Genomic DNA, 57,671 nt, shown 5'->3' on the forward strand with positions numbered 1-57,671 from the left:
CAGACCAAACCCTGCGAATGCGCGAATTTCTTCGCTAACGCAGGATATGATCGAACCTAATTTCATAATGCTCTAGGATCCATAAAGGTCGAAAAACGCTCTGGGTGACCGACCCATAACTTCTCACGCAAATGCGGATTGAAGCGAGCTGGACAGAGGCGAGGAAGTTGTCGTCACGCTTGTCGTAGCGTGTGGCGACGGCCCTGACGTGTTTGAGTTTATTGAAGAAGCGCTCGACGGCGTTGCACTGGCGGCAGAGCCGGCCTTGCGGCACCGATTGGAGCGGTTGACGCAGGGGCCGATAGCGCGAGGTGATGTCCGCCCAAAGGGACTCCGGTGCGTAGGCGCCAGAAGATGCCGTTCAGAACGCGTCGATCATCCACGCGTGCACCCCACGTACTTTTGTCGGCAGAAGCGGCTCGATCACCGACCACTCGAAATTCGCCAAGCCAAACCGCGCCATCTCAACCTCCAAGATTAAGATCAATGAATCACAGCGCCACCTCTCAGGGAAGCTTGTTTATGAGAATGTGACATTTTCAGATAAGTATCCTTTATTATACATCACTGCCAATAATGATGCGCCCATGATATTTTGCTGGAAAATTCTACACATTTCTCTTAGCCTTTCTAAGGCCTACCGCCTTGGACCTCTTGAGATCTACAATTTTGCCTCACGCTGCCTACGTATCTAATCAGAGACAAATCGTTATACGCCAGTATGGACTGCTCTCTCCTCTGGACTGGGGGGATGACTGCAATGAAGAAATGCGCAGAGCCAATCAGTTCTGGAATAGGCTCGTAGAGATCGAACACAAATATATTGAAACGTATCGTTCTTTAATAAACGAAAATCCTAAAATATTAGCTGCACAGAACCAAATTGATACTCTCATAAAATTTAGGAAAAAATTAGAAACAGAAACAAAATCAACGCACGATATCCACACCGTGGTTGTCGCAAAAGAGCAAATTCAAGGAGTGGGGAAGAGAATAAATATTCTATCGAGAGAAGTTAAATCAATGCGCATTCTCGCAAAAAAGAATAACAAAAATAATATAGAAATTAATGAAATAAATCGAAAAGAAGCAGTGAGGTTAATCCGAAAGGACAGCGGAGTATGGTGGCAAACGGCTGAGGTCGCCTACTTGAGATATCTGGATAACCGTCAACGCGCTATGAAAGGCGGGACAGAATTGCGATTCCGATCGCTGGACGCGGACAATATTCAAATCGTCAATCGAAACCGCAGAGACCTGAGCCTCGACGAAATATTTGAAGGAAAGGGTGAATTCTCGTTAACTCCCCTCCCCCCGAATGCTTTTACACATAAAAGCAAGGGCGAACGGCGACGATTGCAACGCACACAATTGACACTTTGCGTATACTCAAGGAGGCGTCAGCCGCGACTGGTAACTTGGCCCATGCAAATGCACAGGCCTATCCCTGACAATTGCACCATTAAATATGTTACCGTGACTCGCAAGAAGGTGGGGCCTAGAACTGAGTGGAAAGCGACATTCACCTGCTACTGTGACCCCGAACCAGTACTCGTCACTTCTCCAGGTGCAACCGCAACCGTCACTTTCAAGCCTCACTATTTCGGCGATTGCTTACGAGTCGCACAGGTTACCAGTTCCACCGGGGACAGCGAATGGATCACGTTGCCAAGGCGAGAACTTACTCGCTTCGATTATGTTGGCGAACTTATTGTCGCACAATGCGGCGCCCGATCAGACTTACGAACTGCACTCGCAAATCTCGAATGGGACAACGCCCCGGAACATCTTCAATCGCTCTGGGCGCAGATCGGGGACGCGCCTGTCTCGTCTCGGTGGCTTCAAAGACTTATACAGGCTTGGCCTAAAAATGGCTGGCAAGATGATAGGCGCCTAAAGTTTGAAGAACGGTTTCGACGAGATCTACGAAACTGGCGCGAGATTACAGGCCTTCGCCTGCGTCTGCAGCGAGCCCGTCTTGATCATTACCGCAAAGCAGCACATGAGCTTGTCCATAGATATGGGACTATCATTGTTGACGATGTGCCATCGAGACAATGTTTGGACCAAAGCCTGAGAGACATCGACAACACGAAAGCCAAAACGGAAATCCGACGGCTTCAACAGATTGCGGCACCAGATATCCTACGGCAGGCAATCATCATGGCGGCCAGAGCTCATCATTGCGCTATCGCCACCTCTGACACGCCCCCTGACGATAGGTAATGTAAATCGGATCTTGTGTATAAATGTATACTTATATTCATGTTGACTAACTTATATTCAATATATACTGTTCCTTCAGTCCAGGCCTAGATGGGGATTTCTAGGACTTGAGTATGTGAAGAAAAAATCTTCACGTACCCATATATACGCTATCACATCTGAAAAAGCTTGGTAGCATCGTTCTGTATAACTTTGTTTACAGGACTCTGTCTGAGATATTGGCTGAACATTGTTGGGTTGGTTCGTGCAATGCGGTGAATGACGAACTTCAAAAAGAAATCGACGTCCGCTCGGCCGCTGACCAAATCGATAAGATTAATTGCAAACATTCTGGCGACGATCTACGGCGGGCCTGTACTGCTCAGGGTTTGACCATAGGGAGTTCTGCGCCTTGACCTGAGTGGCCTTCAGCACTCTGGCACGTTTAGAATCCTCATATCTCGTTCAGCGCCGAAACCTTCATTTTATTGGCGATCGCGATATGACGAGATCTATTGAGCTATGCAACTTCGTATCTAAAGGTCTCGCACACTGCAGCTTGTCTTGACCTGACAGATCACTGTTCACACACCACAGCCATAAGCGACTGGGAAGGAGTCGGCCCAAAGCGGCGATCCTGTCTCGGGAGTCGTGTGGGACGAGGCGGGCGACGCCGGCTAAGTAGGACCGCAGGTCAACGGCACTTTGGTATGCGTGTCTTCACGAGTGCGGAGATGAAGGACCGATTCTGGCCACTGCCACCAGATTTGAGTTTCTTACTCCCGACGAGGCCAAGATGGTTGGGAGAACGCGTGAATAACAATCTTTTGTTAGAAGGGACGATTTATTTCGGGGGCATGAAAATGAAAACCCCGCCGATTGTTCGACGGGGTTCTTTATCATGAATAAGGCGAGGGTTTTCCGCTTTCACGCCCTCTCCTTCATCGGTCTAAATTAGAAGACTCGCTTCAAACGGATGCCGCCCTGCCAGATGTTCTGCTTCACATCCTTGATGACAGTCGTTGCTTCTTCACCGGTTCCGACCGTATCGAGGACGTTGCCGAACTTGTTGCGAGTATAGGCAACTTCAGCGCTGATGGTCAGGTCCTTTACAATCGTATAGGTCAGGTTGCCCGCGATCGTGAAGGCCTTGAAGGAGGGATCCAACGTTGGGTCGAGGAAGTCCTTGGCCTTGGTGTCGATGTAGCTGCCAACCAGGTTGGCATTAAGGACAGGCGTGATATTGCCACCAAGTTCGGCGACAATGGACCACCCCTTAGCCGTCTTGTAGCGAAGGGTATCGGTGCTGGCGAGGTAGAGGTCACCGGGAACGCCGAGGCTCAAGGTGTCGTTGGTTGCACCAAGGTAATGCAGCGCTCCATTGGCATACTGCCCTTCGACCACGAAGTGGCCCTTCTCAATCGCGGGGATGTTCAACAGCAAGCTCGCGCCCGCGGCATAGCCCCACTTCTGCTTGTGTGGAAGAGCAACGGGATCACCCTGGGGAATACCATTATTCGAGACTTGAAGCTCTTCAGCCGAACGCGACTGGTGAACGGCAGCCGAAACGGCAATCGCACCCCAGCTTTGGTCGAGGCGCAATTGGCCGACGACGTCGGGAATCTGCTGCCCTCCCTGAAGCGATGAGAACGACACGGTAGAACCGGCCAGGGCAGGGATATAATTCCGTCCGAAGTTGCCATACCGATGGTCGCGGCCGTCTTCGACCGACAACGTAGCGCTGAAGCCGCCGCCAAACTGGGCGGTGTAGGCGATCAGGTTGACGGTGCTTCCCTCGGCGTAATAAGGCGCCCAGATGGTGCTGCCCCAGTCGGCGTCATAGAAGCCGAAGAACGAGTGAGCGTAACCAGCCGTCAGACCGCCGAATTGAATGAAAGCCTTGTCGATCGAGAAGGTGTTGTCATTATACACGCCGCCGCGGCCCTGGACGCTGATCGGATGCGAGTCGGCGTTGATCTGGAAGTAGGAACGCAGCAGACCCCAATCAGTGTCCGTGCGGGCATCGAACCAGATGCGGGCCTGAGCGTTGAAGGCCGAGCGATCATCATTGCGTGAAAAGCCGGAGCCACCGAAGACGTGGTAATCCGCCCGGACATCGCCGCCGATCTTGAGGCAGGTGTCGCTGCCGGGGATGTAAAAGAAGCCGGTACCAAAGGCAGAGCAGACCTTAACGTATTCCACGGCTTCGCCCTTAGTCATGGGCAGGTCAGCTGCCTGCGCGGCGCCTATAACAGCAACGCCTGCGGCGGCACCTAGGAGTAGGGACTTCACGGTCATGAGATAACCTCCAAGACTTTGTTCTACAGAAAGGAACGTTGCTCCGTTCCCGCAATTGACACGCAACACCCCCAACCACACGTGAGTGCCGCACCGCCCACTCGTTATACGCGAGAGCCACAATCTAAATGCGCCGACTCGAACGTATTCCGTAACACCTACTTGGCCAGAAAAGCCACAAATCACCAACTTCAAAACAAAGTGTGATAAAACAGCCACATATTTGCCATTTATGTATCTTTTTTATACACAAAAATATAGGAAATAAGTATTATTTATACATAATTTAGGAAAAAGTATCTTTTTATATACAAAGAATAAACAATATATTTCCTAAATAGATTTATAATATACAAATCTCTATTTTTTATCTTCAACTATATATTCCATAGGAGGTTTTCCTATCAAAAGAGACAGGCGAAAGAATGCTTCTGTTCCGCAGTGTATCTTCTTGTGCTCTAATCTAGAAATAATATTGAAGTTCACTCCGGCTATTTTCGCCATCTCCCGCACAGATATATTCATTTTGGCTCTGGACTCTTTTAGGTCCTCACAAAATCTATCCCAATCCACCTCAATAACCGCCGATACGTTCCTCATATTACCTCTCTCTACTCCTCTCCTTTAATTTGATTAAATAAAAACTTCATAAAACTGATAAAGTGATATCTTTAGCGGTATAAATAGGGCGATTAAATTCCAAAATGTCCCAATTTCATGAAATCACTTTGTATCTTTTTGTATTCAGGCCTGCACGAATGCCACTTGAATGATTATATACGATTTATATTGACATATCATTTGTCAAGTTACTATGCTTCTTGAGCGTGGTTTGCGAGACCCCGCATTGATAATGAAAGCTCGGTTGAGATTGACCTCCCAGCCGGGCTTTCTATCTGAGTATTGGCCATTTCCGGCTGCCTGCTCCACCGCCTCCTCGGCCCGGTTGAGCATTCATTCACGCGTTTTGCGTGATATATCCGTTATATGCAGCCAAAAGTTGTGATGCTCCATCTACGGACGAAGCTTGCAATTCAAAGAAATTATGAATTACGCGGAAGATGATGGGAACGGCTGTGGATCACTTATACGAAACTCTTCCATCCCGAGAGTGGAGGCGCCGATCAGCGCTGTGCGAGCGCCTCCCTGTTCGGCACCATCTGCCCCGCGCGGAGCAGGGGCCGCACTGGCGTTGCCCTTCGCCAATACCGACACCATGCAGCGTCATATCGACGAGATCGCCCTCAACGTCGCCAGAGGCGCCCACGCCGTCTTGCTGCTGGACCGCGCCGGATGGCAAACCACCGCCAATCTCGCCTGGCCGAAGAACATCACGCCGATCCTGCTGCCCTCGCGCTCGCCCGAACTCAATTCGGCTTTCGCGAAGCAAAGGCGCTCCGCTGTCGCCCCCCTTGGGGGGTCTACGCCTGCTCTACGGACCGGAGGGGTCGCGGTTCTCCAGCCAGTTTCCACCGGCTGTGCGCTATAGCGGCATCTCGCTCGCCGTCCAGGTTTCGGGCGCGATAGGAGGTGGCCTGGTTCCGATCGTCGCAACCTGGCTGTTGCTCGTCGATTTCACTTGACGAATAATTAGGAGTCCTAAATAGTTGAGGCATGGATCATGCTTCGGACTCAGACCCGATCGTCGTTCGCCTTCGCGAAGGCTTTGAGAGGATTGCCCTCGTTCTTCGCACGGAGATGTGGGTAGCTGCGACGGAAGCTGGTTTGAACCCGAGCCAAGCACAAGTGTTGAGTTTGTTAGCGACACGGCCGGCCGGGCTTCGCCCGAAGGAGATCGCCTCGCACATCGGCGTATCCCCAGCAAGCACGGCGGATACGCTGAGCGCTCTTGTTCGCAAGGGGCTTCTGTTTCGAGACCCAGACCCGCGAGACGCTCGCGCCGTAATAATTCGCACCAGCCCCGAAGGACTCAGCCTCGGCACCTCCATCGCTCGCGCTTCGCACCGGGTGGCCGGTGCGCTTGGCACGCTATCTCCCGAGGCTCAGGCAAATCTGCTGCTTACACAGATAACATTGATCCGGCAGCTCCAGCTGGCAGGCGCCATCCCCGTCCAGAGGATGTGCGTATCCTGTCGCCACTTTCGGCCGCATGCCCATCCGGGCAAGGCCTCATCGCATCATTGTGCCTTTGTGAACGCCGCGATCGGAGGCCGTGACCTCCGCCTCGATTGCGGCGAGCACGAAGAGGCGGACCCCGCCGTTCAGGCTGCCACCTGGGCGACATTCATCAGCGGATCGCCGCCCCTCCAAGCCCAACCGTCAACCTGAGAAGGAGATATCATCGTGAACGTCACCAATCTGCGAGGCGCCAGTCTCGCGGCAATTGCGTATTGTTGCCTTTCGGCAGTTGCCTCAGCCCACTCCATCAAAGCCGAGCCCGCTAACGGCACTCTGGCGTCGTTCGATATCGTCGAGACCACGATTGTGACCAAAGGGGACACGGCCGTGTTCACGACCCGCGTGCGGGGTGAAGCCGGTAAGGACAAGCCCGACGCCACGGGCAAGTTCGAAGGTTCCCAAGTTTATGCCTATGTCTGGCCGACCAGCCTCGATAGCGGCGACATAGGGTTCGACAAGGCTCAGGGCATCGTGGCCCTCGCCGTGACGTTCCATCCCGATTTCGACGATGCCGCCTATGGCGGCAAAAACCGGCACATCTGGCATCCCCATTGGGTCGTGCTGGCTAAGGACAAGGCGTGCGGCGCCGGCCTGAAGGTGGTCGACATCCCCGAGGGCTCCAAGCCCAAGGTCCCACCGACGTGGCCGAATGTGCCGCTGCTCATCGACAGTCCGGAATATCCCACCACCTTCAAGGGCGATACGGTCGATGTCGAGATCCCGCTTTCGCTCATCAGCGGGATCAGCGGCGCTTCCTTCGACGGGGTCACTGCCGGTCTGAAGGTCAACGGCAATCTTCACGCCCCGCTGCTGTGCGTGGCGGACGTCTTCAAAATAGCATCCGGCGATCTCTCGCTGCCGGGCAAAGTCGTTCCCGCCAAGTAAGCCGGAACAGAAAGCGGCCCGACGACTGCCATCGCCGGACCGCTGGATAACCCCCTCCAAGCATAAGAGAAGGAAATTTATTATGACACACGTTAATCTGGTTGATCCAGCCTCGTCTTCAGCAGCGGTCAAGCCGACGTTGGACAAGATCAACGGCGCCTTCGGCGTCATTCCCAACATGTTCAAGGCCGTCGCCAATTCGTCCGCTGCGCTGAACAGCATGTGGGGTTCGTTCGGCGCCCTCTCGGGCGGCAAGCTCGGCTCGCGGCTCGGCGAGGAGATCGCCGTCGCGATCGCCAACGTTAATCAGTGCGAATATTGCCTCGCGGCCCATACCGCTCTCGGCCGCAAGGCGGGCGCCTCGGTCGACGAGATTGCGGCTGCGCAGGTGGGCAAGTCCTCCGATCCGCGCACCCAGGCGGCTCTCACCTTCGCGTTGAAGATCGTCCGGGACCGTGCTGCGGTCAGCGATACCGACATCGCCGCACTCAAGGCGGCCGGCTTCGACGACGAAGGGGTGGTCGAGATCATCGCCCATGTCGCGCTCAATCTCTTCACCAACTACGTCAACGTCGCGCTGAACGTTCCGGTCGATTTCCCGGCCGTCCAGTTGAAGCGTGTGGCGTGATTCAACCGGCCGGGCTCTTCATCCAAGGGCCCGGCCTTTGATCTCGCAAGGAGACGCACCGCCATTGCTTCGCTCCTCGCTTCATCACCTCAAACCCGCGGTTAGCCGAATGCCGCAAGAACGAATTGACCCGCTTCCTCGCGGACGCCGAAGAGCCGCCTCCCCTACTCTGTCCCAATATGGCCGAGCATTATCGCCCCCAAGGTCGAAGGGCTTTACACGGCATTGCGGGAGGAAACGGAGACGAAGCGCCTGAATGCCGGCGACATCATGCGCTCTCTGGTGAAAGCCATCGTCTTGACGCCCGAGAACGATGAACTCCACATCGACATACGCGGGGATCTGGCGGGAATCCCGACGCTTGCGACGAACACGAAAAACCCCGCAGCGATTGAACGTCGGCTGGGAAGGCGTGCGGCCTAGCCCTAGGCCGTTGGCACGCCACAGGCGGACAGCACCTCGACCGGACAACGTTTTTCGCATCATCGCGGGCAGCTGCGGGTTTTACTTGATGCTCTTGATGTCTAATTCCTGCGATCCGCCGGCCCGTTACCATCACTTTCTCCTGGCTCAAGCGTCATGGGCCAAAGCACGCGTGCTGGACGCTGGGCATAGGCGGCCGCATAGCCCGGCATTGTGGCGAGCAAGGTCTCGGCGAGGGCGACGCCGAGGTCGCGATGCTTAAGGCCATAGGCGGTCAGCCGCGGCGAAAGGAAATGTGAGTGTGGGCTCTGCCGACCGATGACTGCAATATCACGACCAGGCACCATGCCAGCCTCACTCAACCCGCGATAAAGTCCTGTCGCGAGCATCTCGTTGACCAGCAGGATCGCCGTGGGGCGTTCTTTGCAGGCAAGCAGTTCACGAGCGATCTGATAGCCACCCCTCTCATTTGGCAGGGAACGGAATATATGCTCGTTGGCGAGCGTCAAACCGTGCCTGGCGAGCACGTCGCGGCACCGATCGACAAAGATATAACCAAGATTCGTGTCGTCATGAGGCCGCGTGACAGCAATGTGTCGATGACCGCGCTCCACCAGGCGCTCGATCGAGGCCTGCGCTATGCCCTCGAAATCGAGATCGATCCATGGCTGGCCGACATCCGTCAGACTGCGCCCCAACGTGATGAACGGTATCTTGCGCCTGGCAAGTAGTTCCAGCCGTGGATCGTGGCGTCGGGTAGACGACAAGATGATGCCATCGGCGAAACCGCGCGCAACAACGCGCTTTAAATAATCAAGCGGGTCTTCTTCGGAAGAACACAACAGAGCGACCAGGTCGAGCTTATGCCGGGCGAACACCGCTTGCACACCATCGAAGACGCTCATGAAGAAGGTATCGCCATGGCCCGTGATTTCGGGCCCGGTCTGCATCATGAAGCCGATGATGCCGGTAGAGCCTTTACGGAGTGCCCGGCCCGATTGGTTGGCGACATAGCCAAGGGATTTCGCGGCCTCCAGCACACGTTTGCGAGTTTCCTCGTTGACATCGGGCTTGCCATTGAGGGCGCGCGAGACGGTGCCGATGGAAATGTCGAGATGCTCGGCAAGTTGGCGAATGCCTTTCATGTTTCCTCGTCTCCCCCGACTGCGTCGACTGCCCGCATAAGCGCCTATTGACATAAAATAGCTTCCACCCATAGGATCGTAAACGTTTACGGACGCCAGTCGAGGAGTTTCTGGCCGCCGTTCGGGGAGGAAAGTCGTGACGTACAAGGTCGTTTTGTGCGGGTGCGGAGCTATGGCCAAAGGCTGGCTCAAGGCAGTCGCAGACACGCCAGCTCTCAAGGATTGTCTGACGGTCGTCGGCCTGGTCGATCTTGACCGCACCGTCGCTGAGACGCTCTCTCGTGAGTTCGATCTCGGCGGCGTTGCGATCGGCACGGATCTCGACGCCGTGCTGTCGGAGGCGAAGCCGGATATCCTGTTCGACATCGTGGTTCCCGAAGCGCGCCGAACCGTTGTCGCGACCGGCCTGGCCCATGGATGCCACGTCCTCAGCGAAAAACCGATGGCAGTCTCCCTGGCCGAAGCGCGGGAGCTGCTCGGGCTTGCCGAGATTGCCGGAAAATTGCATGCGGTCGTGCAGAACCGTCGCTACATCGCGGGCATACGCCGCATTCGCCGCATGATCGAGGACGGCGCACTCGGTCGCCTCACCGGCCTGCATTGTGACTTCTTCCTCGGCCCCCATTTCGGCGGCTTCAGGGAACAGATGGACCATGTCCTGCTGCTCGACATGGCGATCCATACCTTCGATGCCGCACGCTTCATCTCAGGCAAGGATCCGCTCGCCGTCTATTGTCAGGAGCACAATCCGCCCGGTTCCTGGTACCGGCACGGGGCGGCAGCCAACGCCATCTTCGAACTCTCCGACGATGTCGTCTTCACCTATCGAGGATCGTGGTGCGCCGAAGGTAGTCCCACGAGCTGGGAGAGCGCCTGGCGCATCACCGGTACCATCGGCACGCTCCTTTGGGACGGATTCGACAGATTCGAGGCGAACATCGTCACGGGAACGGACGGTTTCTTTCGCGAGGTTACGCCGATCGGTGTCCCGATGCCGGCAAACGAGGCCGACATCCACGGCCACGCCAGCGTGATCGGGCGTTTCCTCGCTGCGATCCGCACCGGCGACCGGCCGGAAACGGATGGCAGCGACAACATCAAGAGCCTTGCCATGGTTTTCGGTGCGATCGACAGCGCCCGCCACGGCAAGCGCGTCACCATTGCAGCATAGGATATTTTCATGACCAACCCGGCAAGATCCATCCGTATCGGCACCATGGTGCGCGCCTCGGACGGCAGCGCGGCCAGGCGCATCGGTCAAATCGCCGATATGGGCTTTGAAAGCTTCGAACCTTTCTTCTGGCAGACGACCAATGGCCAGGATCTCGCCGAGCTCGGCAGGCGCTGCAGAGAAGCCATCGGAGAGCGGGACATCACCATTTCCACGCTCGGCATGTTCGGCAATCCGCTCGAGGGGAGCGACCTCGACCAGCAGACGCTGCAGGGCTGGCAGGACTGCATCGACAATGCTCATCACTTCGGCGCCACTTGCGTTGCCGGCTTTACCGGCCGCCTGCGGGGCAGGCCCCTTGTCGACAGCCTCCCCCGCTACAAGGAGGTATGGAGCGAACTTGCCAAGCGCGCCGCCGACAAGGGGGTGAAGATCGCTTTTGAAAACTGCGCCATGGACGGCAACTGGCAGACCGGTGACTGGAACATCGCGCACAATCCCGATGCTTGGGAACTCATCTTCAACGAAACGCCGGATGAGCATATCGGCCTGGAGTGGGAGCCCTGCCACCAGATGGTCTATCTCATCGAGCCCCTTCCGCAGATCCGCAAATGGGCGCCCAAGATCTTCCACGTGCACGGGAAGGACGCGACGATCCGTTGGGACGTTATTCGCGAGCACGGCATCTTCGGAAAGGAACCGTTCGTCTTCATGCGCACGCCGGGGTTCGGCGACACCAACTGGACGGACATCATTTCCGAACTACGCCTGGCTGGTTGGACCGGTTCCATCGACATCGAAGGCTGGCACGATCCGGTCTACCGCGGCGAGTTGGAAATGACCGGCCAGGTCCATGCCCTGAACTATCTCAAGAAATGCCGGGGCGGCGATTTCGTCTTCGAGCCGACCTGAGACGCCGAGCCGGTAAACAAGAAGAATTGCCGGTGCTTGAGGGATAACCACAAAGGAGGAAAACTATGGCCATCCGCAAATTTGCAATGATCGGCGCCATGGCGCTGGCAGGCGCTTCCCTCTTCTGCCTTTCGGCGAGAGCGGAGGACGTTACGCTCACCCTCTGGTCTCTCGACAAGGACATTCAGCCTGCGCCCAATCTTGTCAAGGCGTTCAACGAGCAAAACAACGGCATCAAGATCGAATACCGGCTGATTCAGTTCGATGACGTGGTGACCGAAGCCATGCGCGCCTATGCAACCGGCCAAGCCCCGGACCTTATTGCCGTCGACAATCCGGAGCACGCGCTTTTCTCCTCACGCGGTGCCTTTCTCGATCTCACCGACATGATCAAGGCATCCAAGATCATCAAGCCCGAAAATTATTTCCCAGGCCCCCTGAAATCCGTCGAGTGGCAGGGCAAGTATTATGGCGTGCCAAAGGCGACGAACACGATCGCGCTCTACTACAACAAGGATATGTTCAAGGCGAAGGGACTTGATCCGAACAAGCCGCCGCAGACCTGGGACGAACTCGTCGAAGACGCTCGCAAGCTGACCGACCCGGCTCGAAACGTCTATGGTTTGGCCTTCTCCGCCAAGGCCAATGAGGAAGGCACCTTCCAATTCCTGCCCTGGGCCCAGATGGGTGGCGGCAGCTACGAGAACATCAATGCCGACGGTGCGGTCAAGGCGCTTCAAATCTGGAAGACGATCATCGACGAGAAGCTCGCTTCGCCCGACACGCTGACGCGCGGACAGTGGGATTCCACCGGCACCTTCAATTCCGGCAATGCGGCCATGGCGATCTCGGGTCCCTGGGAGCTCGACCGTATGTCCCAGGAAGCCAAATTCGACTGGGGCGTGGCTCTGCTGCCGGTCCCCAAGATCGATTCCGAGCGTTCATCTGCGATGGGCGACTTCAACTGGGCGATCTTCTCCACCAGCAAACATCCCGCCGAAGCCTTCAAGGCTCTCGAATATTTCGTGGCGCAAGACGACAAGATGTTCAAGAATTTCGGCCAGCTCCCCGCGCGTTCCGACATCGCCATTCCCCAAACCGGGCAGCCGCTAAAGGATGCCGCCCTCAAGGTCTTTCTCGAGCAGCTCAAATACGCAAGACCTCGCGGCCCGCACCCGCAATGGCCAAAGATTTCCAGGGCAATCCAGGATGCCATCCAGGCGGCGCTCACCGGACAGATGAGTCCGAAGGAAGCGCTCGACCAAGCTGCCGACAAGATCCGGGCCGTGCTTGGCTAGCTTTCGCGATGGTCGGGAGGTCTCTGGCCGTTAAAGCCGGCCGCGCCCCTTCCCTGCAAGATCACGGGTTACGTTGGAGCATTTGGCGACCTATGAAACGGATCTTCTCAAGCCTCAGGGATGGTCGCGGCTTCGACGTCGTGCTCGTCGCTCTTCCTCTGTGTTTTCTGCTCCTGATGGCAGGCCTGCCACTCCTCTATAATGTCGTGATGAGCTTTCAAGAGGTTGACATGTTCAGCCTCGGCACCATCTCCCGGCCCTTCGTCGGCTTACGCAACTATCGCGCCCTGTTCTCACAGCCGGAAACGCTGCCTATTCTTTACAACACGCTGATCTTCGTTGCCGGTTCGATCGCAGGCCAATTCCTGATCGGCTTTGGCCTGGCGCTGTTCTTCTGGATCAACTTTCCCGGTGCCTCCTGGCTGCGGGGTCTCTTCCTGGTCTCCTGGGTCATGCCCGGCCTTGTCGTCGGCGCGATCTGGAACTGGATCCTTTCGGGTGATTTCGGCGTTCTCAACTTCATCCTGAAGGAAGGCGGCCTCATCTCAGGCAACATCTTCTGGCGTTCCGATCCGCATTATTCTCTCTACGCCGTCATGATCGCCAATATCTGGCTGGGAACAGCTTTCAACATGATCCTGCTCTCGGTCGGCCTATCCGCCATTCCAAGCGATCTCTACGAGGCTGCTGAATTGGATGGCGCGAATGTCTGGCAGCGCTTCTGGACGATCACCTTGCCCATGATGCGCTCATCGATCGGTGCCATCGTTGCGCTGGGCCTGATCTTCACGCTCCAGCAGTTCGACCTTTTCGCGGCCATAACGTCCGGTGGACCGAATAATTCGTCCAACGTCACCCAATACTGGGCCTGGGATCTTTCCTTTCGCCAATATGACTTCGCCAAGGGAGCGGCTATTTCGGTCATCATGATCGGTTTCGTGATGCTCGCCTCGATCGTCTATGTGCGCTCGACACGACATGAGGTGCGCGGATGAGCAGAAGTGTCAGCAACCGCCTTATGCTCGCAATCGCCGTCATCCTCGCGGGAATCTACCTTTTCCCGCTCTATTGGATGTACATCACGGCGCTCAAGAGCGGTTCGGAGATGTTTGCGACGCCGCCGAAGTTCTGGCCGTCGTCATCGCAGTGGAGTACTTACGGTTATGTCTGGCAAAGCCGCCAGATGGGCCGCTATTTGTGGAACTCGCTGGTCATTGCCGCCGGCGCCGTGGCACTCATCACCGTTCTTGGCGTGGGCTGCGCCTATGTATTGGCGCGCTATCGCAACCTCTGGGTGGATATCGGTCTCTTCCTGATCCTGATGCTGCAGGTGCTGCCCGCCTCGCTCATGATCACGCCGATATTCGTCGGCTTCTCTCAACTCGGACTGTTGAACTATCCGCGCCTGGCCGTGGTGATCGCCATCGCCGCCAAGAGCATGCCCTTCTTCGTGGTTCTTGTACGCGCAACCTTCATGACGGTGCCGCAGGAGCTCGAAGAGGCAGCGCTTGTGGATGGCAATAGTCGCATCGGTGCCTTCTTCAACATCGTGCTTCCACTCGCACGCAACGGCATCCTCGTCAGCGCCATCCTGATCTTCATGCAGGCCTTCGGCGAGTTCGTCTATTCGAAGTCGATGATCCAGGCAGCAGAGCTTCAACCGGCGAGTGTCGGCCTCTACTCATTCATGGGGCCGAACACCAATGAATGGAACAACATCATGGCCTATGCGACCATCTATGTAACCCCAATTCTCGCTGTCTTCGTCCTCTTGCAGCGCCGGATCGTCTCGGGTCTTACTTCGGGAGCGTTGAAATGACCGCTCAGATCGAATTGTCCGGCGTCAACAAGCACTATGGTGCCTATCATGCCCTGAAAGACATAGATCTGTCGATCCACAAGGGGAGTTTCACGGCGCTTATCGGCCCCTCGGGCTGTGGGAAGTCAACTCTGCTGCGCTCGCTGGCCGGACTCGAGAGCATCTCGACGGGCACGCTCAAGATCGCCGGCGAGGTGATGACCAGGGTACCGCCGCGCAAGCGCGACGTGGCCATGGTCTTCCAATCCTATGCACTCTACCCGCATATGACGGTTGAGGAGAACCTCACCTACAGCCTGCGTATTCGCGGCACGCCAAAGGCGCAAGCGAAGAAGGCAGCGGCGGAGGTCGCCGTGACTACCGGCCTCTCGCACCTGCTGGGGCGCTATCCACGCGAACTTTCCGGCGGCCAGCGCCAGCGTGTCGCGATGAGCCGCGCCATCATCCGCCACCCGAAGGCCTTCTTGTTCGACGAGCCGCTGTCCAATCTCGATGCGGCCCTGCGCGTGCACATGCGAAAGGAAATCCGCGCGCTCCACGACCGCCTCGGCGCAACCTCGGTTTACGTCACCCACGACCAGATCGAGGCGATGACGATGGCCGACCATGTCGTCGTCATGCGGGCCGGAGTCATCGAGCAGCAGGGGCGTCCTCTGGATCTCTACGATAAGCCGCTCAACAAATTCGTGGCGGGTTTCATTGGTTCGCCCGCCATGAATTTCATTCCAGCGATCGGGGGAGAGGACGGCCGTTCGCTCGTGCTCGACCTCGGTCAGCGCCAATCCGTGGACCTCGGCTATGCCGTCCAGGCTGGTCGCAAGCTGATCGCGGGTCTGCGCCCAGAGCATATCGCCATTGCCCCACCGGACGGTGCTATGCTCAAAGTGCCGGTCGCCGTCGTCGAGTCCACGGGTGCGGCGACCCATCTAACCACAGCAGCCGCACCGGAACTCGCAGTGGTCGTCAATGGTCGGGCGGGACACTTCGCCGGCGAAATGGTCGGTCTCAACTTTTCACCTGCACAGCTCCACCTTTTCGACGCACAGACGGACCTGCGGATCTAACTCCACCGAGCCCGCGGGACGATCATGGGTGATCGTCCCCATTCACGGTCGGGGGAAGCAGACGCAGATGCAGTACCAACGGCAAGCCATCCGTCCCCTTGAAGTTGATTGTCCCCGTCCAGATCCATCGATTACAGCGGCACATGCGATGCTTATCGAGCGGGACGAGCGATCCTTTGGATCAGCCCTTCACGGCCCCAGCTGCCAGGCCTTCGACCAGAAAACGCTGCAGATAGACGAAACAGAGAGCGACAGGGACCACGGCCAGTACGGAGGCTGCCATCAGCAGGCCCCAATCGGTCTGATGGGAACCTCGGAAAATCATGATGCCAGGGGTCAGTGTCCGGCGCGCGTCGTCATTGATCAGCACATAGCCAAACATGAATTCGTTCCACGCCGCAACGAAGGCGAAAACGCTCGTGGCGAGGATCCCGGGCGCCGTCAACGGCAGCAGAACGCGCCAAATGAAGCCAAGGCGCGAGCAACCGTCGATTTCCGCCGCCTCTTCCAATTCCCGCGGGACGTCATCGAAAAAGCTCTTCAGCATGAAGGTGACGAGTGGAATCATGAAGGTGCAGTAGACGATGATGAGCGCGCGATAGGTGCTTAACAGCCCCAGATGCTGCATCAGCCCGTAAAGCGGTACCAGCAGCAGGACACCGGGGATCATTTGCGAAACCAGCAGGGCACCGCCCACGACCTTGCTCACCGGATAGTGTCCCCAGCGGCTCAAGGCGTAGCTGGCAAACACCGAGACGATCAGGGTCAACAGCGTCGCGCAGACCGCTACGATCAGACTGTTTCGGAAGTAGGTGAGAAAGTCGCTCTCGAACAGGACGCGGGCGAAATTGTCCAATGTCGGAGCTGCAATCAGCAAAGAGGGCTCGTTACTCATTACCTCCGACGCTGGCTTGAGTGCGGTATCCACCATCCACACGAACGGGAACAGGCAGAACAGGCACAGGAGGGCGAGTATGCCGTAGGTAAGGCTGGCGGCAATCAGGCGCTGGCTGCGTGATATCACCATGGCTCAGGATCTCATGCGACGGTTGCCGTAGAAATACACGAAGAACAGGCTCGCCATGAAAGCCATCGACATCGATGCAAGGGCGCAGGCGGCGCCGACATCATAGTCCTGCATGGCATATTTATAGATCATCACCGGCAGGGTCTGTGAAGCATTGAGCGGGCCACCCTCGGTCATCACCCAGATGAAGTCGAAGTTGATGGCAGTCCAGATGATATGAATGACGATCAGAGTGAGGGATACAGCCTTCAGATGCGGCATGGTGATCACCCAAAAGCGGCGGATCGGGCCGGCGCCGTCGATGGCAGCAGCCTCATGCAGATCGGCTGGCACGGCCTGCAGCGCTGCCAGCAGGCTGATCGTGTAAAAGGGAAAGCTGCGCCAGATGTTGACGAAGGTCACCGTTGGCAGGGCGGTATTGATCTGACCGAGCCAATCGTGCGGATTGTCGAGGAGACCCAGTCGCACCATCCATGCATTGAGGACGCCATAATCGGGATTGAGCAACCACATCCAGTTCAGGCCGGCGATGGCGATCGGGATGACCCAGGGTACCACGACAACGCCGCGGAAGAATGCTCTGCCCTTGATCGGCTGCGCGAGGACCACCGCTGCGGTCAGGCCGAGCAGATATTCGCCGCCGACCGAGAGCGTCGTCCAGCTCAGCGTGTGCCAAAGCGCGGGCAGGAAGTCCTCGTCCTCCAAAACCGTGCGGAAGTTATCGAGGCCAGCGTAACCTCGCGTTGCCGGGTCGACGAGATTGCCGTAATGGAAACTCTGCCAGAGCACATTGCAGAGCGGATAGGCAATGAGCGCCAGGATGAAGGCGGCCGAGGGCAGCAGGAAAAGTGCCGCCATCCTGCCCAGATGTGTGTGGCGCGGGGTCGCGCGCCGGATCGAGGCGACCCTGTTCCGGATAGCCATGAGATCCGCATTCGCCATTGCCCAACTCCCATCGCAAGCGCACGCCAGTCACCGCGCCCGCACCTTCCCGCACTGCCGGCCATGTCCGAGGCTTTGAGGCAGACGAAGCGTGCAAGCCTCAATTCTGGGCCGACATCTGCCCGGTCTGGCGCAGGCTCTTGTTGATTTGCTTGCCAAGCCAGGCGGCGACCGCCGCCGGTTCCTCATTCTTGAGAAGCACCCGCCCGATCGCTTCCTCCATGTCACGCGTGATCGAACCGAGGGCTATCTGGGGGAAAGACACGCCGGTTGGCGTCAACGAGGTGAAAGGCGTGCCCCAGATCGCATCGCCCTGTACATCCGTGCGGGGGGATCGATCGGGAAAGACGGCGGTCTGGTAGTCCTTGCTGAGCATGAAGGACGCGAACTCCCAGGTCTCGTCGGGGTGTTTACCCTTGTAGATGAAAAGAGGGTTGATTTCGAAGAAGGTGGCGCTCTTGAGGCTCGCGGGTGGTGGCGCGACACGAACATCTTTCATCTGTTCGGGGTTCTGGTCGGCGCGGTTGCGCATCCAGGGTCCGTTGATCACCATGGCATATCGGCCAAGCGCGAAATTGGTGTCCTCCTCTTCCCACCCCCAACCCGATGCTTGTGGTGCGATCACTCCCTTGTCGCGAAAACTGCGATAGAGGGCGAAGACCTGCGTGGCCCGTTTCATCGCTTCGGGATCATCGGCCCAATCGTTCCTGAACTTGCCGTCAGATTGGCGCTTGGCGATCTGGACATCGTTCTGGGCCAGATACATGATCAGTTCCTGTGGCGAGCGCACACCGCGCCCGGCAATGCCGAAGCCGGGCTTGCCGGTGGTTTGCTTGATCTTGAGGCTGGCATCGACCAGTTCGTCCCAGGTCTTGGGCGGGGCGGCGATACCCGCCTGCTTGAGCATGTCGGTGTGGTAGAGCAGCCCGCGCAATCCGAGATAGTTCGGCAGGGCGACCAGCTTGCCATCGATCGTGAGCCCCTTGAGGGCATTAGGATAGATCGCCTCGCGGTCGTTCCATTTACTGGCATAGGGTGTCAGGTCGGCGAGCGCTTTCATGCGGTCGAACTCACCAAGCCACTCGATCAGCCCCCAGCTCAGATCCGGTGCGTCGTTACTGGCGATCGACGTGACAAGCTTGTCGTGCAGGGCCTGAAAGGCGATGACCTGCGTCTTGATCTTGATGTTGGGGTGGCTGCGCTCGAACTCGGCGATCTTGGCGATGGCCGCCTTGCCATCTGCCTGGGACGGATCCCAGGCAGTCCAGAAATTGAGGGTTACCGGTTCTGCCTTTGCCAAGCCCGGCATCAGCGGCGAAAGCAGGGCGCCGAGCAGCAATCCTATCTTCAGGATTTTCATGATGTCTTCCTCCCGCTTGTTGCGACAGCTTGCTGCTGTCTTGCAGTGTAGTCAGTAGCGGCGGCTCAAGCGACGACCTGTTGGTCGGGCGAGAGCCCCCCCTCCTTGCGTGCACGTTCTGTCCGAAGCTCCTCGACAGAGCGAACGGGCAGTCGGGCAGCACCCTGCCAGTCGCGCTTGGGAATGCGGCTCTTGGCGAGGCGAGCCTTGGCATCCTCGATGGCATGGGCAAACTGAGGAAGCCATTTGGCCTGGGCGACCAGCATCTCGTCGGTCATCTGCCAAACTTCCTCGGGCGTGCAGACGGCACCGACCAGGGGGTCATGCAACATGGCGAGCTTGAGCAGGTCGACATCCCCCGTCACGGCTGCCTTCACCGACAGGCGCTGCACGTTTATGGATGCAATGCACGGAGCCGCGCAGGCGTCGGGAAGGGTCAGGCCTGCCACCATGTTCAGACCGAAACGGTCGACGAAGCCGGTGCTCTCCACGATGGCATCCGCGGGCAGATTGGTGATCAAGCCGCGATTGCGAACGTTGAAATGCCCGCGGTAGACACGTCCCGTTTCCAAAGCCTCGATGATGTAGCTGGCATGTTCGCTCGTTCGCCGGCCCGGATCGATCGGCTTGCCGGCATCGGCCAGGAGGCGGGGAAACTCTTCCTCGAACCAGTTGCGCCCTTCGGTACATACTCGCAGATAACCGCCGGTTTCGCCGTGGATCCATTCCGAAAGGTCGATCCAGCGTTCGATCTCCTCCGGCCGTTTGCGGTACCAGGGCAGATATTCCGACAGATGCCCGTTACTCTCGGTCGAGTAGAGGCCAAAGCGCCTGAGCACGTCGATGCGCACCCTCTCCTGCTTGGAGTAGACCGGATGGCGCTCATAGGCTTCCAGCAGTTCCTGCTTGCCGATGCGCCGGCCCTTGTGGCGTATGTCGACGTACCAGGTCTGATGGTTGATGCCGGTGCAAATATAGTCGACGTCCTTGGGGTCCTGCGCACCCAGTACTTCGGCGATCTGGCGCCAGCCATGCTGCACGCCGTGACACAGACCGATGGTGTCGACGCCGCCATGGTCGAGTGCCGCCCAGGTGTTCATCGCCATCGGATTGGCGTAGTTGAGCAGGCGTGCGCCGGGCTCGGCCACCTCTCGGATATCCTTGCAGAAGTCGAGTATGGCCGCGATGGAGCGCTGGCCGTACATGATGCCTCCGGCGCAGATGGTGTCACCGACGCATTGGTCGACACCATATTGTAGCGGAATGCGAATGTCGTCGGCGAAGGCTTCGAGGCCGCCGACCCGCGCGCAGTTGATGATATAGCGAGCACCGGCGACGGCCTCCCGACGATTGGCCGTGGTTGTGATGCGGGCCGGAAAACCGTTGGTTTCGATCATTCGCCGCAGGATCTGTCCGATCATCTCCAGATTGTGCTGGTTGATGTCCGTCAGCGAGAATTCGACTTCCCGCAATTCTGGCACGCAGAGGATGTCGCGCACCAGCGTTCGGGTGAAGCCAACGCTACCGGCCCCGATAATCGCAATCTTCATGGCACCCATGGCCTGCAACCTCCCTGCAACGCAATTTGCCGCCTGCCCGGGGCAGCAAACTTGGCTGGATATACCGATTGGATCTGCCCAAGCAGTGGCATATCTTCAACCGAACGCATTTATGCGCAGCGCGGGTAATGCGGACCAGAGGACGATAGTGCTCTTTAGGGTAATTTTGTGCTTAGCCTTCTCACTGCCAACAGCCCGTTCCGCCATACGATTTCGCTACCGCGCCGGCGCGACCGCCTTCATGTGATGCCGACCAGCACAGGATATGAAATTGCGGACGGGCCAGCCTACGATTGGGATGGTCGCAAGCGAGGCACGACGCCTTTTTCGATATTGCAGCACACCATCGCCGGAGCCGGACAGTTGCAATATGAAAAGAGGCGCTACAGGATCGGCCCGGGGGAGACGATGCTGGTAGCCATTCCGCACGCTCACCGCTACTGGGTGGAAAGAAACGACAGTTGGTCCTTCTTCTGGATTGCCATGTGCGGGCAGGAGGCATTGCGTCTGCATCGGGCGATCCTCGCGGCAGCCGGTCCCGTGCTACGTCTGCGCTCGGAGACGATCGATGCCCTCGCCGGGGTGGCTTTGGACCTCACCGATAGTGAGCTGACCGCTGGAAGGGCCTCGGGCCTTGCTTACAACGCCACGATGACGCTGCACGATGATGTCATGGCCCGCCACGAACCCAGCCCGGGCACGGGCCGAAACCTGGCCATTGAGCGTGTGACGGCTCACATCCGTCAGCATCTCGACCGAGATCTCGACGTGTGCGTGCTTGCTGACATTGCAGGAATGAGCCGTGCTCATTTTAGTCGGACCTTTCACCTGATCGAAGGAGTGGCCCCATCCGAATTCGTCATGCGCGAGCGCATGCAACGGGCCGCGCGACTGCTGATCAACGCTCAGCTCAGCATCAAGGCTATTGCCAGCGCATGTGGCTTTGTCGATCCGAACTACTTCGCCAAGGCGTTCCGGCGTACCTTTGCCATCAGCCCGTCGGAGTTTCGCACCACGGGAATGTATGCAGCCCAGCACGGCACTCAACAGGAGAAAATTCTGCAGACGGCCAATGGCCGCGGTGATTGATCTCGCCGGTGGACCAGGGATCCGCCGCTCCATCGCATCGAGCCTCACCCGACCCAGCGCCCATTCACCATCTCGGCGAGGATCGCACAATTCTTGTCTCGCCCATGATCGATCAGCGCCGCCCCGTTCTCGACCTTGATCACCAGGCCCCACCCGTCATACCAGAAGCGGGTCACGTCCTCGGGAGCACTTGCACTCTTGTCATCCCCGGGCTTCGCTCAGGGAGCGAAGGTTTCGATGCCGGTGACCCCTGTCGGTCGTGTCGTGTCCATAAACCAGCGGGTCGCCATCCGGCTTGATCGTCTCGACCGCCGGCATCCCGCCGGTAGCGCGTCAACCCACCCATCGAAACCCTTTTCCGCGGTCACGCCGTCAGCAGCCCAGGACGGCATACCAACCGGCCTGAGGAGGTCGCGAAGCCCGAAAGAATTCGGGCCCACATTTAACAGCTTGACAAATACATAAATCTGGAAGAGCCTAATTTTAGAGCGCAAGGCAGAGCTGCCTATTTATGCGTCATATCTGATTACATTTCCAACAGACGAGTGCGTTCTGCACACGTGCGGTTGGTGGCACGGACGCCCACGGCAGACCAGCCGGTGGGCGTTTTTTGTTTTGGAATGGGCTTATGTTGGCAACAAGGCATCGCATCGGCGTGATGTTCTCGGCGACCGAGGTGGAACGACAAGATCACCCTGCCCCAAGATCACCCTGCCCTATGAGCCTTTCATCGGCACGATTGGTACATCGCCGGAGGTTGAAGCGATATCGGCCCTGCAACCCGACTATTACGGTGGCAACATGGATCTGCCCGATGTCGGCGTGGATGCGGTGATCTACCTGCCGGTCAACACAAAGGGTGCCCTTCTTTATCTCGGCGCCTGCCATGCGGCGCAGGGCGACGGCGAGCTCTGCGGCGTTGCGATCGAGCATCCGACCGTCACCACCGTGCAGGTCGACCTGATCAAGAACTGGACGATCAAGTGGCCGCGCCTCGAAACCCGGGACTTCATCATGACCATCGGCTCTTCCCGGCCCATGGAAGATGCCGCGCGCATCGCCTACCGCGAGCTGGCGGGCGCTACGACATGTTCTGTTTCAGGCTGCGCTCGCTGCCGCGTGCCACAACGCGGTGCTGAGCCCACTCGCCAAACGTTTAAAGGAACGCGGAAAACCCCATAAGCTCGTCATCGTCGCAATTGCACGCAAGCTGGTCACAATCGCAAACGCCATCCTTAAAAAGGCTACTCCATGGCGTTTAAACCCAGCTACCTAGACACAGTTGCTAGGAGAGCCACGAACAGCACTGCAGCCATCTCGCTAACTTCGTCGCAGCCTACAACTTCGCTCGAAGGCTGAAGACTCTCAAAGGTTTCACTGCCTATGAGTTCATCTGCAAGGTCCGGACATCACAACTCTTTCATGTATCCCGCCTCAAACACTGATTACGGCCACAGCAGGCCTGAAATCCCATAAGCGTTATTAGAATCTCTATAATTTAGAATACCTATAATTTTGTAACGCTAGCTAGCTTTTTCTATGCCAGCCCGCTAAGACCCCGCCCGATGACGGTGTTCCTTGGGAATAGTTTTGTGGGCAGCCTCAAATCACTTCTGATTGCACTCGGCTTTTGCATCGCCGGAAGTCTTGTGAGCCCGCTTGCCGCGGCTCCCACCCATTACCCCCTGACACTCGACAACTGCGGCGTGAAAGTCACTTTTCCGAAGGCTCCGGAGCGTGCCATTGGGCTCGGCCAGAACAGCGCGGAGATTCTGTTGCTGCTTGGGCTTCAGGACAGGATGGCGGGCACCGCCTTCTGGCCCAGTAAGGTCATGCCGCAGCTTGCCGAAGCCAACGCGAAGGTGAAGCTTCTAACCGTCGAGTTTCCGACATTCGAGACAATCCTCGCTGAAAGACCGGACTTCGTCGCTGCCGCGCTCCCGACCCTGCTCGGGCCCAACAGCAAGGTTGCAAAACGGGAGGATTTCGAGCGCGTCGGTGTTCCGAGCTATCTCTCGCCCGGCACCTGCCTCGAAACCACAGGCAGCAAGGACGCCTATGGCAGGCGGGCCGAGCTCTGGAGCATGGAGGCGCTCTATCGAGAGATCGATGAGCTTTCACAGATCTTTGACGTCTCCGATCGCGGGCAGGCCCTGATCGCCGACTTCAAAGCGCGTGAGAAGGCTTTGCGCGCCAGCATCAGGCCAGGTGATAAGGAACTCGCCTACCTCTTCTGGTTCTCCAGCCCCTCTCCTACCGCCGATGCCTATCTCGGCGGCAAGAACGGCGCCTCGGGCTTCATTGCCAACGTTCTTGGCGGACGCAACGCCATTGAGGCTGACGCCGAATGGCCGACGCTGGGCTGGGAAGGCATCATTGCTGCCAAGCCGGATGTCATCGTCATAGCCAGCCTCGATCGGAACCGCTGGGAGCTCGACAAGCCGGAAGCCAAGATGCGCTTCCTCACCACCGATACGGCGGTGAGCCAGCTTCCAGCCGTCAAGAACAAGGCCATCGTGGTGATGGACGGTCAAGCGATGAATCCGACCGTCCGTACGATTTACGGCGCCGAGCAGGTGGCCCAGCAATTGAAAACACTCGGCCTGCTGAAGTGAACACGGAATACGGCGCCGTTCGAGGCAAGGTGATCTTTCCCGGCCTGCTGCTGGGATCGCTGGTGGTGATCTGCTTGGTTGTCGGTCTCAGCGTCGGCATCGGTGACCTGCCAATTCCGCTCGACATCACCTTCGCGGCCGTCGCTAACCGTCTCGGCTGGTCGGTCGGCGAGATCGACCGCGTCTACGAGACGGTGATCTGGGATTACCGCTTGAGCCGCGCCCTGGTGGCAGCCTTCTGCGGAGCGGGTCTTGCCCTTTCCGGCGCCATCATGCAATCGTTGCTGCGCAACCCGCTCGCGGAGCCTTATGTGCTCGGTATTTCCGCCGGTGCGTCGACGGGGGCCGTCGCCATCATTATTTTGGGAATCGGTGCCGGCGCCGTGTCTCTGTCAGCCGGGGCCTTCCTCGGCGCCTTTGCCGCCTTCTGCTTCGTGGCACTCCTGTCCAACGGCACGCGCGGCGGTGCCGATCGCACCATTTTGGCGGGCGTGGCAGCCTCGCAGCTCTTTAATGCCGCGACCTCTTATATCGTAACCACCACCGGAAACGCCCAACAGGCGCGCGACGTCATGTTCTGGCTTCTCGGCAGCTTTGGGGGTGTGCGCTGGCCGGAATTCATGCTGGTTTCCGGGGTCGTCAGCCTTGGGTTCGTGGCTTGCCTCTCCTATGCGAGGACGCTCGATACCTTCGCCTTCGGCGACGAGACTGCAGCCTCGCTCGGAGTCAATGTCGACCGGGCCCGGATCGTCCTCTTTGCCCTTACTGCTTTAATGACGGCTGCGATCGTCAGCATGGTCGGATCGATCGGTTTCGTGGGCCTGGTCGTGCCACATGCGGCCCGATCCTTGATCGGTCCGCTCCACATCCGACTATTGCCGGCCTGCGCACTTATCGGCGCCATCTTTATGGTATTGGCGGATGTCGCTTCGCGCGCCTTGATCCCCCAACAGGTTCTGCCAATCGGCGTTGTGACAGCGCTCGTTGGCGTGCCCTGCTTCTCAGTTATTCTATACCGGCTGCAGCGTGCGACATGAGCATCACTGCCGAGAATTTGATCTGGCGGATCGGAAGCAAGACGATCGTCGACGGTGTGTCCTTTGAAGCCGAGCCTGGACGAATGCTCGGGCTGCTCGGCCCCAACGGCTCCGGCAAGACCTCGCTTCTACGACTGCTGGCCGGACTAAAAAGCCCGCAATCCGGCCGTGTCCTGCTAGAAGGAAACGAATTGAAAACGCTCGGCGCTCGCGCGGTCGCGCGCCGGGTCGCCTTCGTCGAGCAGCATGCCACGACCGGTGCCAACCTCAGCGTTGTAGATGTGGTCAGGCTCGGGCGGTTCCCGCATCGGTCATGGCTATCACGCTGGACGCATGCCGACGACAGGACTGTGAACGAAGCGCTTGAGCGCACCGGCATGGAAGGTCGGCGGAACGACCGGTGGCAAAGCCTGTCAGGCGGCGAGAAGCAGCGCACGCAGATCGCCAGAGCCCTCGCGCAAGCTCCGACGGAACTCATTCTCGATGAGCCCACCAACCATCTCGACATTCAGCACCAGATCGGTGTGTTGAAGCTCGTCGCCAGCCTGCCAATCACCAGTGTGGTCGCCTTGCACGATCTCAATCATGCCGCCATGTTCTGCGATCGGCTCATCGTCTTGAAAAAGGGAAAGATCGTAACTTCTGGACCTCCAGAAGCGGTCATCACGGAAGAGCTTATGCGAGAGGTCTTTGCAGTCGAGGCACGTGTCGAGACATCTCCCCACCATCGAAGACCACATATCCATTACTTGCGTTGAACGTCGCGCGGTCTGCGATCCATTCTCTTGCGAAATGGACTTCGAGCCCGGATTGTCCCCCTGTGTGCTTGTCCGGGGTATTTTCGAGCTCGCGACGGGTTGAAGCCTTCGCGAGGAACCGTGCACACCATCATGGCAATTTGCTCTCTTTAAAAGTACCACCGCGCCCTGCCTTGCGCCCAAGTTGAATTCTGGGACCGCTTACAGCAAAGTAGCGCAGCAGGCGGTGATCTTTGCCGGGGAGATCGGATGCGTTCCCTTGTGGCTTTTGCAACGATCGTGCTCTCGAGCACTTCGGCGCTCGCTTGCGGTATCGGTCCTCAGGCAAATGTGAAACTCGACCCGAAAGACCAGGCGGTCTTGATATCGCTGGGGGAGGCCATCAATGCGCAAGAACTGCTGAACGGCTCGCCTGTCGCCGCGCTTTTTTCCGAGCCCTCGGGCGTGCTGACACTCAACGCAACCGACGCCCAAACATTGTCTCGAGCCCTGGCGAGCTTACACAAGGCCACGGCCTGCCACGCCGACGGGGTCACGATGAAGAGAATCACCGAGGATGACACACCGGGCATCAGATTTCTCAGGAAGATCGAGGAGTGCTTGGCCGACGCCTGCGTCGACAATCCGTAATGCCAGCGGTTACATCGCTGACCGACATGCGCCCAGTCTCTGGCAAGACCTCGCCCGGTGGGTTGATACGCAGCCAGGCGGGAAGGCTGGCGCAGTAAAAGCAGCAAGCTCCTGTGGCTGAATAGTGACGCTGCGGCGTAAAGCCGAGAGATAAGCTTGCCGCGAAGGCGGGACAGGCACTGACCATGACAGATCCAATAATCATTGGACGCCTTGCGCTCTGTTGCCCCCCTCTGGAACTCCCGCATCGACCTGCGCGCATTCAACCAAAACTTTAATCGTTTCTTGGAGTAAGGCTCCAAGTTTCCGTCCCTTTTGCCAGAATATGACATAGTGGTAGAGGGCACTCGGCTCGAAAGGACGGACTTCAACCGGGAAGGACGCGAACTGGCTCGCGGCGAAGGTGTTGCTGCTGGAGATGCCGAGACCCGCGGCAACGAAACTCACCTCCTGGCCGATGACATCGACCTGTATCGCCAGATGAGGTTCTGCTCCCATATACCTCATGGCATTCTCGTTCATGAGATGGGATTGCATTCCCGGTTCGACATCCGCCAGCGCCTCTCCCACAAGGTCCTCCGGCCTGATGATGTCCTTTTGGTTGAAGCGGTGACCGCGGGGGCAGACATAGACATTGGTCGCAGTCGTTGCCGGGCACCAGTCGAAAACATTCCCGTCCAAAGGTAACCGAGCAATTCCAAGATCGGCACGTCCCTCCAGGACATGCTCGGCCACCTCAGGATAGGTGCCCGATTTGAGCACCATTCCCGCAAACGACTGGCGCGAACGCAATTTGCAAAAAGCCTCGGGAAGAAGCCGGAGCGAGAAGATATGCGGTGCCGCGATGCTGATCGTGTCGCTATCGACGCCCTTCAGGGATGCAACCGTTTTGGCAACCCTTTCGATCTGGAGGAAGGTGGCGTCGGTGTCGCGAAAAAGGGTCATCGTATGGGCCGTCGGAACCAGCCGCCCCTTGTCCCGCACGAATAATTGCACGCCAAGCAAGCCTTCCAAGATCCGAACTTGCTGGCTGACGGCAGGCTGGGTGATTCCGAGTGCCTTAGCGGCACTGCGCTCCGAGCCCGATCTGACGACCTCGCGCAGGATCTGAAGCTGGCGGAGCGTGATGCCCGTCTTTGAGATTTCCACCATGATGGGCTTCCGTGCAGCTGCCGATTGCCGCCTTTCAGGACAAAGCTTAACTTATACTGTCGTACAGATCGCGCCAGGCCAATCGTCTGCCGAAGGCCATAATTGATCGTTCGAATTGAAGTGGCAGCAAACCTTATTAGCTGAACTTATCGAAAAATAATCTCGCTTATAAATTGATCTCGGCGAGCGCGCGGGCAATTCTGGGGTCGGGACAGGTCAGAACGCCACTCGGCGCCATCGGACCAAAGCAGCGTCCTTCGCAACGACAACACACATCAAAAAGTGGTGCCGCTCCCATGCGCGCAGCAAAGGCCTTGCCGTGTCCAATAGTTCCCATTGCCCGTATCGGCGCCAAGCAGCGTTCACCGGCGCGGAGGGGCTGATGAAGAGCGGTCCGATGTTCCACCAGGCCGTCCAGCACGGCATACGCGCTGAGCGGATCGAGAAAAGGCTGGGCGGCAATGCCGTCCTGTGTGGCGTCAATCTCGACATCCGGCCAGGCGAAATTCTCTCGATCCTTGGCAGCAGCGGTTCGGGCAAGAGCACGCTTCTGCGCTGCCTCAACCTCCTGACGATTCCCGACCGGGGCGATATCTGGGTCGACGGCGAGAAGCTGGCCATCCGAGCTGCATCGCAGCAGGGCGGGCAAGCCAACGTCATCGACCATCGGCAGGCCCGGCGCATTCGGGCCTCGATGGGCATGGTGTTCCAGAACTTCAATCTCTGGCCGCACAAGACCGTGCTTGAAAACGTTACGGAGGGTCCGGTCCTCGTCAAAGGGATCCGGCGCGATGAGGCCGCCGATCGCGGCCGTCACTACCTGGCCAAGGTCGGGCTTTCCGACAAGACGGATGCCTATCCTCGCCATCTCTCCGGCGGACAGCAGCAACGCGTGGCGATCGCCCGCGCGCTCGCCATGGAACCACGCACGCTGCTCTTCGACGAACCGACCTCCGCGCTCGATCCGGAGCTGGTGGGCGAGGTGCTTCGTGTCATGGCGGCGCTGGCGGAGGAAGGGCGCACGATGGTGATCGTCACTCACGAACTTGCCTTCGCAAGACAGGTGTCGACACGAGCTGCCTTCATGCACCAAGGGCTGATCGAGGAAGAAGGCGTTCCTTCGAAGTTCTTCTCCGCGCCGACCTCCAGCCGGCTTCGCAGCTTTCTTGCCTCGCATCGATAGAAGGGTTTCCTGCATGGACGGCTTTGCCGTGCAATTCGCCAACGGGCTGAAGACGACGGTGATGCTGGCGCTTGTCAGCGGCGTGCTCGGCATGGCCCTCGGTTTGCTCGCCGCAGCCGGGCGCTTGTCCCGGTGGAAGGCCATGAGTGTGGCCGTCGGCTTCTACACCACCATCATTCGCGGCGTGCCCGAACTGATCATCATCCTGTTGATCTATTTCGGGGGCACGGTCGCCATCAGCGCCTTCTTCGGGCGCTATGTCGAGGTCAATGCATTTTTGGCGGGCGTCGTTTCCCTCACCGTCGTCTTCGGAGCCTACACCGCTGAGATCTTTCGAGGCGCCGTGCTCAGCATACCCACGGGGCAGATCGAGGCGGCCCGCTCGCTCGGGCTGCATCCCTGGCAGACCTGGCTGCTGGTCACCCTTCCGCAAATGTTGCGCATCGCCCTGCCCGCGCTCGCGAACCAGTGGATCTCCCTGGTTAAGGAGACCTCGCTGATCTCGATCGTCGGGCTGACCGACATCATGCGGATCGCCGCCATCGGCGCAGGTTCGTTGCGGGCTCCGCTGACCTTCTATCTGGCCGCGTCGGCCCTCTATCTCGCGCTAACCAGCCTGGCGCTGGTGATCTTCAACCTGCTCGAACGGCGTTTCGCCGTTCGCGGGCGGTGAGGCGTTCCGCCATGGATATCGCACTCCTTCTTACCAGCACCGTAACGCTTGCCGGCGGCATTCCACTGACGCTGCTGCTGACTTTCGCGTCGCTCCTGGCAGGCCTCGTGATCTCGGTTCCCCTGGCCTTCATGCGCGCATCGTCGCGGCGCTGGCTGTCCCTGCCCGTGCTGGCCTACACTTATGTTTTGCGCGGTACCCCGCTGCTCGTGCAGCTCTTCATCATCTATTACGGCCTCGGTCAGATCGGCTTCATTCGGTCGAGCGTCCTATGGGTTGCGCTACGCGAACCATTCTGGTGCTGCCTCATTGCCTTCTCGCTCAATGGCGCCGCCTACACGACGGAGATCTTTCGCGGCGGGATCCAGAGCGTCGCCCCTGGCATGATCGAGGCGGCGCAGGCCGTGGGCATGTCGCCCTTGCAGATCAAGCGCCGGATCATCTTCCCGATCGCCTTCAGAAGCGTTCTTCCCTCCTATGCCAATGAAGTCATCAGCCTCGTCAAGGCGACGTCCCTCGCCAGCACCGTGACGCTGCTCGAAATCACCGGCCTATCGCGCAAGCTGGTTTCGGAAACCTTCGCCCCCTACGAGATCTTCATTGCGGCCGGCGTGCTCTATCTCGGCCTGACATTCCTGTTGACCGGCGCCTTTCACATGCTGGAGGCGCAGTTGAATGGCGCACCGCGCGCCAAATCCAAACCGGGCCGGGTCGCCCTCTCGCAGGTGGCCCATGAACAGTAATCACCATCACGGTCCGCGTCAGCTCGGCGAAGCCGCCTGGCGCGAGATCGATCTGTCGGCGATCGCCTCCAACTACCGCGCCATTCGAATGGCGATCGGCTCGACCACGAAGATCATCGCCTGCCTCAAGCAGGACGCCTATGGATGCGGAGCAGAACAGGTAGCCGCCCTCCTGTGCGCGGCCGATGTCGATGCCTTCGGTGTGGTCTCGATCGTCGACGCCCTGGCGGTGCGAAAGGCGGCGCCGCGAAAGCCTATCCTGATGTATCCGGGCATTGGTCCGAACGCCGTCGAGCTTGTCCGGAAGCTCGATCTGACGATCACGATTTCCGGTGAAGAGGATCTGCGGAGCTGGCTATCGACCGGCATTCCGCTGAAGATCTTCGTAAAGGTGGATCTCGGTTTTTGGCGCGCCGGCGTGGCTCCCTCGGGTCTTCGGCATCTGATCGATCTATGCGCGTCGCACGCCAATATCGTGGTCGAGGGCCTCTATGCCCATCTCAGCGAATTCGGCCAGGCTGGCGCTTCGGCGCCAGAGCAGGTTACACGCCTGCTGCCTCTTCTCAAGGAACTCGAGGCGACAGGCCACCGTCCCGCAACGATCATGGTGTCGAGCAGTGAAAGCCTGCTTCGCCATCCGGAGTTCGACATGGATGCGGTGGATCCCGGCGCGCTCCTTTTTGGATTGACGGGTTCCCATGCGGATCGCAGGGGGTTGTTCGTCCGCCCTGCCCTGTCAGCAATCAAAGCCCGCATCGTCGCACTCAAGGCGAGCGACGACAGTATGGGCGCGCCACCGGACCTTCCGGGATATCGTGCGGCCATGCGCCTGGCTGTTCTCGGAATCGGCTGGGGACACGGGATGCCGCGATATCCCCGGTCCAAGGCCGCCGTGCTGATCAGGGGGCGGCGCGCTGCCATCGTACCCCCCGTCCATCTCGAACATCTTCGCGTCGATGTCAGCGATATTCCCGAAGCAGAGCTCGGGGATGAAGCGATCCTGCTCGGCGCTTCAGGCGCTGAGCGCATCACGTTGCAGGATCTCGCAGATGCCTGGGACACGGACGAAACGGGCGTTGCCTGCGGCCTCCGCGAGAACCTGCGGCGGATACATCTCGGCGAATGATCAGGAACCGAACCAAGAAGAAGGGGAATACCATGAAACGACATCTGGCTTTGGCCGTTCTGGCAACCCTGCTCGCCAGCAGCGTTACCCGTGCCGAGGAGCGCAAGGCGATCACCATCGCATCGGAAGGGGCTTCGCCGCCCTGGGACTACATTGACGCGAACGGTGCGCTTGTCGGGTTCGACATCGATGTGGGCAATGAACTCTGCGCCCGGATGAAGCTGCAATGCACCTTCGTCGCCCAGGACTGGGACGGCATCATCCCCGGCCTTCTGGTCAAGAAGTACGACGCGATCATCGCCGGCATGTCGATCACGGAAAAGCGCAAGAAATCGATCGCATTCTCAGTGCCCTATGCCGTGGGGCCGAACCAGATCGTCATGCGCCGCAACCTCGGCCTGCCGCCCGGTGATACAAAGGCCAAGCTGAACCTGACGGACATCGACGCGGAGAAGAAGGCGCTCATCGACAAGCTGAGGGAAAGCCTGACGGGCAAGACGCTCGGCGTGCTGCGGTCCTCGAATTCGGAGGCTGTCGTCCGGGAGCTCTTCGGCGATATTGCCCAGGTGCGCAGCTATGACAGCCAGGAAAATCTGAAGCTCGATCTCACATCCGAGCGCATCGACGGCGGATTGGGAGACTATCTCGTCTGGAAGCAGTTTCTCGAAACGCCGGAGGGAAAGGCCGTCGATTTCTTCGGCCCCCAGCTTTCGGGGGGCACATGGGGTCCCGGTGTCGGGATCGGCCTTCGCAAGGAGGACGCCGATCTCGCACAAGCCTTCAACAAAGCCATTGAGGCGAGCGCCAAGGACGGGTCGCTCGGCAGGATCAGCCTGAAATGGTTCGGTGTCGATATTTCTCCGCAGACCGAAAAGTGATTGCTCCCCCCTTCCCCGACCCGCCTGTCCCATTTTCTGAATTCATCTCCAAGAGCCTCAGCCATGCCTTCGCCGTTCACGCTTGTCCTGACCGGGCAATCCCTGATTCATCATGATGTTCGCCAGGTTTCCGACGAGAGGTTTGCCACGATCAAATCGTTGATCCGGCAGGCCGATATCGCTTTCACGAACTTCGAGACCACGGTGTTCGGCCGACACGGTGGCTGGCCGCTGAAGGGGAGTTATTTTGGTTGCTCGGCGCCCGTGGTTCTGGATGCGTTGAAGGACATCGGCTTCAATGCCCTGGCACTCTCCAACAACCATGCTTTCGACCTCGGCCCGCCGGGCATCCTGTCGACGCTCGAGGAGGTTGCGGCCAGGGACTTCCTTCATGCCGGTATCGGCACTGATTTATCCAAAGCACGGCGGCCGGGTATCAAGACCTTCGGCAAGAGGTCCGTGGCGCTCGTGGCAATGGATGCCGGGCCTGGGCCCGCGACGATGTATGCCGCCGACGCAACGGACCGGCGACCGGCACGCCCCGGCGTCAACGGACTCGAGGTTTCAAGGGTATTCGAGGTGGAACCATCGAACTTTGATGCTTTGAGTGGCATTCAGGAGGCGTTTCAAAGCAGTCGCATGGAAAGGAGCAACTATGCCCAGCCCCACGATCTGCCTCAGCTGCACTCCGTCGACGACATCGATTTCTATGGCACGATCTTTCGCAGGGCGAACGGGAACAAGCGCAGGATCCTGGTGGACGAGGTCAGCTCAGAGATCCATTTGTCGGCGATCCGCAAGGCAGCCACTGAAGGAGCCTTCGTCATCGCCTACCTTCATCATCATCATTGGGAACCGAGCTGGCGCGACGTCCCGGAATGGGTCCAGGCATTTGCGCGTGCCTGCATCGACGCAGGTGCGGGCGTGTTCGTCAGTCACGGCGCTCCCGTCCTGCAGCCCGTCGAAATTCATCGGGGTGCGCCGATCTTCTACGGGCTCGGCAATTTTCTGTTCCACCTCGATGAGGGCGAGGCGGTCTGGAGTGCGCCGGAGGTCTGGAAGAGCGTCGTCGCGACATGCCGCTTCGATGCCGACGCCCGTCTCCAGTCGATCGATCTCCATCCCATCGTGATCGGCGGCGAGAGGCTGGAGGCCCTGAATTATCACGAGCGCATCGTGCCTGTTCCCGCACCTGCGACTCTGGCATGCGATATGATCGAGGATCTGGCGGCGCGCTCATGCAAATACGGGGTCTCGATTTCGCTCGACGACAATCATGGGATCATTAATCAGTGCTGAACCTCCTTATGGGCTGGGAAGGTCCGCCGCGCCGTCCTCTCTCCTCCTTGCGTCGCCCATGTCGCTGTCAAGCTGGCCGGTTCTGGTGGTAGGCCGCTGCAGCTCACCCCCGCCAGGCCATGGCGATCATGTCCGAGGCCTTTTCGGCGATCATCACCACGGGCGCATGGGTATTGCCGGAGACGATGGTCGGCATGACAGAGGCGTCGGCGATGCGCAGGCCTGAAATGCCGCGCAGGCGCAGCTGGGGGTCGACCACGGCTGCCGCGTCGCTGCCCATCCGGGCCGTGCCGACGGGGTGGAAGATCGTGGTGGCGATGTCGCCGGCAGCCTTGGCGAGATCGTCGGCTGACTGGATCGCCGGCCCGGGCTTCAGCTCCTCCGGTCGGAAGGCCTGCATGCGCCTGGTCGCCATCAGGCGGCGGGCCGCACGGATCGAATCGGCCGCGACCGCACGGTCGCCTTCCGTCGAGAGATAGTTCGGCGCGATTTCCGGGTGGGTTTGGATGTCCGGCGAGATGATGCGGACATGGCCGCGCGCCTCCGGCCGGAGATTGCAGACGGAGACGGTGATGGCCGGAAAGGGATGCAGCGGCGACCCGAAGGCGTCGAGCGACAGGGGCTGAACGTGGAGCTCGATATTGGCATCGGCAAAGCGCGGATCCGATTTCATGAAGATGCCGAGCTGACTCGGCGCCATTGCCATCGGTCCCGAACGCTTGAGGGCATAAGTGAGGGCGATCTGAGCCTTGCCGAGTAGTGAAGCCTGCCACTCGTTGAGGGTGCGCGCGCCGCTGATCTTGAAGATGGTGCGGATCTGCAAATGGTCCTGCAGGTTCTCGCCGACCCCTGGCGCGTCCAGCACGAGCGGGATGCCGTGCCTGGCCAGGAGCGCCGCCGGGCCGATGCCTGATAGCTGGAGGAGCTGGGGCGTGCCGATGGCGCCGGCCGTCAGCACCAGCTCGCGCTTGACCGCGACACAAGAGGGCTTGCCGTGCAGGCTCAATTCGACGCCTTCGGCCCGTCCATCGGCGACGCGGATGCGCTCTGCCATGGCATGGGTGAGAATGGTGAGGTTCTTGCGCTGCCTGATGGGATTGATGAAGGCACGCACGGCGTTGAAGCGGAAGCCGGCCTTCTGGTTGACCTCGAAATAGGCCGAGCCGGTGTTGTCCCCGGCATTGAAATCATCGATCTGGGGCACGCCGAGTTCCTCGGCCGCCTCGCGCACCGCGTCGAGAACGGGCCAGGACAGGCGCTGGCGCTCGACACGCAGTTCGCCCTCCGCGCCATGGAGGGGCGTGCTCCCGGCATGGTGATTTTCCGAGCGCCGGAACAGCGGCAGCACGTCGTCCCAGCCCCAGCCGGCATTGCCGAGCTGCTGCCAATGGTCATAGTCGGCGGCCTGGCCGCGCATATAGATCATGCCGTTGATCGAGGAGCAGCCGCCCATCACCCGTCCGCGCGGATAGGCGAGCGAGCGCCCGTTCAGGCCCGGCTCGGCCACGGTCCGGTAGCCCCAGTCGGTACGGGGATTGCCCATTAAATAGAGATAGCCGACCGGGATATGGATCCAGTGATAGCGGTCTGAGCCGCCGGCTTCGAGCAGCAGCACCCTGGCGTTGGGATCCGCACTGAGCCGGTTGGCCAGCACGCAGCCGCCGGATCCGGCACCGACGACGACGTAGTCGTAGGCCCCGAGATCGATGCGTTCGCTATCGTGACGTTCGTTCATGCGCCCTCGCGATAGCGTTTCCAGTGATCGGGCATGGCCTCAGCCAGGCCGCAATAGAGGCGATAGCGCGCCTCCAAAAGCGCCCTGTCCGGAGTACTGGGCTGGTATTGCGCAGCCTGGCGCACCATGGCGGCGATGCCGTCATCGAGCGTCGCAAAGGAGGCGGCCGCGACGCCCGCCGCGATCGCCGCGCCCAGCGCACCGGTTTCCTGGCACTCGGCCACGGTGACGGGCAGATCGAGGATGTCGGCGAACATCTGGCACCAGACCGGGCTGCGCGAGCCGCCGCCCGATAAGGAGGCGCGGGTGATCTCGGCGCCAGCGCGGCGGAGGCGCTCGATATGGCGGCGATGTTCGAACACCACGCCTTCGTAGAGCGCGCGCAGCATCTCGGCCTTGCCGTGCCAGCCGGCGAGGCCTATGAAGGCGCCCCGCGCGTCGGGATGGGTGGACGCGCCGAACAGGAAGGGCAGGAACAGCGGCAGCTCCGGGTGGGGCGCAACCGAGGCCACCAGGGCATTGCAGGCCTCGAAGCCGGCGGCGCCATGCCCGCCCCCGAATTCGCGCACGAACCATTCGAGATTGACCGCCGAGGTGGCGCTCGACTCGACGGCGACATAACGATCCGGGCGCCAAGTCGAGGCATGGAACACCGTATCGTCCGCCAGCGGCATCTCGCGCACCACCTGGTTGATGCTCCAGGTGCCCGCCACGATGGCCGCTTCGCCGGGCGTGTTGACGCCCGAGCCGATCATCGAGGCGATGATGTCGAAGAAGCCGGCGGCGACCGGCGTTCCCTCGGCGAGGCCAGTGGCCGCCGCGGCGCTGGCGGTGACACCGCCGGCCGAGGCTTCGGATTCGACAAGCTCCGGCAGCAGTCCAAGGGCCTCGCCGAGGCCATAGGCCGCGAGCAGGGCTTCGTCATAGCGCCGCTCGGGCAGACGCAGCAGGCCCGCGCCGCTCATGTCCGAAAAATCGGAGACACGCCTGCCGGTGAGCAGCAGCGTCATCGCGTCCTTGCACAGGAAGGCGGTGCCGGCCCGGGCATAGAGGTCGGGCCGGTTCTGCTTGAGCCAGAGCAGCAGCGTTGCCGTCTGCGCCGGCCAGGGCCGCTGCAGGCAGAGCGGATAGAGGGCGTCGGCGACCGGCGAGGCGCGCAGCCCGGCAGCAAGCTCGGCCGCCCGGTTGTCGATCGACTGGATGCCGATCAGCGGCTGGTCGTGCCGGTCGAGCATATAGAGGCCGTTGCCGTGACCGGCCGTGCCGATGCCGATGACGTGCCTGCCTTCGACGCCGGCCTCGTCCAGGCAGCGCCGGATCACCGCGGCGGCGTTGGCCCAGAGTTCGGCTATGTCGCGCTCGACATAGCCGGGCTGGGGCTGGCGCGACTGGCCGTCGAGCGCGGCCCGCGCCAGGACACGTCCGTCGAGATCGAACAGGACGGCTTTGACCACGGTATTGCCCGCATCGATGCCGAGGAGATAGCGGCTCACGCTGCGGCCTCGTAGATGGCCCAGGCCTCGCCGTCGTCGGCACCCTGATGGATCATCGCCATCAGTGCCTTGACCACGCGGGCGGGGTTGTCGTGCTGGTAGATGTTGCGGCCGTAGACCATGCCATGGGCGCCCTGGCACATCAAAGCATGGGAATTGGCGAAGACCTGGCGCAGATCCGCCTTGCCGCCACCGCGCACCAGCACGGGGCAGCGGGCGGCCTCGACCACGCGATGGAAATCGGCTGGGTCGCTGGTCGGGTCGGCCTTGACGATATCGGCGCCGAGCTCGCGGGCAAGGCGCACCAGCGTCACGATCTTTTCCGCGTCGCCATCGACGAGATAACCGCCGCGCTCGCTGGCCGGTTGCATCACCAGCGGCTCGATCATCAGCGGCATGCCGTATTTTTCGCAGTCCTGCGCCACCCGCGAGATGTTCTCGATACATTGGCGGAACAGGCCCGGCTCGTCCGGCAGCATGAAGAGATTGACCACCACGCAGGCCGCATCCATGCGCAGCGCCGGGGCGATGGGATCCTGCGCGTTCTGCAAGAGGGCCCACATCTCGCGATGGCGCTGGCGGTTGTAGGGATTGCCCATGTCGATGCGCATCACCAGGGCCGGCTTGTGCTTGCCCGGCATCTCCTGCAGCAGGTCGGCCTGGCCGTAATTCATCTGGATGGCATCGGGGCCGGCATCGGCCAGCATGCGCACGACCTTGCCCATGTCCTCCAGCCCCTCGAGGAAGGAAGGCTCGTTGCACACGCCATGATCGATGGCGACGTCAAGACATTTGCCGGCGCCGAACAGGCGGTTCATCCGAACTTTCTTGGTAAGATACATGAGTCTTCCCTGTGGCTTTTTTACCCTCCCCTGGAGGGGGAGGGTCGGCCCATAGGGCCGGGGTGGGGTGGGAATAGGCAGGGTTGGCGGGGAGAACGAAACTTTCTCGCCAAGAAGTCACCCCACCCCGACGCTTTGCGTCGACCCTCCCCCTCCAGGGGAGGGTAATAGAGAGACCGGAGACGAGAGGTTGCGGGCCGCCAGCGTTGCCGCTGCGAGGCCGTGAATGTGATCGAGATGAGCGAGGAGCCGGTCGATCTCGTCTTGTGTGCGGGCCTCGCTCCAGCCGAGGGCTGATGCCGCCAGCGCGGCGAGTTCGTGGATGGCGTCGAGCGAGAGCTCGCCGCTGAAGGCGATGGTCATGCGCCGGAGCACAAGGTCGGCCAAAGTGGCGACCTGGCTGTTCGAGAGAAGCCAGCGGACCTCGTTGCAGCTGTAGCTCGGCAGGCCGGCGAGGCTGATGTCGTCGACGTCCGGCGTGAAATCGAGCATCCGCGTGCCGTAGCGTTCGAGCAGGGTGGCACAGCGCTCTTCCGACACCCCCGTCGAGGCGGCGGCGCGGCGCAGCCAATCCCGGCGTTCGGCTTCGCCTCGCGGAAAGTCCTTGCCGCCGCCGATCGCCAGTGCCTCGCTCGAGCGTGTGCGATCGATCCCGAGGCGGGCCAGCACCGTATCGGCGGCCTGGGCACCGAAGGCACGGAATGTCGTCCACTTGCCGCCGACGAGGTTGAGGACGGGGACTGCCCCCGGAGGCGTCGACCATTCGCAGCTGTGGTCGCGCGAGATCTCGGCATTCACATTCGCATCGGCCCGGGGCAGAGGACGCACGCCCGCGAAGCGGAACAGGATATCGGCTTCCGACAGGGCGATGCCGGGGAAGACTTCGCGAATGGATTCCAGGATATAGGCGGTTTCGCTCGCCTCGCAGCGTACGCTGTCGGGTGTGTCGACACGGATGTCGGTCGATCCGGCGAGGATATGGCCGAAATGGGCGAACAGGATGCACACGCGACCTTCGCGGTTGGCAAAATAAACCATGCGCTCGCCGATGGCCTCGAGGAGGGCGGGACTGTCGAGGACGAGATGGGATCCCTTGGTGCCGCCGATCAGCGTGGTCTGCCGCCCCGAGAGCAGGGCGTTGGTCTGGTCGATCCAGGCACCGCTGGCATTGACGACGATATCGACGGCGAGGGTGAAGCGCTCGCCAGTCAGGCTGTCGGTGAGCTCTGCGATCGTGCCATCCAGGCTGGCGAGGCCGAGATGGTTGAGCGCGAACGCCTCGGATGAGGCCGCCTCGGCATCGGCGATCAGTTCGAGGCCGAGCTGCTCCGGCCGGCTGATCTTGGCGTCGTGATAGAGGGCGGCATAGTTGATGTCGGGATGGAAGTCGGGCCAGTTCAGGCGGGTGGCACGGCGGCCGAAAAAACGGCTCTGCGGCAATTGGCGCTCGCGGCGCGCATAGAAATCATAGACGGCGAGTCCCAGCCTCACGATCAGGGCGCCGCGCGGTCCCGGCTTCGGCCGCCCGCCGAAAAACCGGCGCGCCGCCGACAACATGCCGGAGAAACGATCGCCCAGCGGGATAAGGGTCGGCAGGGCGCTGACATAATGCGGCGCGTTGCGCAGCAGGCGGTTACGCTCCAGCAGGGACTCCTTCACCAGCCCGAATTCGCCATTCTCCAGATAGCGCAGCCCGCCATGGATCATGCGGGATGGCGCCGCGCTGGCCCCGCTCATGAAATCCCCGCGCTCGACGAGCACGACGTCGATCCCCTGCAAAGCGAGCTCGCGAAAGGTGCTGATGCCGTTGATGCCGCCGCCGACGACGAGGACCGTGGCACGGTCCTTCGCGCGCAGCCTGTCGAGCCGTTCCGCCCGGCTCATGCCAATCCTGGGGGGCGGGTCTTCAGACCCGGCTGCAAGCGTGGCGTTTCCAGCCGGGTCTGAAGACCCGCCCCCCGAAATGGCATGCCAGCCGGCGTCGTCGTGACTTCGTTTAGGCGTCATGCCTGCTGCCTCACCCGGTGACGGCGGCAAGATGGTCCGCGATGGCGCGGTCGATGGCGGCGAGGTCGTCGGCCGACAGAACGAGGCGCCCGGCGGCGGCATTCTCGCTGGCCTGCTTGTCGTCGCGCGCGCCGCACAGGGCATAATTGATCCCTGGCTGCGCGATGGTCCAGGCGATCACGAGTTGGGCGATCGTCGCGCCATGGGCCGAGGCGAGCGGGCTCACCGCCGCAGCGAAATCGGCGACGCGAGTGCGGTTGTCGCGCGAGAAGCGGGGGTTGTCCTTGCGCAGGTCGTCGCCGGCGAAATCACGCTCCGGCCCGATCTTGCCGGTGAGCAGACCCAGCGCCAGCGAGGAATAGCTGAGCGTGGAGACGCCGTTAGCGGCGCAGATCGGCAGGAGGCTGGTCTCGATCGCGCGGTCGAGCATGGAATAGCGCTCCTGGATGGCATCCACCTGCCCGACGGCAAGATAGGCGTCGAGGTCATCGGCGGTGACGTTGCTGACGCCGATGGCCCGGATCCGGCCGGCTTGCTTGAGCTCCAACAGCGTCTCCATGGTCTCGGCCACCGATGTGGTCGGGTCCTGCCAATGGGTGATGTAGAGGTCGACATAATCGGTCTGCAGGCGTTCGAGGCTCTGCTCGAGCTCGTGCAGGATGCCATCGCGCCCGAGATAGCGATGCACCTTCTGGTCCATCTCGTCGAAGAAGTGATTGCCCTTGCCGTGATGCCAGTTGAGCCCGCATTTGGTGGCGATCACCACCTCCTGGCGGCGGCCCTTGACGGCTTGCCCCACCAGCGCCTCGGCGCGTCCGAGGCCATAGGCGGGGGCGGTGTCGATCAGCGTGACACCCTGGTCGATGGAGGCGCGGATCGCGGCGATCGAGGCCTCGTCGTCATGGCCGCCCCACATCCAGCCGCCCATGGCCCAGGTGCCGAGCGCGATGGCGCTCGCCGCGATGTCGGAATGGCCCAGTTTGCGCAAGGGAATCGGAGGGGTCATGTCGGCCTCTTGAGAATGTCGAGAACGTGGGTACCGGTCGCCTCGTCGGTGGCAAGAATGTCGAGATAGCCGCCGCGCAGGATGCCGGCGATCGGCGCGACCTTGTGGGCGCCGGCGGCGATGCCGATGGTCATTGGGATGGTCCGGAGCTCCTCAGGGCTGAGCGCGACGACGCGTTCATTGAGCGGATAGTCGCAGAGATGCCCGTCGGCGTCGATCAGATGGGCGATCAGCTCCCCGGCCGCCCGGCTCTGCCGGAGCCCGTCGAGCCCGCCGGCGCCCGGAGCATGCAGGCTGAAATAGGTCGAGCTCTCCGACAGCACCGAGCCGATGCCGACCAAAGCGATGCGGGCAGCGCGTGCGCGGTCCAGCACCTCGCCGACCGATTGCAGCGACATCAGCACGTCCCGTTCGGCGCGCGAGGCGGCGAAGATCGGCGCATGGATCTGGAAGGCGCGTCCCTGCAGCTTGGAAGCGAGCTGGGCGGCAAGATGATTGACGTCGACGAAATGCTTGCCCTGCACACCGCCGGTCGCCGGCACCACGGTTACGTCATAGGCGCGGGTGGGCTCCATGGCCTGGATGACCGCGCTGACGCCGACCCCGCCCGAGACGCAGATGGTGTCGCCGTCCCGGAGCACGGTGAGGATATGGTCGGCGACCGACCGCCCGGCAGCCTGTAGGTTGACGCTGTCCTGGTCGGAGGCGGTGGGCACCACCATTGCCTCCGTGAGGCCGCTCGCCTCAGCCAGGGCTTGTTCGAGCTCGAACAGGTCCTGGCGCGGCGACTTCACCTCGATCCTGACATAGCCGCGCTCATGCCCCTCCTTGACGAGACGGTTGACCATCGGATGGGACAGGCCGGTGCGCTTGGCTATCTCGGCCTGCGAAAAGCCTTCGATGTAATGCATGACCAATACCCGATGGATGCGGCGGAGCCGCTGGTCGCCTTCGTTGTCTTTTGCCACGGTGCTTGTCCTATGCCTTCCGAGTCAGAGCCTGCTTGCGCTTATGTAGCAGGTGATCGAAGGCGACGGCGGCAAACAGGATCAGGCCGCGTATGGTGTCTTGCCAGTAGGGCGAGACATCGAGCAGGATCAGCGAGCTCGACACCACCGACAGCAGCGCCATGCCGAGGATGGCGCCGAGGATGGTGCCCGAGCCGCCATTGAGGCTGGCCCCGCCGATCACGGCGGCGGCGATGATGTTGAGCTCCATGCCGACACCGAAGGTCGGCGTCGCCGCCCCGAAGCGGGCCATGTAGATGATGCCGGCGACACCGGCCAGGCTCGAGCACAGCACGATGCAGAAGAACTTCACCCGGGCGGTGCGGATGCCCGAATAGGCGGCGGCCCGTTCGTTGGAGCCGGTATAGAACACGCGGCGGAACAGGGTGGCCTTGCGCAGCAGGATGTCGAAGGTGACGACCACGGCGAGGAAGATCAGGATGACGACCGGCACGCCGTAGACCGAGCCCTGCCCGATGAACTTGAAGCTCGGCGGCAGGGAAAACAGCGACAGCGGCGTGCCGCCGGTGATCGCCAGGCAGAGCCCCCGCACGATCACCATGAAGGCGAGCGAGACGATGAAGGAATGCAGGCCGATGCGCGTGACCGCCAGCGCCATGGAGGCGCCGATGGCCGAGCAGGCGAGGATGGCCATGGCGCTGGCGAGCCAGGGATCGATGCCGGCCAGGAAGAGCCAGCCGCCGATCACCATGGCGAAGCAGACGACGGAACCGACAGAAAGATCGATGGCGCCGACGATCAGCAGCACGGTCATGCCGACCACCACGATGCCTTCGACGGCAAAGGACATCGTCATGGCGCGCAGATTGGTCCAGGTCAGGAAATAGGGCGAGGCGAAGGACATCACCACGCACAGCGCCAGGATGATCAGCACAAGGCCGAGCTCGCGCATATTGCCGAGGCCGCGCAGCCAGTTCAGACGCGCATGCGACGGCGCTTCGGGATGCTTCTGGTTCACTGAGGTCTCACCCATCACGCTCATGCCGCCCTCCCGGCGTCTTTGCTCAATCCGGAGGCGAGGCGGATCAGCCTGTCCTCGGTCATGTCGGTTCCCGTGACCTCGCCGGCGATCCCGCCCTCGTGGATGACGAGGACGCGGTCGGCGAGGCCGATCAGTTCGGGCAGTTCGGAGGAGATCACCACTATGCCGGTGCCCTGATCCGCCAGCTCGCGCAGGACGCGGTGGATCTCCGCCTTGGCGCCAACATCGACGCCGCGGGTCGGCTCGTCGAGCAGGATGACCTTGGGGGACACCGACAGCATCTTGGCGATGGCGACCTTCTGCTGGTTGCCGCCCGACAGCGTGGCGACCGCATCGTTGAGCGAGCCGCGGCGCAGGCGCAGGAGATCGCCGAGGCACCGGGCCTGCTCCCGCTCGGCCGCGCGGTCGACGAAGCCCAGGCGGGTGGAGACGCGGCCAAGGTCGAGGGCCGAGACATTCGCCGCTATCGGCAGGTCGAGGAAAACGCCCGATCCCTTGCGATCTTCCGAGAGATAGACGATGCCGTTGGCGATGCTGTCGGCATAGGTCGCGGGCGTTACCTCGCGTCCCTCGAGCCGGATCCTGCCGCCGCTGCGAGGCATCAGGCCGCAAATGCCGAGCGCCATTTCCGTGCGCCCGGCGCCGATCAGCCCGGCGACGCCCAGCACCTCGCCACGCCGGAGTTCGAAGGAAATGTGCTTGAAGCGCACACCATCGCTGAGGCCCTCCACCGCCATCAAGGCGGGCGCTTGGGCGCTTTGCGGGTTCTTCGGCGGATAGAGCGTGCCCAGTGCCCGGCCGACCATCTTGCCGACGACGCTTTCGGGCGTCATGGCGGCGATATCGTCGGTGGAGACGTGCTGGCCGTCGCGCAGCACGGTGATGCGGTCGCAATGGGCGAAGATCTCCGCCATGCGGTGGCTGATATAGATGATGGAGATGCCGCGCGCCTTGAGGCCGGCCATGATGGCGAAGAGCTTGCCGGCTTCGCGCTCGGTCAGCGCGGCGGTCGGCTCGTCGAGAATGAGGATCGAGCAGTCGAGGGTGAGCGCCTTGGCGATCTCGACGATCTGCTGCTCGGAAATGGTGAGCTCGCCGACCAGGCTGTCGGGGTCGATGCTGCCGAGTTCGGCCAGGATGGCGCGGGCCTTTTCACGCAGTTCGCCGTAATTCATGAAGAAGGCCTGGCGGCGGTTGGTCGCGGCCATGAAGATGTTCTCGGCCACCGAGATGCCGCCGCACAAGGCGATCTCCTGGTGCACGAGGCCGATGCCGAGTTCCTGCGCCCGCGCCGGCGAGCCGATCTCGACCTTTTCGCCGCGGATGCGGATTTCCCCGGCATCGGGCCTGACGATGCCGTCGATGATGTTCATCAGGGTGGACTTGCCGGCGCCGTTCTCGCCGGCGAGGGCATGGATCTCGCCCTTGCGGACGCCGAGGCTGACATTGCGCAGGGCCTGGATCGCTCCATAGGCCTTGCTGATGCCTGTCACTTCGAGGGCGAGATCATGGGTCATGGCCGGTCTTCGTCTTGGGGGAGGGGTGGGGGCTGATGTCCGGATAGGGCAACGCAACCCCTCATCCGCCTGCCGGCACCTTCTCCCGCAAGGGGAGAAGGCAATCTTTTGGATGGCGCAACGCTCGCCAATCACCTTCTCCCCTTGCGGGTGTCGTCAACTCTCTTGAGTTGACTAGAGGTGGCGCGAAGCGCCGGATGAGGGGTCGCACTGCGCTATCCGGACTTCAGCGCCGCCTGAGAACGTTGCGCTTGCAGGCGGGTCCGAAGAGCGCCCCGATTATTCCTCGATGCCCTTGGTGCCGCGGCGCTTGAGATAAGCGTCCCAGTAGAAGTCGTCGGCATTGTCCTTGGACACGATAGCAAAGCCGTTGTCGACGAAGGGCACGCCCATCGGGTTGTAACCGGCGCGTTTCCAATCGTTCATCGGGTCGATCAGGTCAGGGTGCTTGGCCATGAACAGCAGCATGAAGCCCATATAGCCCTGGATGCCCTGGTTGGGGTTGACCGAGCCGAAGACCTGGCCGGCCTTGATCATGTCGAGGATCTTGGCGTTCACGTCGGCGGTCATCACCTTGATCTTGCCGCCGAGCTCCTGGGAGGCCTGGGCTGCTCCCAGGGCCGAATTGGCCTCGGGCATGAACAAGGCGGCGAGATTGGGATTGGCCTGGGCCAGGGACTGCACCGCCTGATAGGCCTTGGTCGGGTCCTGGTTGGTGGCTGCGCGGCCGACCAGCTTCATGCCGGGATATTTCTCGCCCATGCGGGCGATGAAGGCGGCGACGCGCTTGTCATGATTATCCTGCCCCGGGTTTTCCAGGACGGCATAGTCGCCCTTGCCGTCCAGCGCCTTGGCGACCATGTCGGCGGCGGCGCTGCCCTCCCGGTTGTTGTCGGAGGTGACATAGGAAGCGCGCTTGGAGTTGGGCGAGTCGGCCGCGAAGGTCACCACGGAGACGCCGGAATCCACCGCGCGGTTGATCGGCTCGATGAAAGGATCCGAATTCATCGGATGCACCAGAATGCCGGCCGGGTTCTTGGCCAGAGCCTGGTCGAAGCTCGCGATCTGCTTGGTGACGTCATATTCCGGCGTGCCGGTATAGGCGGTCTTGCAGCCCATCGACTGGGCGGCCTGCTTAAAGGCTTCATAGACCGGGAACCAATATTCCACCCCCGAGACCATGACGTTCATCACATAGGTCTCGCCTTCCTTGCAACGGAACTTGCTGTCTGCCTGCGCGCTCGCGCCAGACACGAAAGCCGCGCTCGCGGCCACTCCGATGAGCCAATTCCTGATGGCCATCCTCACCTCCCGATGGTGTTCGCCGGGCTGTCTCCCGGTGTTGTCTTTAAAATTGAAATAAATTTCACTATGTGATATTCATTTCAATACGGATATAAAGGAGATCGGAGCGGGACGCAATGGCCTTTTGTCGCCGATGTGTGCTGGCATTTGGGAGGGACAGCCCAGGTTCCGATTTCACATGCTCGACACAGGCACCACCGCGTGCGGACTTAAAAGGTTTGCTGACGCAGTCCTTTGAGCCCCATGACGACCGCTGCCAGAATCGTCTCGTCCAGTGTCAGATCCGCGACGATCTTCTTCGGCTGCGCAGCGGGCGGAACCGGTCCAGATCGTGGAAAGCCAGGCCACGACATCCCAAGCAAAACAGCAAGGTCATCCAGGCGTTCAAAAAACCTCCTGCGTACGCTCGCGGCCCACTCGCGGACGTGATCCGCAAGAAGAAGATCGAGATCTGGTTTCGCTGCGCGTCCTTCGGATCAAGACGAAGCCCGTATCGGGCAGAAGAAGGGCCTCGTCCGGCAGTGGGCGCGGCGGGGCACGCGACCGATCCAACCCGCCGATCAGCGCTATGAGAGCGCCTCCCTGTTCGGCGCCATCTGCCCCGCGCTCGGAACAGGAGCCGCGCTGGCGTTGCCCTTCGCCAATACCGACACCATGCAGCGTCATATCGGCGAGATCGCCCTCAACGTCGCCAGAGGTTTGATAAGGCCGATATATAATTTCCCGCCACTTCTCAGGTTCAGCTGGCCAGCGCTCGCTATAGCGATGGCGGGAAGCTCAACGGTCAGGGATGCTGCTGGACGCTGAGGCCGCCATCGACAGTCAGGCAGGCTGCGTTCATGAAGGGACATTCGTCCGAGATCATGAACACCGCGGCAAGCGCGATTTCCCTGGGCGTGGCGATGCGGCCCCCCGGATGCAGCTTCAAGGTCTGCTCCCTTGCGGCCTCGGGATCAGGGAAGCTGTTCCAGTAATCGACCACCTTCTGTGTCGAGACATAGCCGGGCGCGAGCGCGTTCACCCGCACGTTGCGGCCGGCATATTCCAGCGCCAGCGACTTTGTCATGCCGAGCAAGGCGTGCTTGGCCAGGGGATAGGGGAAGGTGTGGGGGATAATGGTGAAGGCATGCGTCGAAGCGATGTTCAGAATGACGCCGCCATCGCCCGCAATCATCCCCGGCAGGACCGCCTTGCAGCAGTTCCAGGCTCCCTTGAGGTTGACGTCGAAGCATCGCTGCCACTCTTCATCCGTCGTTTGCAACGGCTCGGCGAAAACATTGATGCCGGCATTGTTGACGAGGGCGTTGATCTCACCGATCGTCGAGGCAGCCTGTGAAACGGCACGCGCAATGCTCTGCTCGTCGGTGATATCAACGGCCCGGTGAGCGATCGGCGCGCCCTGACCCGCCAATTCGTTGCTCACATCGGCAAGAAGCGCTTCGTCCCGATCGATCAGGAAAACGGCTGCCCCTTCGTCCAGGAACGCCCGCACCATCGCCAATCCGATGCCCTGGGCGGCACCCGTCACCAGAATACGCTTGCCTGTCAGTCGACCTGCCATCGCCGTTTCACCCCTACCATTCAGCCACGCTGCCATCCTCGTGGCGCCAGACCGGATTGCGCCAGCGATGGCCCTGCCGGGCGCGCTCCGTCACATAGTCCTCGTTGACCTCGACCCCCAGGCCGGGCCCCTGCGGGATGGAGACGAAGCCATCCTCATAGTGGAACACCCCCTTGTTGGAGATGTAGTCGAGAATGTCGTTGCCCTCGTTGTAATGGATGCCGAGGCTCTGCTCCTGGATGAAGGCATTGTAGCTGACAGCATCGACCTGAAGGCAGGCCGCGAGCGCGATCGGACCCAGCGGGCAATGCGGCGCAAGCGCCACGTCATAGGCCTCGGCCATGGTGGCGATCTTGCGGCACTCACTGATGCCCCCGGCATGCGACAGATCGGGCTGGAGGATGTCGACATAGCCATCCGCCAGCACGCCCTTGAAGTCCCAGCGCGAATAGAGCCGTTCGCCGAGCGCGATCGGCGTGGAACAATGATTGGCGATCTCCTTGAGCGCCTCCTTGTGTTCGGAAAGGACGGGCTCCTCGATGAACAGGAGCTTGTAGGGATCAAGCTCCTTGGCCAGCACCTTGGCCATCGGGCGGTGGACCCGGCCGTGGAAATCCACGCCGATGCCGACATGGGGTCCGATCGCCTCGCGCACGGTGGCGATGGTCGCGACCGCCCTGTCGATCTTGTCATGCGTGTCGACGATCTGCATCTCCTCCGAACCGTTGAGCTTGATCGCCTTGAAGCCGCGCGCCACCGCTTCCTTGGCATTGCTGGCGATGTCGGCCGGGCGGTCGCCGCCGATCCAGGAATAGACCTTGATCTTGTCGCGGCACTGGCCGCCCAACAAGGCGTGGATCGGCTGTCCCAGCGCCCTGCCCTTGATGTCCCACAAAGCCTGGTCGATGCCGGCGAGCGCGCTCATGTGCACTGCGCCGCCGCGATAGAAACCGCCGCGGTAAAGCACGTTCCAGTGGTCTTCGATCAGCATGGGATCCTTGCCGACGATATAGTCGGCCAATTCGTGCACGGCCGCCTCGACCGTCAGGGCACGCCCCTCCACGACGGCCTCGCCCCAGCCGGACAGGCCCTCATCGGTCTCGACCTTCACGAACATCCAGCGCGGCGGGACGATGAAAGTGGTCAGCTTGGTGATCTTCATGGCGCTATCCGATGGTTTCTATGAGATCGGCCCGAGGCCCCCGCTCCGGCCGCTCGCCGCAATTCATGATTGAAGGATGAGGTCCGCAGCCTTCCCCGCCGCGGCGAGCACGGCGGCATTGGTGTTGCCGCTGACGATGGCCGGCATGATCGAGGCGTCGACGACCCTCAGGCCCTCGATCCCGCGAACCCGCAGATCGGGCGTGAGGACCGCTTCGGGATCGGCATCGTGTCCCATCCTGCAGGTCCCGACAGGATGATATCCCGTCTTGACCGTGCGCCGGCAATGGGCGGCGATCGCCTCGTCGCTGGTCACGGCGGGGCCGGGGAAGATCTCCTTGTCGATCAGGTCGCGCAGGGGCGCGGCAGCCAGCACCTGCCGCGCGAAGCGGAATCCGGCCATCGTCGTGATCAGGTCGTCGGGATGGCCGAAGATCTGGGTGTCGATGATGGGGTCCGCGAGCGGATCGGCGCTGGCCAGTGTTACGCGGCCGCGTGCCTTGGGCCGCAGCAGCAGCGAATTGATGGTGACACCGTCGCCAGGATCGGTGCCCATTACGTCCCTGTCGAGATAGACCGTCGGCACGCAGAACATCTGGATAGTCGGCTCGGCACCGCTGCCCGTCGGATCGAGGAAGGCGCAGGTTTCCACGCCGGTGGTCGAGGCAGGTCCCGTTCCGAACAGCAGATATTGCAGGCCGGCCTTGAGCATGGGCCAGCCTTTGTCCTGGCGATAATAGCCGAAGCTTCCGCGTGTCGTGGCGACGACCGGACACTCGTAATGGTCCTGGAGATTGCGTCCGACGCCGGGCAGCACGACCTTGGCTGCGATGCCGTGGCGGGAGAGCTCGTCCTCGGGGCCGATGCCCGAGAGCATCAGCAGCTTCGGCGTCTGGTAGGCCCCGGCTGCCAGGATCACTTCGGTGCCGGCCTCGGCTTTGTGGTGGCTCCCGCCCTGCAGATAGTCGACGCCGACCGCACGGCCCTGCTCGATGCGGATCCCCGTCACCGTCGCATCGGTCACGATGGTCAGGCGGGGATCACCCATCACCGGGGCGAGAAAGGCCGTGACGGCGCTGCAGCGTCGTCGGGTGGCCCAGTCGATGGTGTGCTGCATGAAGCCGACGCCGAACTGGGAAGCCCCGTTGAAATCGGGATTATAGGGGATACCCATGTCTTGCAGCGTCTTCACATAGGTCCGCGTCATCGGGCTGGTGTGGCCGAGATGCGAGACCTTGAGCGGGCCGCCGACGCCATGGAAGGTGTCGGCCAGGTGGTCATTGTCCTCCTGCGCCCTGAAATAGGTCAGCATGTCCTCATAGGACCAGGCGCCGTCATTGGCGGCGCCGGGCGCGGTCACGGCTGCATTCCAGCGCGCATAGTCGCCGGGCTGGCCGCGCATATACACCATGGCATTGACGGTGCTGCCGCCGCCGAGCACGCGCCCCTGCGGCACGATCGGCCCGCGCCCGTCGAGCTGGGGCTGTGGCGCGGTCTTGTGCATGGCCAGATAGGTATCCTTGGCCAGGAACTTCATATAGCCGGCCGGAATGTCGATGATCGGGCTGGCCTTCGCCGGCCCGCGCTCGATCAGCAGCACCCGCGCCTTGGCCCGCCCGACGAGATGGGAGGCGACGACACAGGCCGCGCTGCCACCTCCGACGATGATGAAATCGAACTGCCCCCTGTCGGACATCGCGGCCTCCAGGGCTCAGGCGCTTTGACGGAAATGGTCGCCGCCCTGAAGCGGCCGGCCGGAAAGATGTTGCGGTCGAAACCGAACGCTGCCGGCCAATGTCTCCCCAGGCTTGAGAATCGTGAGATCTCCCAGGTCCGGCAGGTTATGGCCATTGGCCAAGTGCGACATCGGCTCGAAGCAGAAATAGTTCCGCCGGAAGGAGGGATCGAATTCGGTAGTGGAAACAAAGAGGAAGGCATGCCTGAATACCGGATCGGCCTCGAAGCGAAGCTGCATGTTCCGTTCCGGCCAGGTGATCACAGCAAGGCCATCCCAACCCTGCAAACCATTATTGACCCATCGATCCGGAATGGGACGAGGGGCGGAAAAGTCGAGCTCCTCGGGAAGGGCGATGGGCTCGCCGGGGAGCCACTCCTCCACTTCCGTCCACAGCGCGGTCGCCCTCGCCATCAGCGTCGTGGCCGGCGTCAGCGGGAAATAGGGATGCCATCCCAATCCGTACGGCAAGGGCGCGCTGCCGCGATTGGTCACGGACAATTGCATTTCAAAGGCCCCGCCGGCGAGGGCGAAACGCTGCTCGGCCTCGTAGACGTAGGGTGTGCCGCCTCCTGTATGCGAGAACACCATCGCAAGGCCCGCCGAGTCCTGTGCGGTGATGCGCCAACCAGCCTGCCAGCCCTCCCCGTGCAGATAGTGCCTGTCCCAATCCGTGTTCGGTTCCAGGACATGGTCCCGCCCCTCGAAACGGAACCGGTTATCCCTGATGCGATTGCCGAACGGCACCAGCGGGTAGCAGGCCGAGGATAGGGCGTCGGCGTCCGACGAGGGCGCCGGCCGCAGGAGAGGAACGGCTACGCCCTCGTCCTCCCACCACAGGCCGAGGACGAGCCCCCCTGCCGTCGACAATTGCGCCCGCAGGCAGCCGTGCTGGAGATCGACAACCGGCATGTCCTAGCCCTTGTTTCGCGCCATGGAGCGCTTGATGGCCTGGATGTTGGCCAGCACGGCGACGACGATGATCAAGCCGCGCACCACCTGCTGGAAGAAGGGGTTGATGCCCAGCAACACCAAGCCGTTGCCGATCAGGGTGATGACGAGAACGCCGAGCAGCGTGCCGAGCATCGAGCCTCGCCCACCCGAGAGCGAGGTGCCGCCTACGACGACGGCGGCGATGACGTCGAACTCCAGGCCGCTCGCGGCGGTGGCATTGCCCGAGCCGAGCCGCGATACCAGAAGGATACCGGTGACAGCGGCCATGGCACCGCCGATGGCGAACAGCATGACCCGGATGCGGCCGACATTGATACCGCTCAGGAAGGCGGCCTGCGCATTGCCGCCAATGGCGAAGACGCTGCGGCCGAAGGCGGTCTTGCGGCTGACGAAGGCAAAGACGCCGAAGAGCACCAGCATGATGATCGCAGCAGGCGGAACCCCCAGGACCGGCCGGTCGAGCGCGTCGACGATATCATTGCGCCCGATCGACACCGGCAGGGCATCGGTGATGAACAGGGCAATGCCGCGCAGCGCGCTCCACAGGCCGAGCGTGGCCACGAAGGAGGGCACGTCGAAAAACGCCCTCAACACGCCGGCGATCGAGCCCAAGAGACCGCCGACCACAACAGCCAGGGCGAAGGCCGGCACTGTCGGCACGCCCCACTGCAGGAAATAAGCCAGCGCCACCGAGACGAAGGCCACCATCGGGCCGACGCTCACGTCGATCTCGCCGGCGATGATGATCAGCGTCGCCGCCCAGGCGGCGATGCCGATCGTGGCGGCATCGCGCAGGATGTTGATCTGGTTGTTGAACGAAAGGAAGCCGGTGGCGCTGGCCGTGAACACTACGTAGAGCACGATGATCGCTGCGAACAGGCTCAATTCGTTCATGTGGCGAGAGAAATCGAAGCCTGCACGGGCGCCTCGATCCGAAACGGCCCCCCCTGCGGTTCTGTCCTGTGACATCGGGTATCCTCGTCAGTGTCCGGCGATGCAGGCGGCCATGACGGCATCCTGATCAATGTCGGGCGCAGTGAATTCTTCGGCGAACCGGCCCTCGCGCAGCACGAGTACGCGATCGCAGACCAGCGGCAATTCCTCGATCTCGCTGGAGACGAAGACGATGCCGCGCCCCTCGGCGGCGAGCTGCCTTATGATGGCGTAGATCTGGGACTTGGCTTCCACGTCGACACCGCGGGTGGGTTCGTCGAGCAGCAGCACCCGGCTCCGCGCATGGACCCAGCGGCCGATCACCACCTTCTGCTGGTTTCCGCCCGACAGAGTGCCGATCGGCGTGTCGGTGCGGGAGGTCTTGACGTGGAGATGCTCGACGATCCGGCGCGTAGCGGCGGCCATCAGGCTGGCGGAGAGCACGCCGCGGCGGCTGACAGCGGCAAGATCCGTCACCAGCGTATTTTCATCGACACCGAGCAGAGGAACGATGCCTTCCTCCTTGCGGCTCTCGGGGGTGTAGCCGAAACCGCGCTCGACCATGTGACGATAGCGTGCGCCCGTCACCGGCTTGCCATCCACATGGATCTCGCCACGGTCGGCCGCGCGCACGCCCATGATGGCCTGCAGCAATTCGGTGCGCCCCGATCCCAGGAGCCCGGCAATGCCGAGGACCTCGCCCTGCCGCAGGCGAAAGGACACGGATGACAGTTTCGGCGCCAAAGCGAGATCCCTCACCTCGAGCAGGGTGGTGTCGGCGACCCGGTTCTCCAGCTGTGCGGCCGGCGCGCTTTCCGAGCCGAGCATGAGGCGGACGATCAGGCGCGTGTCCGCCCCCTTCACGTCGACGGTATCGATCACCCGTCCATCGCGCATCACGGTGGCGCTGTGCGCGACCCGGCGGATTTCGTTCATGCGGTGGCTGACGTAGATCACGGCGATGCCTTCCGCCGCGATGCGTGTCACCGCTGCCATCACCCGCTCGGCCTCGGCGGCCGCAAGCGAGCTGGTCGGTTCGTCCAGGATCACCAGCCGGGGCTTGCCGATCAGCACGCGTGCGATTTCCAGCAATTGCCTTTCGGCCGGCGAAAGGCTGGCGACGAGTCGCCTGGGCGACAGGTCCAGCCCCAGCCTCGCCATGGCCTCGGCAGCCTCGGCCTCCATCCGCGCCGATTGGATGACGCCGCCTTGGCGCGGCCAGTGGCCGAGGAACAAATTCTCGGCCAGCGACATGCCGGGCACCAGGCTGAGCTCCTGATAGACCACGCGCACGCCGCTGGCGAAGGCGGCCTGTGCGCGGGCAGAGCCGGTCTGGCCGAGGGCCTGGCCGGCGATCTCCACCGTACCGCTATCAGGCAGTTCGGCGCCGGTGAGCAGGCGGATCAGGGTCGACTTGCCCGCACCATTCTTGCCCAGCAGGGCCCTCACCTCACCGGCAGCCACCTCGAAGGTGACGTCGTCGAGCGCCAGCACGCCGGGATAGCGCTTGGTGCAATTGCGGATGGAGGCGACCCGTTCGGCCTCGGCCGCCCGGCCTGGGGAAATGGCTGGCGTCATGTCGATATCCTTGCCTGGCCGCAATGGGGAACCTCCGGCAACCCTCAGGGGATGCCGTCGGCATGCGCCTTGAGCCAGGCCTGCCCGTCCGCTGCGCTCTTGTAGACATCGATGTCGTAGGCGACCTTGATGCCTGCCGGCGGCTGGCCGTCGATCGACTTGATCGCCTGGGCCAAGGCAAGTTTGCCCAGCCCTTGGCCGGAAATGTCGACGACACCCTTGATGACGGAGTTGTCGGCCAATTCCTGGGCGATCTCGGTGGTCATGTCGCCCCCGAAGACCACGGTCTTGCCGACACGCCCCTGGCTCTTGACCGCGCGCGCGGCCCCGAGCGTAGCCCCACCTGCCTCGCCGAAGAAGGCGTCGAGGTCCGGATGGGAGGACAGCATGGTGCTCGCGACCGAGACGGCCTTGTCGAGGATCGCGCCTTCCTGGTTGGCGACGATCTGGGCACCGGGCACCTTGGCCTTGAGGGCTTCCTCAAAGCCTTTGCGGCGGGTGACGCAGACCTCGACGAATTCGCAGTTGAGCACAGCTATCTTGGGGGCATCCTTCTTCTGCGCGACGAAATAGTCGCCCGCGACCTCGCCCAGCTTGTGACCGAAATCATAGGGGTCGCCAACGGCATAGGCCGAAACATACTCCTTCATGTCGGCCTCGTTCAGGCAGGTGTTGTAGCAGACCACGGGAACGCCGGCGTCATGCGCCCGGCGGATCGCGCGATAGGAACCATCGGCCGACACCGGGGAGACGATGATGGCCTGGACGCCGGCCGAAATCAGCGAGTCGATGAAGGAGGCTTCCTTGGTCACGTCCCCCTGGGCATTGGTCTCGATGATGTCGAGCTTGCGCCCGGCGTCGGCGCCACCAGTCTGAATACCCTTGCGTACGCCGGCGTAAAAACCCTGTGCATCCATGTAGATGGCGCCGACCTTCAGATCCTTGCCCTCAGCCATCGCGCTGCCCGCCGCAGCGCAGATGGAGGCGGCAATGGTCGTCATCGCGGCGAATTTCGAGAGCTTCATCGGTTCCTCCCCGTCTTTTGATCGTTGACCAGCCCTGCGCGCTGGATCGAGCCTGCGAGTTATGGCGCGCCTGGTTGCGGCACCATAAAAATAATCATATTATTGTCAAGATAAATACTATTTATTTTCGACTCGCATCCGGACGCGTAGAAATGTGTGGCTGGATGGCCTTGATGAGGCGAGCCGCGTTGCGTCTGGCGTGATTTTGCTTTCCAGCTCGCCTCGCATAGCCTTGCCGGTGCCGAAGTCGCGGCGTGGGGGAACTGGAAGTGACTGACATCAGGATCGGCTCGGCACTGACCGAGAATGGTAACCCGATCGCCGCCCACGGCAAGCGTAGCGTCCGGGAAGCCCTGCTGCGGCAATTTGTCGAGAAGATCGTTTCAGGCGAGTTTCCCGAGAACGCGACCCTGCCCAACGAAGCCGAATTGACCCAGCAGCTGGGCGTGAGCCGCACGAGCTTACGCGAAACCATGCAGTATCTGTCCGCCCTGGGCATGATCCGTTCGCGGACCCGGGCCGGCACCACGGTGCTGCCGCGCGAGAACTGGAACTATCTCGATCCGCTCGTGCTGGATGCCGTGCTGAAATTCGGCACGGACGAGCGGTTCTACGTCTCCCTGATCGAGGCGCGGCAATTGCTGGAGCCGGCGGCCGCGGCGCTCGCCGCCGCTCATGCGGGCGCCCGGGAACTGCTGCATATTTCCAACGCCCTGGAGGAGATGGTCGAGGCCAATTCCCGCGACAACGAAGCCTGGAGCCGGGCCGATCTCGATTTCCACACCGCCATCATCAACGCCAGCGGCAACTGGGTCTACCGCCAGTTCGCTACCGCCATTCGCGCCGCCCTGCTGGCGAGCTTCCGCCTGACAAACCGGGCGAGCCAGTCCCACGAGAATGCCATCACGAAGCACCGGGCCGTGTTCGATGCCATCCGGTTGCGCGAACCCGAGACGGCCCGGCAGGCGATGATGCGCCTGATCGACGTGGCCCGTGACGAGATCACCGAAGCGCTACGCAAGTCCAAGACACCTACATAAGGAGGTTTAGGTCCTGACGCTCTCCGCTGAAACTGCGGCGGGATTGGTGTTTGCGCATCACATGGACCAATTCGATGCGGTGAGGATGACCTCGGCACATGCCATCGACATGAAGCCGGGCATGGGTCCAGCGCGGCGCTTGATGCGTCGGTGATCCTGTTCGATCCGGTTGTTGAGACACGAACTCCCCCCGAAATCGGAGGGCTTCATTGCAGGACAGAGATTGTCATTACGTTCGCGACAGAACCCTTCCGAGAGGTCGCTGGCGCGGTTCGGTGGGTGACACCTCATCTGCAGATATCCTTCACGCATGATCGCAGCCATCGATGAGCCGGATCAGCGTCGAGGCGCGGGTGCCAGAATTGAGAGACGGTGATGGTCGCCGTGCTAACAGGCAATGGGAACATCGCCAAACCGTAGCGGTCACGGCTCGTCTCCTTTTCCGGTACGCTCGCGACGAGATCCGAATCCCGAGCAAGCGCCAGTGCTGCAGAAAAGCCCGGAACGACTGCGGCGACCCGGCGCCGAAGCCCCTTGGCTGCCAGTTCATCGTCGATCGGTCCATGGTCGAGGCCACGTCTTGACGCGGAAATATGCCCGAAAGCCGCAAAGCGTTTCGGCGTCATCCTGCCTTCGAGCAAGGGGTGCCCTACGCGAACAGCACCCACGAAACGATCCTTGAAGAGAGCTTGAACCCGTAACTCGGGCAAAGGTCGGCTTGTCGCGCCGGTTTCCAGGTCTGCGCGCCCCGCGCGCAATGCCATATCATCGCCTTCCGGCTTCTGGGCGAAGCGTAGCCGCACCCCCGGCGCCACCTCCATGACCCTTGCGATCAGGGCTGCGCCAAAGGTTTCCACAAAGCCATCATTGGCATGAATGGTGAACGTTCTCTCCAATCGCGCCAGATCGAGCCCCCTTTCGGTGCGGATGATGGCCTGCGCATCTTCCGCGACCGCGCGCAAACGCTCGCGCAGAGCCTCGACCCGCACTGTTGGCGTGAGACCACGTCCCGAGCGAACAAGCACCGGATCGCCGAGCAGATCCCGAATACGGCCGAGTGTCCGGCTCATGGCGGGGGGAGACAGATTCATCTTCTTCGCTGCGGCGGCGACACTCCCTTCTGTCAGTAGGACATCGAGCGCGATCAGCAGGTTCAGATCGGGCAAAATCATCGGCTGCGCTTTCCGGGATAAGCATGCTTCCTGAAGTGCGTTTGACGCATCAATAGAGTTACAAGCATGCAATTTTCACATCAATGCCGTGCTGCTACTTCCTTCGGGCCCCATGCGGAATGTGTGGCGGCCGGCCCCACCTGACCGCGTAGCAGGATGACAACTTCGGCATAGCAATGGCTCAGACAGTTCACCAGCACAGTCATCCTGCGCTGCATCATCGGCCCGCTCATTTCGGATACGCGTTGACGGGGTTGTCTGTGGGCATCCTGCTGTCACAGTTGGGAACGAACGTCGTCGGCATCGGCCTGCCGACATTCATGCGGGAGTTCGGCGCGACCTTTGCTGAAGTCCAATGGGTAGTCGTCGCCTATCTTCTGACCGTCACCGCCTTGATCGTCGGTGTCGGTCGCTTCGCCGATCAACTCGGCAAGAAGAAGCTTTACCTTGCCGGGCTCATCAGCTTCCTGGCGGTATCCTTGATCTGTGCCTTGGCGCCGAACTTGATCGTGCTGATCGCCGGCCGAGGGCTCCAGGGC

General features: G+C 61.2%; 48 protein-coding genes and 6 pseudogenes (1 of these 54 running past the window's edge). 26 read left to right on the plus strand and 28 right to left on the minus strand.

From position 1 onward, the window contains the following. Positions 1–139 precede the first annotated feature (139 nt). Together J8I29_RS30180 and J8I29_RS30185 are read right to left on the minus strand one after the other, a co-directional pair. Positions 140–259, minus strand: a pseudogene (locus J8I29_RS30180) (IS5/IS1182 family transposase); the annotation flags it as partial. A 67-nt stretch (positions 260–326) separates the two neighbouring features. Beyond that, a pseudogene (locus J8I29_RS30185) lies at positions 327–463 on the minus strand (transposase); the annotation flags it as partial. Positions 464–768: 305 nt separating this feature from the next. Here J8I29_RS30185 and J8I29_RS28550 point away from each other — a divergent pair. After that, positions 769–2,226, plus strand: a complete 1,458-nt coding sequence (locus J8I29_RS28550; RefSeq protein ID WP_209434252.1) for a hypothetical protein — start codon at positions 769–771, stop codon at positions 2,224–2,226. Positions 2,227–3,159: 933 nt separating this feature from the next. Here J8I29_RS28550 and J8I29_RS28555 read toward each other — a convergent pair. Then, positions 3,160–4,503, minus strand: a complete 1,344-nt coding sequence (locus tag J8I29_RS28555) for a porin (protein WP_209434253.1) — start codon at positions 4,501–4,503, stop codon at positions 3,160–3,162. 1,119 nt (positions 4,504–5,622) lie between these two features. Between J8I29_RS28555 and J8I29_RS30190 the strand changes: the two are divergent. The 4 genes and pseudogenes from J8I29_RS30190 to J8I29_RS28575 form a co-directional block, all read left to right on the plus strand. Next, a pseudogene (locus tag J8I29_RS30190) lies at positions 5,623–5,875 on the plus strand (IS630 family transposase); the annotation flags it as partial. Positions 5,876–6,201: 326 nt separating this feature from the next. Beyond that, a complete protein-coding gene (locus J8I29_RS28565) occupies positions 6,202–6,792 on the plus strand; it encodes a MarR family transcriptional regulator (RefSeq protein ID WP_245197469.1) in 591 nt (196 codons plus the stop codon). Between the two features lie 177 nt (positions 6,793–6,969). Beyond that, complete coding sequence (locus tag J8I29_RS28570) at positions 6,970–7,527, plus strand: hypothetical protein (protein WP_245197466.1); 558 nt, start codon at positions 6,970–6,972, stop codon at positions 7,525–7,527. 82 nt (positions 7,528–7,609) lie between these two features. Beyond that, positions 7,610–8,155 carry a peroxidase-related enzyme gene (locus tag J8I29_RS28575; RefSeq protein WP_209434257.1) on the plus strand — a complete coding sequence of 182 codons (546 nt, stop codon included), beginning with the start codon at positions 7,610–7,612 and terminating at the stop codon, positions 8,153–8,155. Positions 8,156–8,679: 524 nt separating this feature from the next. Here J8I29_RS28575 and J8I29_RS28580 read toward each other — a convergent pair. After that, on the minus strand, positions 8,680–9,723 hold the full coding sequence (locus J8I29_RS28580; protein WP_209434258.1) for a LacI family DNA-binding transcriptional regulator: 1,044 nt from the start codon (positions 9,721–9,723) through the stop codon (positions 8,680–8,682). A gap of 136 nt (positions 9,724–9,859) precedes the next feature. Between J8I29_RS28580 and J8I29_RS28585 the strand changes: the two genes are divergently transcribed. The 6 genes from J8I29_RS28585 (at position 9,860) to ugpC (ending at position 15,987) form a co-directional block, all read left to right on the plus strand. Beyond that, a complete protein-coding gene (locus J8I29_RS28585; protein WP_209434259.1) occupies positions 9,860–10,894 on the plus strand; it encodes a Gfo/Idh/MocA family oxidoreductase in 1,035 nt (344 codons plus the stop codon). A 9-nt stretch (positions 10,895–10,903) separates the two neighbouring features. Beyond that, positions 10,904–11,806 (plus strand): sugar phosphate isomerase/epimerase, encoded by a 903-nt coding sequence (locus tag J8I29_RS28590; RefSeq protein WP_209434260.1) that lies wholly within the window; start codon positions 10,904–10,906, stop codon positions 11,804–11,806. A 65-nt stretch (positions 11,807–11,871) separates the two neighbouring features. After that, positions 11,872–13,104 (plus strand): sugar ABC transporter substrate-binding protein, encoded by a 1,233-nt coding sequence (locus tag J8I29_RS28595; RefSeq protein ID WP_209434261.1) that lies wholly within the window; start codon positions 11,872–11,874, stop codon positions 13,102–13,104. A gap of 92 nt (positions 13,105–13,196) precedes the next feature. Continuing rightward, a complete protein-coding gene (locus tag J8I29_RS28600; protein ID WP_209434262.1) occupies positions 13,197–14,099 on the plus strand; it encodes a sugar ABC transporter permease in 903 nt (300 codons plus the stop codon). After that, on the plus strand, positions 14,096–14,923 hold the full coding sequence (locus J8I29_RS28605) for a carbohydrate ABC transporter permease (RefSeq protein ID WP_209434263.1): 828 nt from the start codon (positions 14,096–14,098) through the stop codon (positions 14,921–14,923). The genes J8I29_RS28600 and J8I29_RS28605 overlap by 4 nt, the downstream gene beginning before the upstream one ends. Further along, positions 14,920–15,987, plus strand: a complete 1,068-nt coding sequence (gene ugpC / locus J8I29_RS28610) for a sn-glycerol-3-phosphate ABC transporter ATP-binding protein UgpC (RefSeq protein ID WP_209434264.1) — start codon at positions 14,920–14,922, stop codon at positions 15,985–15,987. The genes J8I29_RS28605 and ugpC overlap by 4 nt, the downstream gene beginning before the upstream one ends. A 181-nt stretch (positions 15,988–16,168) precedes the next feature. Here ugpC and J8I29_RS28615 read toward each other — a convergent pair whose 3' ends face one another. The 4 genes from J8I29_RS28615 to J8I29_RS28630 form a co-directional block, all read right to left on the minus strand. Then, positions 16,169–17,014 (minus strand): carbohydrate ABC transporter permease, encoded by an 846-nt coding sequence (locus J8I29_RS28615; RefSeq protein ID WP_209434265.1) that lies wholly within the window; start codon positions 17,012–17,014, stop codon positions 16,169–16,171. Positions 17,015–17,017: 3 nt separating this feature from the next. After that, positions 17,018–17,938: a sugar ABC transporter permease gene (locus J8I29_RS28620; protein ID WP_105864880.1), complete on the minus strand. Its 921-nt coding sequence runs from the start codon at positions 17,936–17,938 to the stop codon at positions 17,018–17,020. Between the two features lie 118 nt (positions 17,939–18,056). Beyond that, a complete protein-coding gene (locus J8I29_RS28625; protein ID WP_209434266.1) occupies positions 18,057–19,316 on the minus strand; it encodes a sugar ABC transporter substrate-binding protein in 1,260 nt (419 codons plus the stop codon). Positions 19,317–19,381: 65 nt separating this feature from the next. Then, positions 19,382–20,875 carry an alpha-glucosidase/alpha-galactosidase gene (locus tag J8I29_RS28630; protein WP_209434267.1) on the minus strand — a complete coding sequence of 498 codons (1,494 nt, stop codon included), beginning with the start codon at positions 20,873–20,875 and terminating at the stop codon, positions 19,382–19,384. Between the two features lie 168 nt (positions 20,876–21,043). Between J8I29_RS28630 and J8I29_RS28635 the strand changes: the two genes are divergently transcribed. Next, positions 21,044–21,964: an AraC family transcriptional regulator gene (locus J8I29_RS28635; RefSeq protein WP_348536197.1), complete on the plus strand. Its 921-nt coding sequence runs from the start codon at positions 21,044–21,046 to the stop codon at positions 21,962–21,964. A 44-nt stretch (positions 21,965–22,008) separates the two neighbouring features. Here the strand turns inward: J8I29_RS28635 and J8I29_RS30345 are convergent, their stop codons facing one another. Further along, the gene (locus tag J8I29_RS30345; RefSeq protein WP_280871355.1) at positions 22,009–22,140 is read right to left on the minus strand and encodes a hypothetical protein; all 132 of its coding nucleotides are present in this window, start codon (positions 22,138–22,140) and stop codon (positions 22,009–22,011) included. Positions 22,141–22,666: 526 nt separating this feature from the next. Between J8I29_RS30345 and J8I29_RS28640 the strand changes: the two are divergent. The 5 genes and pseudogenes from J8I29_RS28640 to J8I29_RS28660 all read left to right on the plus strand — a co-directional run. Further along, positions 22,667–23,038, plus strand: a pseudogene (locus J8I29_RS28640) (acetamidase/formamidase family protein); the annotation flags it as partial. A 518-nt stretch (positions 23,039–23,556) separates the two neighbouring features. Then, a complete protein-coding gene (locus J8I29_RS28645; protein WP_209434288.1) occupies positions 23,557–24,579 on the plus strand; it encodes an ABC transporter substrate-binding protein in 1,023 nt (340 codons plus the stop codon). Then, positions 24,576–25,616 (plus strand): iron ABC transporter permease, encoded by a 1,041-nt coding sequence (locus J8I29_RS28650; protein WP_348536198.1) that lies wholly within the window; start codon positions 24,576–24,578, stop codon positions 25,614–25,616. Before J8I29_RS28645 ends, J8I29_RS28650 begins: the two co-directional genes overlap by 4 nt. Further along, positions 25,613–26,374 (plus strand): ABC transporter ATP-binding protein, encoded by a 762-nt coding sequence (locus J8I29_RS28655; RefSeq protein ID WP_209434268.1) that lies wholly within the window; start codon positions 25,613–25,615, stop codon positions 26,372–26,374. Before J8I29_RS28650 ends, J8I29_RS28655 begins: the two co-directional genes overlap by 4 nt. Before the next feature lie 249 nt (positions 26,375–26,623). Beyond that, positions 26,624–27,004, plus strand: a complete 381-nt coding sequence (locus J8I29_RS28660; protein ID WP_209434269.1) for a hypothetical protein — start codon at positions 26,624–26,626, stop codon at positions 27,002–27,004. Positions 27,005–27,205: 201 nt separating this feature from the next. Here J8I29_RS28660 and J8I29_RS28665 read toward each other — a convergent pair whose 3' ends face one another. Next, positions 27,206–28,156 carry a LysR family transcriptional regulator gene (locus J8I29_RS28665; protein ID WP_209434270.1) on the minus strand — a complete coding sequence of 317 codons (951 nt, stop codon included), beginning with the start codon at positions 28,154–28,156 and terminating at the stop codon, positions 27,206–27,208. A gap of 382 nt (positions 28,157–28,538) precedes the next feature. On the opposite strand from J8I29_RS28665, the gene J8I29_RS28670 reads away from it, so the two are divergent. From J8I29_RS28670 to J8I29_RS28695, 6 genes are all read left to right on the plus strand, one after another. Next, complete coding sequence (locus J8I29_RS28670; RefSeq protein ID WP_280871358.1) at positions 28,539–29,339, plus strand: amino acid ABC transporter ATP-binding protein; 801 nt, start codon at positions 28,539–28,541, stop codon at positions 29,337–29,339. Positions 29,340–29,352: 13 nt separating this feature from the next. Next, positions 29,353–30,012, plus strand: a complete 660-nt coding sequence (locus J8I29_RS28675) for an ABC transporter permease subunit (protein WP_105864742.1) — start codon at positions 29,353–29,355, stop codon at positions 30,010–30,012. Between the two features lie 11 nt (positions 30,013–30,023). Beyond that, entirely contained in the window at positions 30,024–30,755 is a 732-nt protein-coding gene (locus J8I29_RS28680; protein ID WP_209434271.1) for an ABC transporter permease, read from the plus strand. Beyond that, positions 30,745–31,881: an alanine racemase gene (alr, locus tag J8I29_RS28685; protein WP_209434272.1), complete on the plus strand. Its 1,137-nt coding sequence runs from the start codon at positions 30,745–30,747 to the stop codon at positions 31,879–31,881. Before J8I29_RS28680 ends, alr begins: the two co-directional genes overlap by 11 nt. Positions 31,882–31,913: 32 nt before the next feature. Beyond that, a complete protein-coding gene (locus J8I29_RS28690; RefSeq protein ID WP_105864874.1) occupies positions 31,914–32,759 on the plus strand; it encodes a transporter substrate-binding domain-containing protein in 846 nt (281 codons plus the stop codon). A 63-nt stretch (positions 32,760–32,822) separates the two neighbouring features. Beyond that, positions 32,823–34,058 (plus strand): CapA family protein, encoded by a 1,236-nt coding sequence (locus J8I29_RS28695; protein WP_209434273.1) that lies wholly within the window; start codon positions 32,823–32,825, stop codon positions 34,056–34,058. Between the two features lie 103 nt (positions 34,059–34,161). On the opposite strand, the gene J8I29_RS28700 is transcribed toward J8I29_RS28695, so the two are convergent. From J8I29_RS28700 to J8I29_RS28740, 9 genes are all read right to left on the minus strand, one after another. Beyond that, positions 34,162–35,793, minus strand: a complete 1,632-nt coding sequence (locus J8I29_RS28700) for a GMC family oxidoreductase N-terminal domain-containing protein (RefSeq protein ID WP_209434274.1) — start codon at positions 35,791–35,793, stop codon at positions 34,162–34,164. Next, a complete protein-coding gene (locus J8I29_RS28705) occupies positions 35,790–37,286 on the minus strand; it encodes an FGGY-family carbohydrate kinase (protein WP_209434275.1) in 1,497 nt (498 codons plus the stop codon). The genes J8I29_RS28700 and J8I29_RS28705 overlap by 4 nt, the downstream gene beginning before the upstream one ends. Next, positions 37,283–38,128 carry an aldolase gene (locus tag J8I29_RS28710; protein ID WP_105864736.1) on the minus strand — a complete coding sequence of 282 codons (846 nt, stop codon included), beginning with the start codon at positions 38,126–38,128 and terminating at the stop codon, positions 37,283–37,285. The genes J8I29_RS28705 and J8I29_RS28710 overlap by 4 nt, the downstream gene beginning before the upstream one ends. Positions 38,129–38,245: 117 nt before the next feature. Beyond that, positions 38,246–40,012 (minus strand): glycerol-3-phosphate dehydrogenase/oxidase, encoded by a 1,767-nt coding sequence (locus J8I29_RS28715; RefSeq protein WP_209434276.1) that lies wholly within the window; start codon positions 40,010–40,012, stop codon positions 38,246–38,248. A gap of 133 nt (positions 40,013–40,145) precedes the next feature. Further along, complete coding sequence (locus tag J8I29_RS28720) at positions 40,146–41,141, minus strand: aldo/keto reductase (RefSeq protein WP_209434277.1); 996 nt, start codon at positions 41,139–41,141, stop codon at positions 40,146–40,148. After that, positions 41,138–42,109, minus strand: a complete 972-nt coding sequence (locus tag J8I29_RS28725; protein ID WP_348536199.1) for a sugar-binding transcriptional regulator — start codon at positions 42,107–42,109, stop codon at positions 41,138–41,140. The genes J8I29_RS28720 and J8I29_RS28725 overlap by 4 nt, the downstream gene beginning before the upstream one ends. 10 nt (positions 42,110–42,119) lie before the next feature. After that, positions 42,120–43,142 (minus strand): ABC transporter permease, encoded by a 1,023-nt coding sequence (locus J8I29_RS28730; protein ID WP_245197473.1) that lies wholly within the window; start codon positions 43,140–43,142, stop codon positions 42,120–42,122. Between the two features lie 5 nt (positions 43,143–43,147). Next, entirely contained in the window at positions 43,148–44,668 is a 1,521-nt protein-coding gene (locus tag J8I29_RS28735; protein WP_209434278.1) for a sugar ABC transporter ATP-binding protein, read from the minus strand. A gap of 279 nt (positions 44,669–44,947) precedes the next feature. After that, positions 44,948–45,970 carry a substrate-binding domain-containing protein gene (locus J8I29_RS28740; RefSeq protein ID WP_105864732.1) on the minus strand — a complete coding sequence of 341 codons (1,023 nt, stop codon included), beginning with the start codon at positions 45,968–45,970 and terminating at the stop codon, positions 44,948–44,950. A 480-nt stretch (positions 45,971–46,450) separates the two neighbouring features. On the opposite strand from J8I29_RS28740, the pseudogene J8I29_RS28745 reads away from it, so the two are divergent. Then, positions 46,451–46,672: pseudogene (locus tag J8I29_RS28745) on the plus strand (IS630 family transposase); the annotation flags it as partial. 85 nt (positions 46,673–46,757) lie between these two features. Here J8I29_RS28745 and J8I29_RS28750 read toward each other — a convergent pair. The 7 genes from J8I29_RS28750 to J8I29_RS28780 all read right to left on the minus strand — a co-directional run bounded on the left by J8I29_RS28750 (position 46,758) and on the right by J8I29_RS28780 (position 54,920). Continuing rightward, positions 46,758–47,534, minus strand: a complete 777-nt coding sequence (locus J8I29_RS28750) for an SDR family oxidoreductase (protein WP_209434279.1) — start codon at positions 47,532–47,534, stop codon at positions 46,758–46,760. 13 nt (positions 47,535–47,547) lie between these two features. After that, positions 47,548–48,696 (minus strand): galactonate dehydratase, encoded by a 1,149-nt coding sequence (gene dgoD / locus J8I29_RS28755; RefSeq protein ID WP_105864730.1) that lies wholly within the window; start codon positions 48,694–48,696, stop codon positions 47,548–47,550. Between the two features lie 63 nt (positions 48,697–48,759). Next, positions 48,760–50,391 carry a GMC family oxidoreductase N-terminal domain-containing protein gene (locus tag J8I29_RS28760; RefSeq protein ID WP_209434280.1) on the minus strand — a complete coding sequence of 544 codons (1,632 nt, stop codon included), beginning with the start codon at positions 50,389–50,391 and terminating at the stop codon, positions 48,760–48,762. Between the two features lie 15 nt (positions 50,392–50,406). After that, a complete protein-coding gene (locus J8I29_RS28765) occupies positions 50,407–51,342 on the minus strand; it encodes an aldose 1-epimerase (protein WP_209434281.1) in 936 nt (311 codons plus the stop codon). Between the two features lie 3 nt (positions 51,343–51,345). Next, positions 51,346–52,353, minus strand: coding sequence for an ABC transporter permease (locus J8I29_RS28770; RefSeq protein WP_209434282.1), 1,008 nt, complete (start codon positions 52,351–52,353; stop codon positions 51,346–51,348). Positions 52,354–52,365: 12 nt separating this feature from the next. Further along, positions 52,366–53,895: a sugar ABC transporter ATP-binding protein gene (locus J8I29_RS28775; protein ID WP_209434283.1), complete on the minus strand. Its 1,530-nt coding sequence runs from the start codon at positions 53,893–53,895 to the stop codon at positions 52,366–52,368. 44 nt (positions 53,896–53,939) lie between these two features. Then, positions 53,940–54,920, minus strand: coding sequence for a substrate-binding domain-containing protein (locus J8I29_RS28780; RefSeq protein WP_105864725.1), 981 nt, complete (start codon positions 54,918–54,920; stop codon positions 53,940–53,942). A gap of 269 nt (positions 54,921–55,189) precedes the next feature. Here J8I29_RS28780 and J8I29_RS28785 point away from each other — a divergent pair, with 269 nt between their 5' ends. Continuing rightward, entirely contained in the window at positions 55,190–55,960 is a 771-nt protein-coding gene (locus tag J8I29_RS28785; protein WP_245443560.1) for a FadR/GntR family transcriptional regulator, read from the plus strand. Here J8I29_RS28785 and J8I29_RS30195 read toward each other — a convergent pair. Then, positions 55,953–56,137 (minus strand): annotated as a pseudogene (locus tag J8I29_RS30195) (DDE-type integrase/transposase/recombinase); the annotation flags it as partial. The gene J8I29_RS28785 and the pseudogene J8I29_RS30195 sit on opposite strands and share 8 nt — an antisense overlap. 110 nt (positions 56,138–56,247) lie before the next feature. Continuing rightward, on the minus strand, positions 56,248–57,132 hold the full coding sequence (locus J8I29_RS28790; protein WP_209434284.1) for a LysR family transcriptional regulator: 885 nt from the start codon (positions 57,130–57,132) through the stop codon (positions 56,248–56,250). Between the two features lie 260 nt (positions 57,133–57,392). Between J8I29_RS28790 and J8I29_RS28795 the strand changes: the two genes are divergently transcribed. Next, positions 57,393–57,671 carry the 5' portion of an MFS transporter gene (locus J8I29_RS28795; RefSeq protein WP_209434285.1) on the plus strand. It continues 1,107 nt past the right edge of the window, so 279 of the gene's 1,386 nt are visible here — the first part of the coding sequence; the start codon lies at positions 57,393–57,395; its stop codon lies beyond the right edge, outside the window.

This window comes from Labrys sp. LIt4, from assembly GCF_017813775.1.
Classification (GTDB): domain Bacteria; phylum Pseudomonadota; class Alphaproteobacteria; order Rhizobiales; family Labraceae; genus Labrys; species Labrys okinawensis_A.

Bases quoted from the DNA above. Each gene is read 5' to 3' on its own strand.
- J8I29_RS28550 (WP_209434252.1), top strand. From the start codon at position 769: ATGCGCAGAGCCAATCAGTTCTGGAATAGGCTCGTAGAGATCGAACAC.
- J8I29_RS28555 (WP_209434253.1), bottom strand. From the start codon at position 4,503: ATGACCGTGAAGTCCCTACTCCTAGGTGCCGCCGCAGGCGTTGCTGTT.
- J8I29_RS28565 (WP_245197469.1), top strand. From the start codon at position 6,202: ATGTGGGTAGCTGCGACGGAAGCTGGTTTGAACCCGAGCCAAGCACAA.
- J8I29_RS28575 (WP_209434257.1), top strand. From the start codon at position 7,610: ATGACACACGTTAATCTGGTTGATCCAGCCTCGTCTTCAGCAGCGGTC.
- J8I29_RS28580 (WP_209434258.1), bottom strand. From the start codon at position 9,723: ATGAAAGGCATTCGCCAACTTGCCGAGCATCTCGACATTTCCATCGGC.
- J8I29_RS28590 (WP_209434260.1), top strand. From the start codon at position 10,904: ATGACCAACCCGGCAAGATCCATCCGTATCGGCACCATGGTGCGCGCC.
- J8I29_RS28595 (WP_209434261.1), top strand. From the start codon at position 11,872: ATGGCCATCCGCAAATTTGCAATGATCGGCGCCATGGCGCTGGCAGGC.
- J8I29_RS28600 (WP_209434262.1), top strand. From the start codon at position 13,197: ATGAAACGGATCTTCTCAAGCCTCAGGGATGGTCGCGGCTTCGACGTC.
- J8I29_RS28605 (WP_209434263.1), top strand. From the start codon at position 14,096: ATGAGCAGAAGTGTCAGCAACCGCCTTATGCTCGCAATCGCCGTCATC.
- ugpC (WP_209434264.1), top strand. From the start codon at position 14,920: ATGACCGCTCAGATCGAATTGTCCGGCGTCAACAAGCACTATGGTGCC.
- J8I29_RS28615 (WP_209434265.1), bottom strand. From the start codon at position 17,014: ATGGTGATATCACGCAGCCAGCGCCTGATTGCCGCCAGCCTTACCTAC.
- J8I29_RS28620 (WP_105864880.1), bottom strand. From the start codon at position 17,938: ATGGCTATCCGGAACAGGGTCGCCTCGATCCGGCGCGCGACCCCGCGC.
- J8I29_RS28625 (WP_209434266.1), bottom strand. From the start codon at position 19,316: ATGAAAATCCTGAAGATAGGATTGCTGCTCGGCGCCCTGCTTTCGCCG.
- J8I29_RS28630 (WP_209434267.1), bottom strand. From the start codon at position 20,875: ATGGGTGCCATGAAGATTGCGATTATCGGGGCCGGTAGCGTTGGCTTC.
- J8I29_RS28655 (WP_209434268.1), top strand. From the start codon at position 25,613: ATGAGCATCACTGCCGAGAATTTGATCTGGCGGATCGGAAGCAAGACG.
- J8I29_RS28660 (WP_209434269.1), top strand. From the start codon at position 26,624: ATGCGTTCCCTTGTGGCTTTTGCAACGATCGTGCTCTCGAGCACTTCG.
- J8I29_RS28665 (WP_209434270.1), bottom strand. From the start codon at position 28,156: ATGGTGGAAATCTCAAAGACGGGCATCACGCTCCGCCAGCTTCAGATC.
- J8I29_RS28670 (WP_280871358.1), top strand. From the start codon at position 28,539: ATGAAGAGCGGTCCGATGTTCCACCAGGCCGTCCAGCACGGCATACGC.
- J8I29_RS28675 (WP_105864742.1), top strand. From the start codon at position 29,353: ATGGACGGCTTTGCCGTGCAATTCGCCAACGGGCTGAAGACGACGGTG.
- J8I29_RS28680 (WP_209434271.1), top strand. From the start codon at position 30,024: ATGGATATCGCACTCCTTCTTACCAGCACCGTAACGCTTGCCGGCGGC.
- alr (WP_209434272.1), top strand. From the start codon at position 30,745: ATGAACAGTAATCACCATCACGGTCCGCGTCAGCTCGGCGAAGCCGCC.
- J8I29_RS28690 (WP_105864874.1), top strand. From the start codon at position 31,914: ATGAAACGACATCTGGCTTTGGCCGTTCTGGCAACCCTGCTCGCCAGC.
- J8I29_RS28695 (WP_209434273.1), top strand. From the start codon at position 32,823: ATGCCTTCGCCGTTCACGCTTGTCCTGACCGGGCAATCCCTGATTCAT.
- J8I29_RS28700 (WP_209434274.1), bottom strand. From the start codon at position 35,793: ATGAACGAACGTCACGATAGCGAACGCATCGATCTCGGGGCCTACGAC.
- J8I29_RS28710 (WP_105864736.1), bottom strand. From the start codon at position 38,128: ATGTATCTTACCAAGAAAGTTCGGATGAACCGCCTGTTCGGCGCCGGC.
- J8I29_RS28715 (WP_209434276.1), bottom strand. From the start codon at position 40,012: ATGAGCCGGGCGGAACGGCTCGACAGGCTGCGCGCGAAGGACCGTGCC.
- J8I29_RS28720 (WP_209434277.1), bottom strand. From the start codon at position 41,141: ATGACCCCTCCGATTCCCTTGCGCAAACTGGGCCATTCCGACATCGCG.
- J8I29_RS28730 (WP_245197473.1), bottom strand. From the start codon at position 43,142: ATGGGTGAGACCTCAGTGAACCAGAAGCATCCCGAAGCGCCGTCGCAT.
- J8I29_RS28735 (WP_209434278.1), bottom strand. From the start codon at position 44,668: ATGACCCATGATCTCGCCCTCGAAGTGACAGGCATCAGCAAGGCCTAT.
- J8I29_RS28740 (WP_105864732.1), bottom strand. From the start codon at position 45,970: ATGGCCATCAGGAATTGGCTCATCGGAGTGGCCGCGAGCGCGGCTTTC.
- J8I29_RS28750 (WP_209434279.1), bottom strand. From the start codon at position 47,534: ATGGCAGGTCGACTGACAGGCAAGCGTATTCTGGTGACGGGTGCCGCC.
- dgoD (WP_105864730.1), bottom strand. From the start codon at position 48,696: ATGAAGATCACCAAGCTGACCACTTTCATCGTCCCGCCGCGCTGGATG.
- J8I29_RS28760 (WP_209434280.1), bottom strand. From the start codon at position 50,391: ATGTCCGACAGGGGGCAGTTCGATTTCATCATCGTCGGAGGTGGCAGC.
- J8I29_RS28765 (WP_209434281.1), bottom strand. From the start codon at position 51,342: ATGCCGGTTGTCGATCTCCAGCACGGCTGCCTGCGGGCGCAATTGTCG.
- J8I29_RS28770 (WP_209434282.1), bottom strand. From the start codon at position 52,353: ATGTCACAGGACAGAACCGCAGGGGGGGCCGTTTCGGATCGAGGCGCC.
- J8I29_RS28775 (WP_209434283.1), bottom strand. From the start codon at position 53,895: ATGACGCCAGCCATTTCCCCAGGCCGGGCGGCCGAGGCCGAACGGGTC.
- J8I29_RS28780 (WP_105864725.1), bottom strand. From the start codon at position 54,920: ATGAAGCTCTCGAAATTCGCCGCGATGACGACCATTGCCGCCTCCATC.
- J8I29_RS28790 (WP_209434284.1), bottom strand. From the start codon at position 57,132: ATGATTTTGCCCGATCTGAACCTGCTGATCGCGCTCGATGTCCTACTG.